Consider the following 53,551-nt stretch of genomic DNA (forward strand, 5'->3'; position numbering starts at 1 on the left):
TTCGCCCCGCCCCAGATCCCGATGATCAGGAACATCGGGATCAGGCCCGCTTCGAAGAACAGGTAGAACAGCACCAGGTCCAGCGACATGAACACGCCGAGCATCAGCGTTTCCAGAAGCAGGAAGGCGATCATGTATTCCTTGACCCGGGTCTTCACCTCCCAGGAGGCGAGGATGGTCAGCGGCATCATGAAGGTGGTGAGCAGCACGAACAGGACCGAGATCCCGTCGACGCCCATCTTGTAGTTCATGCCCATGATCCAGGAGCCGGTCTCGACCATCTGGAAGCCGGTGTCCGAGGGGTCGAAGCCGAACAGGATGAAGAGCGAGATCACGAAGGTCGCCGTGGTGGCGGCCATCGCCAGCCACCTTGCGTTGCGGTTCGCGGCCGCATCGCCCCCGCGCAGGAACACCGCGAGGATCAGCGCCGCCAGACCCGGCAGGAAGGTGACGATGGAAAGCAGGTTGGACATCAGTGCGCCCCTCCGAGGATCGACATCCAGGTCACCAGGATCGCGATCCCGATCACCATGGCGAAGGCATAGGTAAAGATGTAGCCGGACTGCGCACGGCCCGCGAGTTTGGTGAAGAAGGGAATGATCCCCATCGCCACGCCGTTGATGGTGCCGTCGATGACATTGCCGTCGCCGCGCTTCCAGAACAGACGGCCGACCGCCTTGGCCGGGCGCACGAAGAGGAAGTCGTAGGCCTCGTCGAAATACCACTTGTTCAGCAGGAAGAGGTAGAGCGGACGCTGGCTGGCGGCGAGCCGGACCGGAACGGTCGGATCGACGATGTAGAACCAGTAGGCGGTGGCCAGACCGATCAGCATGGCGACGAAGGGCGCCAGCTTGGCCCAGACCGGGGCGTGGTGCGCGTCTTCCATGACCGTGTTGTCGGCCGCCATGAAGATCGCGCCCTCCGGTGCCATGCCGGTGCCATGATCGGCGGTGGCGCCGTGTGCCTCTGCCGCGGCCTGGCGATGGCCGTCGGCGGCGGGTGCCTCGCCGTGGCTTTCGGTCGCGACGGCCTCGCCCTCGGTGGCGGCGGGCGCTTCGCCCTCGGCTGCCGGTGCTTCCGCCGTGGTTGCGGCGGCGTCGCCATGACCTTCGGCGGCGGCGGTGTCGTGACCGGCCTCCGAGGCTTCGGCGTGATGGGCGGGCATCCCGAACCAGGACAGGACCTTTTCGTGGTTGCCGAAGAACACGCTGTACCAGAGCATCCCGGCAAAGGTCGCGCCGAGCGCCAGAACGCCGAGCGGGATCAGCATGACCCGGGGCGATTCATGCGCATGTTCATGCGTGTGCTTGTCGCCGCGCTGCTTGCCCCAGAAGGTCAGGAACATCAGCCGCCAGGAATAGAAGCTGGTGAACAGCGCCGCCACGACCAGCGCCCAGAAGGCAAAGCCGCCGTCGGTGCCCGCGTAGGCGCTTTCGATGATCGCGTCCTTGGAGACGAAACCCGCGAAGCCGAGCCAGCCGGTGAGCGGAATGCCGACGCCGGTGATCGCCAGGGTGCCGATCAGCATCGCGGCAAAGGTCATCGGGATCTTGTCCTTCAGCCCGCCGTAGTTCCGCATGTCCTGTTCGTGGTGCATCGCGTGGATGACCGAACCGGCCCCGAGGAACAGCATCGCCTTGAAGAAGGCGTGGGTGAAGAGGTGGAACATCGCCGCCGAGTAGACCCCGACCCCCGCCGCCACGAACATGTAGCCGAGCTGCGACATGGTCGAATAGGCGATCACGCGCTTGATGTCGTTCTGCACGAGGCCGATCGTGGCCGCGACGAAGGCGGTCATCGCGCCGATGTAGGTGATGAAGGTCGTCGCTTCGGGCGCGTATTCCATCAGCGGCGACATGCGGCAGACGAGAAAGACCCCCGCGGTCACCATGGTCGCGGCGTGGATCAGCGCCGACACCGGGGTCGGGCCTTCCATCGCGTCCGGCAGCCAGGTGTGCAGGAAGAGCTGCGCCGATTTGCCCATTGCGCCGACGAACAGCAGGAAGGCCAGCAGGTTGGCGGCGTTCCAGTCGGTCCACAGGAAGGTGAGCTGGGTTTCCGCCAGCGCCGGCGCGGCGGCGAAGACGTCGTCGAAGGCGATGCTGTCGGTCAGGTAGAACAGCCCGAAGATCCCCAGCGCGAAGCCGAAGTCACCGACGCGGTTGACGATGAAGGCCTTCATCGCGGCGGCGTTGGCCGTCGGCTTGCGGTAGTAGAAGCCGATCAGCAGGTAGGAGGCGACCCCCACCCCTTCCCAGCCGAAGAACATCTGCACCAGATTGTCCGAAGTCACCAGCGCCAGCATCGCGAAGGTGAAGAAGGACAGGTAGGCGAAGAAGCGCGGCTTGTAGCTTTCGCCGGCCTTCCACTGCGGATCGTGCGCCATGTAGCCGAAGCTGTAGAGGTGCACGAGCGCGGAGACCGTGGTCACCACCACCAGCATGATCGCGGTCAGGCGGTCGACCCGGATCGCCCAGTCGGTGCTGAGCGTGCCGCTTTCGATGAAGCGGAAGATCGTGGTTGTGTAGGGATCCCCGAGGGTCAGGAAGATGATCCAGGACAGCAGGCAGGCAAAGAACAGCAGCCCCGTGGTGACCCACTGGGCCCCCGTCTCGCCGATGAACTTCCAGCCGAAGCCGCCGATGATCGCGCCCACCAGAGGGGCGAAGAGGATGATCGTCTCCATGACCTCAGCCTTTCATCACGTTGACGTCTTCCACGGCGATGGTGCCGCGGTTGCGGAAGAAGCAGACCAGGATGGCGAGGCCGATCGCCGCCTCGGCCGCGGCGACCGTCAGCACGAAGAGCGTGAAGACCTGCCCCGCGAGATCGCCGAGGTAGGACGAGAAGGCGACGAAGTTGATGTTCACCGACAGCAGGATCAGTTCGATGCTCATCAGCAGGATGATCACGTTCTTCCGGTTGAGGAAGATCCCGAAGATCCCGATGACGAACAGCACCGCCGCCACCGTGAGGTAATGTTCCAATCCGATCATACTGTCCCTCCGGGCCCTCGCGCCCCGATGTTCTTTTCGTATTCACGCCGCGGACCGGGGTCCCGGCGTCTTTCGTGTTCGGCCCCGGCTCCGGGGCGCTGGTTCGGTCCGCTCAGCCGCGGCGGGTGCGCCACCAGCGGAAGGCCAGCCAGCCCAGCCCCGCCTTGACCACCCAGAGCGCCGCCAACCCCGCCACCGCAAGCCCGCTCATCGGACCGTGCAGCAGCGCAAGAAGGTCGCCCAATTACAGCCCCTGCCCGGGCTTCACGTCTTTCAGTTCCATCGCCTTGGCCGGGTCGCGCCACATCTGGTGCAGCACGTTCTGGCGCTTCACGTCCGGCCGGTGGCGCAGGGTCAGCACGATGGCCCCGATCATCGCCACGAGCAGGATCAGACCGGCAAGCTGGAACAGCAGGAAATACTGGTCATAGAGGATCACCCCCAGCGCCGCGGTGTTCTGCACGCCTTCGGGCGCGGGCGCGGAAAGCTGCGTCGTCGCCAGTTCGGAGGTTTCCCAGGCGCCGAGCGCCATGCCCAGCTCCATCAGGACGATCAGGCCGATCAGCAGCGCCAGCGGCATGTACTTGGCCATGCCCGCGCGCAGTTCGGCGAAATCGACGTCAAGCATCATGACCACGAAGAGGAACAGCACCGCGACCGCGCCGACATAGACGATGATGAGCAGCATCGCGACGAATTCGGCGCCGAGCAGCACGAACAGGCCGGCGGAGGACAGGAAGGCCAGGATCAGCCAGAGCACCGAATGCACCGGGTTCCGGGAGATCACCGTGAACAATCCGCCCGCGATCGCGGCCAGCGAAAAGAGATAGAAGGCGAAGACGGTCATTTGGCGTCATCCTCTTTGTCTTCCATGACGTCGCGCGCGAGTTCCATCGCGCGGGTCATGGCGGGTATTCCTGCGAACATCGACATCTGGGCGATGGTCTCGGCGATCTCGTCCCGCGAGGCCCCCGCTTCGAGCAGGTGGCGCACGGTCATCCGCACCGCGGTGTCGGCCTGCGCGCCCTGCATGGTCAGCCCGGCCAGGGTCAGCAGCAGGCGGGTCTTGGCGTCGAGCCCCTCTTTCGAGATCCCGCGCCCGAACCACATCTCCATCATGTCCTTGGGCATGGTCGGCCAGAGCTTCTCGAACCCCTTGGGGCTGAAGGACTCCAGTGCCGGGTTGAAGGCCTTCGCCATCTCCTGCGCCTGGGCCATCATCAACTCGAAAGGGGTTTTTCCGTCGCTCATCTGTAGGGTGCGTCCAGTTCGAGATTGCGGGCGATCTCGGCCTCCCAGCGGTCGCCGTTGGCGAGCAGCTTGGCCTTGTCGTAGAACAGTTCCTCACGGGTCTCCGTGGAGAATTCGAAGTTCGGCCCCTCGACGATGGCATCCACCGGGCAGGCTTCCTGGCAGAAACCGCAGTAGATGCATTTCGTCATGTCGATGTCGTAGCGGGTCGTTCGGCGGCTGCCGTCGTCGCGCGGTTCCGCGTCGATGGTGATGGCCTGCGCCGGGCAGATCGCCTCGCAGAGCTTGCAGGCGATGCAGCGTTCCTCGCCGTTGGGATAGCGGCGCAGCGCGTGTTCACCGCGGAAGCGGGGCGACAGCGGGCCCTTCTCGTGCGGGTAGTTCAGCGTCGCCTTGGGGGCGAAGAAGTACTTGAACCCGAGCTGGAAGCCCTTGATGAAATCCGCCAGCAGAAAGTATTTCGCGGCGCGTCCGTAGTCGATATCGGCCATGGTCGGTCAGCTCCCAGTGGTCCAGCGCGCGAAGGCACCCCAGAACCAGTCGAATTTTGCGGCGAAGGACACGAAGACCACCCAGACGAGGCTGAACGGAAGGAAGACCTTCCAGCCAAGGCGCATCAGCTGGTCGTAGCGGTAGCGCGGGGTGATCGCCTTCACCATGGCGAACAGGAAGAAGAACACCGCCATCTTGCCCACCATCCAGAGCACGCCGTCCGGCAGGCCCGGGATCGGCGACAGCCAGCCGCCGAAGAACAGCAGCGTGGTGAGCGCGCACATCAGGAAGATCGCGATGTATTCCCCTGCCATGAACAGCAGGAACGGCGTGGCGGAATATTCCACCTGGTAGCCCGCAACCAGTTCCGATTCCGCTTCGGGAAGGTCGAAGGGCGGGCGGTTGGTTTCGGCCAGCGCCGAGATGAAGAACAGGAACACCATCGGGAAGTGCGGCAGCCAGTACCAGTTGAAGAACCCGAAGGAGCCGTCCTGCGCCCGCACGATGTCGCCGAAGCTCATCGAGCCGGTCGAGATGATGACGCCGATGATGATCAGGCCCAGCGAGACCTCGTAGGAGATCATCTGCGCCGCCGAGCGCAGCGAGCCGAGGAACGGGTATTTGGAGTTCGACGCCCAGCCGCCCATGATGACGCCGTAGACCTCGAGCGACGAGATCGCCATGACGTAGAGGATGGCGACGTTGATGTCGGCCAGCACCCATCCGTCCGAGAACGGGATCACCGCCCAGGCGATCATCGCCATGACGAAGGAAATCATCGGTGCCAGCAGGAACACGGCCTTGTCCGAGCCCGCCGGGATCACCACTTCCTTGACGACGTATTTCAGCGCGTCGGCCACCGATTGCAGGATGCCCCAGGTGCCGACGACATTGGGCCCCCGCCGCATCTGCACCGCTGCCCAGATCTTCCGGTCTCCGTAGACCAGGAACAGCAGCGAAATCATCACGAAGGCCACGACCGCAAGCGATTGGGCCAGCAATATGATGAAGATGCCGAAGGGGGTTGAGAAGAAGTCTGCCATCAAGTGTCCCTCACACCATCGGTATTCCGTTCTCGGCGCAGGCCAGGGCGACCACTTCTGCGTCGATCGTCTTCAGTCCACGGGGCAGCGCCGCCGAGATGGTGTAAACAGCATCTCCGCGCCAGAGGCCACCCTCTTGTGCCACATTCGTGCGCAAATGGCGCGCAAATCCGTAACCCCGGATCAACGCATACTGCGCCGCAGCACATTCCGCGTAATCCGCCACGTCCGCAGCGCTCCGCGCCCCGCGCATGTCCACGAAGAAGTTCACCAGATCCCCGTCGAGGAGTCGTGTTTCCACGCCCACGTAGACCGGCGCGAAGGGCGCCCGGGTGTCCTGCGCCGAGTCGCAGGCCCAGAGCGCGCTCAGCGCCGCAAGGGATATGGCGAATCGCGGCCACATTCCTCACTCCGCAGCCATCGGCGCGCTGGCGCGGGCCTTGGCGTTGGACGAAAGCTCGGCCATCAGGACCGAGGCGCGTGCGATCGGGTTGGACAGGTAGAAGTCCTTGACCGCGTAGCTGAAGCCCGCGTCGCCGGGCGTGCCCGGTGCGACGGCGCTCCATGCGTTTTCCGGCACCGTGTCGATTCCGGCCAGCACCGGTGCCGCGGCGATCAGCGCGTGGCGAAGCTGCGCCAGGCTGTCCCACGGCAGGGCCGCGCCCAGCTCGCCCGAGAGCGCGCGCAGGATCGCCCAGTTTTCCTTGCCCTCGCCCGGCGCGAAGCTGGCGCGCAGCGCAAGCTGCGGACGACCCTCGGTGTTCACGAAAAGGCCGTTCTCTTCGGTATAGGCGGCCCCGGGCAGGATGACATCGGCGCGATGCGCGCCGCGGTCGCCGTGGCTGCCCTGGTAGATCACGAAGGGCCCGGCGGGAATGTCGCCTTCGTCGGCCCCGAGGTTGTAGACCACGTCCGCGCCGTCGAGCGCCGCGGCGATGCCGCCCTCGGTCACCGCGCCCACATCCATCGCGCCGACACGGCCGGCCGCCGTGTGCAGCACCAGGAAGGCCGATCCGGTCGCCTCGGCCAGCGCCATCGCCTTGCCGAGCACGGCCTCGCCGTCCTCGCGCGCAAGGGCGCCCTGCCCGACGATCACCAGCGACGGTCCGTCCTTTTCGGGATCGAAGCCGCTGTCCTTCAGCTCGTCGAGCGCGGAAGGGCCGGTGCCGACGTGATGGTAGTCATAGGTCAGCTCCGCCGCCTCGCCGACCAGCCCGATGCGTGCGCCGTGCAGCCAGGCCTTGCGGATGCGCGCGTTCAGCACCGGCGCCTCGACCGCGGGGTTGGTCCCGATCAGCAGGATCGCCCTGGCGTGGTCGATGTCCTCGATCGTCGCGGTGCCGACATAGCCCGAGCGGTTGCCCGCCGGCAGCTTGGCACCATCGGTGCGGCATTCGACCGCGCCGCCCAGCCCCTCGACCAGCGTCTTGAGCGAGAACGCCGCCTCGACCGGGGCAAGATCGCCCACCAGGCCGGCGACCTTCCTTGCGCCCTTGATCGCCCCGGCGGCGGCGGCGAGCGCCTCGCCCCAGGTGGCCGGCTTCAGCTTGCCGTCGACGCGGACATAGGGCCGGTCGAGCCGCTGGCGGCGCAAACCGTCCCAGACAAAGCGCGACTTGTCGGAAATCCATTCCTCGTTCACGCCGTCATGGTTGCGCGGCAGGAAGCGCATGACTTCGCGGCCCTTGGTATCCACCCGGATGTTGGAGCCGAGCGCATCCATCACGTCGATGCTCTCGGTCTTGGTCAGCTCCCACGGACGGGCGGTGAAGGCATAGGGTTTCGACACCAGCGCGCCCACCGGGCAGAGGTCGATGATGTTGCCCTGCAGGTTCGAATCGAGCGTCTGGTTCAGGTAGGAGGTGATCTCCGCATCCTCGCCGCGCCCGGTCTGGCCCATCTGGGTGATGCCCGCGACCTCGGTCGTGAAGCGCACGCAACGGGTGCAGGAGATGCAGCGCGTCATGTGGGTTTCCACCAGCGGGCCCAGATCGAGATCCGTCGTCGCCCGCTTCGGTTCGCGGAAGCGCGAGAAGTCGACGCCATAGGCCATCGCCTGGTCCTGAAGGTCGCATTCCCCGCCCTGGTCGCAGATCGGGCAGTCGAGCGGGTGGTTGATGAGCAGGAACTCCATCACCCCCTCGCGGGCCTTCTTGACCATCGGCGAGTTGGTCTTGACCATCGGCGGTTCGCCGTCCTTGCCGGGGCGCAGATCGCGCACCTGCATGGCGCAGCTTGCCGCCGGTTTGGGGGGCCCGCCCACCACCTCGACCAGGCACATCCGGCAGTTGCCCGCGATGGAAAGCCGTTCGTGATAACAGAAGCGCGGCACCTCGATCCCGGCCTCTTCGCAGGCCTGGATCAGCGTCATGGCGCCGTCGACTTCGATCTCTTTGCCGTCGATGTTGATCTTGCGTAGGTCGGGCATGGGTCTCACTTCGCTCTTAGCAGGGAACCGATGGCGGTCCCCTTGTCGATTTCGCTCCTGCCGAAGGCACAGAGCGCCCGCGTATCGCCGGGCTCGACGCCCTTCGTGCGCAGGAACGCTTCGCCGTCGGCGCGCATCTTCTTCTTTTCCGCCTTCGAGGTGACGTAGTCGTCGATCTCGGAATAGCTGTAGCCCAGAGCCTGCGCCCTGTTCTTGAGGGTATTGAGATAGGACAGCGCCGACAGCATCCTGGCGTCGATGTCGTTGCACTTGTTGCGGATCTCGTCGGCGATGCCGACGGCCATCAGCCCGTCGTGGATCTCCGTCACGTCGCGCAGCGGCGGCTTGGCCGCGGCGGCGGCGGGCATCGCGGCGGCCGTCAGCAGGGCAACGAGGGCGGCGGTCTTGGTCAGGGACATATCAGTTCTCCGGTCACGTGTCGCGGAGCCCGCGCGCGGGCGGACTCCTCCGTTCCGGAAGGTGGGGCCCGGGGCGCCTGTTATGCAATAACGGCGGCGGTCCTCCGCTGATATGACGGCAGGGCGGGTCATTCCGCGCAGGTCCCCCGAAAGGTCAGCGTGTCGTCCTGCACCACGAGCTGCTCGCGCGGGGTGTCGGGGCCGATCTGCCAGGTGATGTCCGAGCTGCCGAGCCGGGCGATGCAGTATTTCACCCCTTCGTAGGTCGCGGCCTGAATGGCGCCCTCGATCGAGCGGCTGGCGGGCTTCGCGGAGGCGACAAAGCTCATCCGGTCGCCCTTGATGGCCTTGGACTTGCCCTTGAAGGGAATGCCCTCGTAGGTGATCTGGTTCGCGCGCCCGCCGATGGAATCGCAGGACGCCAGCGCAAGCGCCGCGCAGATCGCCAGCGCACCGGTCCGGATCACCCTGCCCCTTTGCTTCGCGTTCATACCGTCCCCCGTCACACCTGTTCCAGCAGCCGGCCCACATCGGAGCCCTGCGCGATTTCCGTCGTGCCGATGCGGCACAGGCTCTCCGGCACGTCCGGGATCGCCCCCCGCGCCGCCAGCCAGCCATTGGCCGCGGTCGCGGTTTCGTTGAAGTCATGCGCCGTGAACAGCGCATCCAGTTCGGCGCGCGTGGCGCCTTCGGCCAGCAACTGGCGGTCGGCAAGGTTCACCGCCCCGCCCATCGCGCCCGGCGCCAGCCGCAGACCCTGCGCATAGCACTGGTCCGAGATCCGTTCGGCCAGGGTCAGCCGCAGCACCTGCGCCTTCCAGCGCTCCGCCACGGTGTTGCCCGCCGGCGCGGTGGTCGCGACACCGGCAGCACCGCCGCCGGTCGACACCGGCGCGCCGCAGCCGGCCAGCACCGCCAGCAGCGCCGCGACCCCGTATGCCCGCAGCCCGGTCATTCCGCCGCCACCCGGCATTGCCTGTCGCGCCATGCGGTCGCCTCCTCCAGCCAGGCCCAGTCGAAGGCCCGCTCCGACGCGCCCGCGCTCCGCAGCAGGTCGAGCCGCTCCAGCGCCTCGTCGAGCGTGGGGCGGTGCCCGGCGGGCACCCACCACATGACGAAATGCATCTCTCCCAGAACCTCGAACCACTCGGCGCGGCGGTCGTAGAACTGCTTGTGCACCGTCTTCCAGACGAAGGTTTCGAGGCTCGTCACATCTTCCCAGACGGTCAGGTTCGACACGAACTGCGGATCGCCGCCGATCTTGGCCTCGGTATTGCCGGTGCCCGGTTCGCCGGAACCCTCCATCATCCAGACAAAGCCCGGCATCCGCTTTCCCAAGCCGTTGATCCGGTCGAGCGCGCCCATGAACTCCGCCACGCGCGGGTCGTCGGTGGGCGCCAGCAGGCGGCCCACGTTCAACTCGGCGAGGTGATGTCCGTCAGGCTGCTGCATCTGACACCTCATCGTGGAATAGCACAGCCAAAACGGTCGAGCGACCAGACAGCCCAGCCCGATACAGGGACGAAAATGACGACTGTCGCGCTGTAGAGGACCTGAGCCAGGGGCGAAAACCGATAGAGCGCGACTCCGACCAGCCCACACGTCTTGCAAGCCACCCCGCGCGGATACGGCGCGGTGTTGCTGCGAGAACAGGAATTCGGGATTGGTGGTTCAAGCCGGCTCACTCCTTCGGATTATTCGGCCGCCATCGCGCCCATGCGGCCCGATTTCTGCGCCTTGATGCGGTCCTCGATTTCCTCGCGGAAGTTGCGGATCAGGCCCTGGATCGGCCAGGCCGCCGCGTCGCCGAGCGCGCAGATGGTGTGGCCCTCGACCTGTTTGGTGACGTCGAAGAGCATGTCGATCTCCTCGACCTCCGCCTCGCCCTTCACCAGCCGGTCCATGACGCGCATCATCCAGCCCGTGCCCTCGCGGCAGGGCGTGCACTGGCCGCAGCTCTCGTGCTTGTAGAACTTGGACAGCCGCCAGATCGCCTTGATGATGTCGGTGTTCTTGTCCATCACGATCACCGCCGCCGTGCCGAGACCCGAGCCCAGCTCGCCCCGCAGGTAGTCGAAGTCCATGATGGCGTCCTTCATCTTTTCCCCGCGCACGCAGGGAACGGACGAACCGCCCGGGATCACCGCCAACAGGTTGTCCCAGCCGCCGCGGATGCCGCCGCAATGCTTCTCGATCAGCTCCTCGAAGCTGATCGACATCGCCTCTTCGACGACGCAGGGGTTGTTCACGTGGCCCGAAACGCCGAACAGCTTGGTGCCCGCGTTGTTCTGGCGGCCGAAGCCCGCGAACCACGATCCGCCCCGGCGCAGGATGGTCGGCACGACGGCGATGGATTCGACGTTGTTCACCGTGGTCGGGCAGCCATACAGGCCCGAGCCCGCCGGGAACGGCGGCTTCATGCGCGGCATGCCCTTCTTGCCTTCGAGGCTTTCCAGCAGGGCGGTTTCCTCGCCGCAGATGTAGGCGCCCGCGCCGTGGTGCAGGTAGAGATCGAAATCCCAGCCCGACCCGGCGGCGTTCCGGCCCAGCAACCCGGCCTCGTAGGCCTCGTCGATGGCGTTCTGCAGCGCTTCCTTCTCGCGGATGTACTCACCGCGGATGTAGATGTAGCAGGCATGGGCCTGCATCGCGAAGGAGGCGATCAGGCAGCCTTCGATCAGCGTGTGCGGATCATGGCGCATGATCTCGCGGTCCTTGCAGGTGCCCGGCTCGGATTCGTCGGCATTCACCACCAGATAGGCGGGGCGGCCGTCGCTTTCCTTGGGCATGAAGGACCACTTCAGACCCGTGGGAAAGCCCGCGCCGCCGCGCCCGCGCAGGCCCGAGGCCTTCATCTCGTTGATGATCCAGTCCCGGCCCTTTTCGATGATGCCGGCCGTCCCGTCCCAATGGCCACGCTTCTTCGCCCCGTCGAGGGAGCGGTCGTGCATGCCGTAGAGATTGGTGAAAATCCGATCTTCGTCCTTCAGCATCTCTTCAGTCCTTGTCTTTCTGGCGGGCACGCCAGAGCCCGTAGATCATCCATATCGCCGTTCCGAACCCGGCGATCGCCGCCAGGTCGAAAAAGGCCCTCGTGCGCTGGCTCCAGTCCAGCGCCTCACCCAAAAACGTCACCCCGAGCCATCCCAGTCCGGTCCCGGCAATGACAAGCGCGATGATGCGGCCCTGCCGGTTATGATCCTGGTCCCTGCTCACGATGCGGCCGCGTCAGTAGACGCCGCCCTTGTCGACGCGGGTGGAGAACTCCGTCTCTCCGCCCGCGGCGAGAATTCCTGCCTGGCCGATCCAGTCGTCACGCGATACGCGGCCCTTGAACCCCTTGAGGTTGCTGTCCATCCACGCCACCTCGGCGGGGGACCAGCCGGCGATCTGGTCGAAATGGAAGATGCCCAGCTCGTGCAGCAGCTCTTCCAGTTTCGGACCGACGCCCTTGATTTCCTTGAGGTTGTCCGCCCCGCCGTCGCGCGGGCCGGACAGGGCCTGCGGCTTGGTGCCCGCACCCTCGGTCACGACCTCGGCCGAGACGGGAGCGGGAGCGGCGGCGGGGGCCGAAGCGCCCTCCCCCTCGTATTTCCAGCTACCCTTGCGCGCGGCCAGATCGTCCTGCCCGGCAAGCGGCTTGCTCGGCTTGATGACGCTGGCGGAGGCCGGCTCCGCCGCGGCGGGCGCGGGCGGTGTCGCGGCGACCGGTTCGGCCGCCGGAGCGGAAGGCTCGGCCGCCGGAGCGGGCGCCTCGACAGCCGGGCTCGCGGCAGGGGCCGGGGCCGGTGCGGCAGCGACCGGCGCGGCAACCGGCGCCGGGGCCGCGGTGGGCTTCGTGACCGAGACCTTGGGCACCGGGGCACAGAACAACCACGTGAACAGCAGGCCCAGAAGGCCGCAGGTGATCAGCCCGAGCAGGATCGCGGCGAACACGCCCTTGCCCGCGGACAGCGCGAACAGCGCCACCACGAGTCCGATCCCCCCGGCGGTCATCCAGCACTTGCGCGTGCATCCGCTGTCCATCGTCATTTCCCGTCTCCCCGCTTACCTGTCCCGATCACGTATCGTAGATATCGTCCTTTTTCGCGCGGGCCGAGAATTCCGTCTCTCCCCCGTCGGCCAGAAGCCGTGCCTGCGTCACCCATTCGTCGCGGCTCGCCCGGCCCTTGAACCCTTCCAGATTGCTGTCGACCCAGGCAAGCTCTTCGTCGTTCCAGCCGGCAATCTGGTCGAAATGATAGAAGCCGAGGTTGTTGAGAAGCTGTTCGAGCTTCGGACCGACACCCTTGATCATCTTGAGATCGTCGGCACCGCCCTCGCGCGCGGCGTCGAGCGCCTGCGGCCGGGTTCCGACCTCGGGGGCGGCATTCGCCGCATTGCCGGTGGCATCCGCGACCGGGCCGCCGGTGCCCTCGACCGGCGCCTCGCGCTTGTCGATGCCGGTGCTGTCGGCGGGCGCGCCGTCGTGCAGGACCGGGGCGTGGGTGTCGGGCACCGCATCGCCCTGCTCGTCCGACCGGTCGCGCCAGGGCGCGCGCAGCGGCACTTCGGTGCCGTCGATGCGCTTGACCGTGTCGTTGATGTCGGTCGCGAGCTGCACCGAGGCGTTGTACTGGTGCTTGCCGGCCTCGAATTCGGTGAGCGAGGTCAGGCCCGACAGCGGTTCGGAGCCGTAGCGGCCGTTCTGCGGACCGGGCACCGGCACCTTGCCGGCGGCCAGCTCGTCGATGATCTCGGCCATGCGGGCGGCGGTGAGATCCTCGTAGTAATCCTTGCCGATCTGGGCCATGGGCGCGTTGGCGCAGGAGCCGAGGCATTCGACCTCTTCCCACGAGAACTTGCCGTCGGCGGACAGCGCATGCGCCTTGGGCGCGATCTTGTCCTTGCAGACGCCGATCAGGTCCTCGGCGCCGCAGATCATGCAGGAAGTGGTGCCGCAGACCTGGATATGGGCCACCGAGCCGACCGGCTGAAGCTGGAACATGAAGTAGAAGGTCGCCACCTCCAGCGCGCGGATATAGGCCATGCCGAGCATCTCGGCGACGCCCTCGATGGCGGGACGGGTCAGCCAGCCCTCCTGTTCCTGCGCGCGCCAGAGCAGCGGAATGATGGCGCTGGCCTGGCGGCCCTCGGGATACTTGGTGATCTGCGCCTCGGCCCAGGCCAGGTTGGCAGGGGTGAAGGCAAAGCTATCGGGCTGGTCAGGGTGCAGGCGGCGCAGCATCGGTCAGCGGGCTCCGGTCTCTGGCGGGCGCTCGGGTGCGCCCCGTTCTGTGGCATCTTCCGCGGCGGCCGCATCGGGCCGCCGGGACATCATAGGGCGGGCGCGGTCGCCGGTGCGACTGCGGCAGGGGTGCAGGGACCGGTCACCAGACGGAAGGTGCCGTCCTCGAGTTGGACACCCTGCTTGGAGGTCACGCGGTAGGCGGCGATCTTCTGGACCTCCTCGCGGGTGAGCCCGGTCTGAAGCTCCACCGGGAGGTAATCCGGTTCGGTCCGCAACGCGCAGCCGATCGAGGCCACGGCCTCGTCGAAGGCCAGCATGTCGTTCTCGTCGATCCCCTTCGGAGGCAGGGCGCAGCCCGCGACCAGGACCAGTCCCGTCAGACATCCCAGGGTTTTCATCAGCATCACTCGTCTCGTCCCTCGTTCTTGTTGTTGCCCCGCCTTCGCGGAGTGTGCCGTCAGCGGTCGACTTCGCCGAACACGATGTCAAGCGAGCCGAGGATCGCCGCGACGTCGGCAAGCTGGTGGTTCTTGCACATGTGATCCATGCTCTGCAGATGCAGGAAGCCGGGCGCGCGCAGCTTGGCGCGGTAGGGCTTGTTGCTGCCGTCCGACACGAGATAGACGCCGAATTCGCCCTTGGGCGCCTCGACGCAGGCATAGACCTCGCCCGCGGGGACGTGGAAGCCCTCGGTATAGAGCTTGAAGTGGTGGATGAGCGCCTCCATCGAGGTCTTCATCTCGGAGCGCTTCGGCGGCGTGACCTTGCCGCGCGCCAGGATGTCGCCCTGGTTTTCCGGCAGCTTCAGCTTGGCGCAGGCCTGGCGCATGATCTTCACGCTCTCGCGCATCTCGGCCATGCGGCAGAGGTAGCGGTCGTAGCAGTCGCCGTTCTTGCCGACGGGAATGCGGAAGTCGAACTCGTCGTAGCATTCGTAGGGCTGCGAGCGCCGCAGGTCCCAGGCGAAGCCGGACCCGCGCACCATCACCCCGGAGAAACCGTAGAGCTGGATGTCCTCTTCGGTCACCACGCCGATGTCGGCATTGCGCTGCTTGAAGATGCGGTTCTCGGTCAGCAGGTCGTCGATGTCCTGGAGGATCGGGCCGAAGGCCACGCACCAGTCGTCGATGTCGTCGATCAGCTTGGGCGGCAGATCCTGGTGAACCCCGCCGGGCCGGAAATAGGCGGCGTGCAGACGCGCGCCGCAGGCCCGTTCGTAGAACACCATCAGCTTCTCGCGTTCCTCGAAGCCCCAGAGCGGCGGCGTCAGTGCGCCCACGTCCATGGCCTGCGTGGTCACGTTCAGCAGGTGGTTCAGAATGCGCCCGATCTCGCAGTAGAGCACCCGGATCAGCTGCGCGCGACGCGGCACCACGACCCCGGTGAGCCGTTCGATGGCGAGACACCAGGCATGTTCCTGGTTCATCGTCCCGACATAGTCGAGACGGTCGAAATACGGCAGGTTCTGCAGGTAGGTCCGGCTCTCCATGAGCTTTTCCGTGCCGCGGTGCAGCAGGCCGATATGCGGGTCGCAGCGTTCCACGATCTCGCCGTCAAGCTCCAGCACCAGACGCAGCACGCCGTGGGCGGCAGGGTGCTGGGGGCCGAAGTTGATGTTGAAATTGCGGATCTTCTGCTCGCCGGTCATGACGTCTTCGAAGCCGTTGGAGCCGTCCATCACAGTGCCTCCTCGTGCGCGCATCCGGTGCAGCCGCGAATTTTCGTCGAAAATTCGGTCACTTCCCGGCCTCCGCCTTTTCGTCGCCGGGCAGCACGTATTGCGCACCTTCCCACGGCGACATGAAATCGAACTGCCGGTATTCCTGCACCAGGCTCACCGGTTCGTAGACCACGCGCTTCTGCTCTTCGTCATAGCGCACCTCGACATAGCCCGTCGTCGGGAAATCCTTGAGCAGCGGGTGCCCGCGGAAGCCGTAGTCGGTGAGGATGCGGCGCAGGTCCGGGTGCCCCGAGAACAGGATGCCGAACATGTCGAACACCTCGCGCTCGAACCAGTTCGCGCTGGGGTGCACGGCGGTGATCGAGGGCACGATCTCGTCCTCGCGGATCGACACCCGCAGGCGGATCCGGTGGTTCTGGTACATCGACAGGAAATGATAGACCACGTCGAAGCGCTTGGGCCGCTGCGGGTAATCCACCGCGGTCACATCCACCAGCGACGAGAACCGGCAAGTCGCATCCGCCTTGAGGAACTCGACCAGGCCGACGATGTTGGCCGGGGTCACGTCCAGGTTCAGCTCGCCATGGGTCACGTCCCAGCCCAGCACGCAATCGGGCCGCTTCATTTCGATATGGGCGCCCAGTTCGTTCAGTGCGTCGGTCATCTTGCCTCTCCCCGCCCCGCTCAGCGCACGATCGTGCCGGTGCGGCGGATTTTCTTCTGCAATGCCATCAGCCCGTAGAGCAGCGCCTCGGCCGTCGGAGGACAGCCCGGCACGTAGACGTCGACCGGCACGATCCGGTCGCAGCCGCGCACCACGGAATAGCTGTAGTGGTAATAGCCCCCGCCGTTGGCGCAGGAGCCCATCGAGATCACGTAGCGCGGTTCCGGCATCTGGTCGTAGACCTTGCGCAGCGCCGGCGCCATCTTGTTGGTCAGGGTGCCGGCCACGATCATCAGGTCGGACTGGCGCGGGCTCGCGCGCGGCGCGGTGCCGAAGCGTTCCAGATCGTAGCGCGGCATCGAGGTCTGCATCATCTCGACCGCGCAGCAGGCCAGGCCGAAGGTCATCCAGTGCAGCGAGCCGGTGCGCGCCCAGTTGATGACGTCATCCACCGTGGTCAGCAGAAAGCCCTTGTCCGAAAGCTCCCGGTTCAGCGCCTGGACCGCGACCTCCCGGTCGCCCCCTGCGGTGTTGGCTCCGGTCATCACTCCCATTCGAGTGCCCCTTTCTTCCATTCGTAGGCAAAGCCGATGGTCAGCACGGCAAGGAACACCATCATCGACCAGAAGCCGACCATGCTCACGTCCTTGAAGGCCGTGGCCCAGGGGAAGAGGAAGGCGATTTCGAGATCGAAGATGATGAAGAGGATCGACACCAGGTAGAAGCGCACGTCGAATTTCATCCGCGCGTCGTCGAAGGCGTTGAACCCGCATTCGTAGGCCGAGACCTTTTCCGGGTCCGGATTGCGCACCGCGAGCACCACGGCAGCAAGGATCAGGACCGCGCCCAGACCGACCGCGACGGCCAGAAATACGAGGATGGGCAGATATTCCCGCAGCAATTCTTCCACTGGGTGGCTCCTTTGCGAGGCGCGCCGGGGGTCCGGCGCGGAAACCATGGCGATGCAGCCGTGCTAATCGTGACTTATCGCCGTGTCGAAGCGGGGTCAACAATCGCCCGGCAGTTTTGCACCCCGCCAAAACGCTTTTGAGCCAAACACATAAACAAAGCCAGCCGTCCTGCACGGCGAAGTTGCGACATTTTTTCCGTCGACCGTCGCATACAAAAGCATCGCCGCGCGGGACTCGGTGCCGTCAGCGCCGCGCGCGGGGGCGCCGGGGCGGGTGCGCCGGGGCACGGCCGGGCCCGCCCGCGCCGACGGCACGCCGGGCTCAGGCCCGCGCGGCGGGGCGCTTGTCGAGGAAGGCCGCGATTCCCTCGCGGGCTTCCGCGCTCTCCCAGCGGCGGGCCAGCGCATCCACCGCCAGGTCGACCTCCGCCTCGCTCACCCGGCCCGCCAGCGTCACGAGCAGCGCCTTGGCATCGCGCACCGCCCCCGGCGCGCAGGCGAGATAGGGCGCGACCGCCTCCTCGACCGCCGCGTCCAGCGCCTCGGGCGCGACGACGCGGTTCAGCAGGTCGAGGCGCACCGCCTCCTGCGCGCCGAAGAGCCGTGCGTTCATGAAGACCTCGCGGGCGCGCACCCCGCCCATGCGGGCGATCACGTAGGGGCCGATATTGGCCGGGATCAGCCCCAGCCGGGTCTCGGTGAAGCCCATCGTCAGGCCCTCGGCCCCGATCGCCATGTCGCAGACCGCCACCAGCCCGACACCGCCGCCGAAGGCATTGCCGTGGATGCGCCCGATCAGCGGCTGCGGCAGGGCGGCAAGCGCCCCGAGCGCGGTGGCGATGCGGCGCGATTCAATGCGGCGGGTGTGGTCGTCCATGCCGAACTGCTCGCGCATCCAGGCAAGGTCCCCGCCCGCGCAGAAGGTCCGCCCCTCGGCCGAGAGCACCACCACCCGGACCGTGTCGTCCTCCGCCAGCGCCCGCGCGGCGGCTTCCAGCTCGGTCATCATCTGCGCCGAAAGGGCGTTGTGCTTTTCCGCCCGCGCAAGGCGCAGCTGCGCCACCCCCCGCCCGTCGATCTCGACCGCGATATTGTCCATGTTCCGTCCCTTTCCGCGGCGCGCCCCGGCGCCGCCCCCTGTCTGCGCGGCGGCTCTCAGCCCCGCATCGCCCGCGCCATCGCCGCGGCCTCCTCCAGAACCCGCAGGTCGAGCCCGGTCTCGTGGCCGAGCGCGGCACAGCGCGCCGCCACAGCCTCGGTCGCGACGTTCCCGGCGGCCCCCGGCGCATAGGGGCAACCGCCCAGCCCGCCGACCGCCGCGTCGAAGACCCGCAGCCCCCGCGCCAGCGCCACCTCGACATTGTCGAGCGCCCGCCCCCCCGTGTCGTGGAAATGCCCGGCGAGGAATGACGCCGGCAGCGCCTCCAGCACCGCGGCCAGCATCGCGTCCACCGCCTCTGGCACGCCCCGCCCGAGGGTGTCGGCAAGCGAGACCTCGTAGCAGCCCATGGCGTGCAGCTCCGTCGCCACCCGCACCACCGCCGCAGGCGCCACCGTACCGTCATAGGGACAGTCCACCGCGCAGGAGACATAGCCCCGCACCGGAATGCCCGCGGCCCGCGCCGCCTCCGCCACCGGGCGGAAGCGTTCGAGGCTCTCGTCGATGGAGGCGTTGATATTGGCGCGCGAGAAGGCCTCGGAGGCGGACCCGAAGATCGCCACCTCGTCCGCCCGCGCCGCCACCGCCGCCTCGAAGCCGCGAAGGTTGGGCGTCAGGGCGGCGTAGGAAACCCCCGGCACGCGCGCGATTCCCGCCAGAACCTCGGCGGAGCCCGCCATCTGCGGCACCCATTTCGGACTCACGAAACTGGCGCATTCGATGCGCCGGAAACCCGCCCGCCCGAGGCAGTCGACCAGCGCGATCTTCTCGGCCACCGGAATCGCCCGCGCCTCGTTCTGCAACCCGTCCCGAGGCCCCACCTCGAAGATCTCGACCCGTTCCGTCATCTCGCCTCCTTCGTCCTTCGTCATCGCGCTTGTCTTCCCCACGCCGCCCGGCCCCTCCGGCCCGGCCTGCTCTCGCCACGGGCGCCCGCCCGAGAGGCCTGCCCCGGCAGGCATCGAGACGCCCTGCGCGCGCCTCAGGGCGCGCTCCGCCGGTTCAGACCGCCGGCACCGGGTAGAACGGCTGCGGATAGAGCCGCGTCCCCGCCTCCGGCAGCGCCTGCCGGAAGCCTTCGCGCTCGGTGATCCGCGCGTACCACGCCGCCACTTCGGGATGATCGTCGAGCGTCCGGAAATGCCGCGCCATGTAGACCGCCTGCCCCACCGCCACGTCGACGGCGGAAAACCCCGAGGTCAGCAGATGGTCGCGCCGCTCGATCGGCGTCGACAGCCGCGCCTCGATGGCGTCGTAGCACTTGGCCAGCCGCGCCGCCTCCAGCTTCATCACCGTGGGCGAGCGCATGTGATCCTCGCGCAGCATCAGGTGCTGCTGGGTCAGGGCGGCGCAATGCTGCGACACGGTCTCGGCGAAATGCAGCCAGCACAGCCAGGCCATGCGGTCCGGCGTGCCCGGCGCCCGGCCCATCCCGGCATCCGGGAACCGTTCGCAGAGATACTCCATCATGGCGCCGGATTCGAACATCCGCTCGCCCTCGATCTCCAGCGCGGGCACCCGCCCGGCCGGAGACAGCGTCAGGTAATCGGGACTGCGCAGGCTCTTGTCGAAGGGGTGCAGGACGACCTCGAACGAGACCTCCAGCTCGTGAAGCAGCCACAGCACCCGCATGGAACGCGATTGCGGCACGTGATGCAGACGGATCATGCGGCGCTCTCCTCCTCTTCCTCCTCGAGCCGCACCAGCGCCGCCCCGGCCTCGACCTGGTCGCCCGCCGCGACCAGCAGTTCGGCCACCACGCCGTCGCGCGGCGCCACCAGCGTGTGCTCCATCTTCATCGCCTCCAGAACGGCCAGCCGGTCCCCGGCCGAAACCGCCTCCCCCGCGGCGCAATGGACCGACACCACCCGCCCCGGCATCGGCGCCTCGATCAGCCCCGTACCGCCGTGCGCCAGCGCATCCCGCGCCAGCGGATCGACGATGTCGAAGGCCACGCCGTAGCGGTCGAACACCGTGACCCGCCCGTCCGAGACATGCACCGCCGGGGCCGGCGCCCCGTCGAGCCGCCAGCACCCGCCGATGCGCTCGGCCAGAACCCGCGCCCCGGCCACCTCGATCCCGATGCGGTCCGGCCCCTCGGCGCGCAGCACGCAGGGCAGATCCTCCTCGCCGCGCCGCAGGGTCAGCCCCCGCGCCAGCGGCTGCCAGAGCGCGAACCCCGCGAGCGGGCCCGCCTGCGCGTCCAGCCCCGACACCGCCAGCGCCGCCCGCGCGACCAGCGCCGGTGACACCTCGGGCGCCGCGCTCAGCCGCGCCAGATCCCGCCCGATGAGACCGGTGTCCACCTCGCCCGCGCCGAACCCCGGATGCGCCGCCAGCGCACCGAGGAATGCAAGGTTGGTGACCGTGCCGGCGACCTCGGTCCCGGCCAGCCCGCGCGCGAGCCGCTTCAGGGCGATTTCCCGTGTCGGGCCGTGCACGATGACCTTCGCGATCATCGGGTCGTAGTGCGGCGAGATCACATCCCCGCTGCGCACGCCGCTGTCCGCCCGAACGCCTTCGGGGAAGGCCAGATGCGCCAGCTTCCCGGTGGCCGGAAGGAACCCTGCGGGCACGTCCTCGGCATAGAGCCGCGCCTCGAAGGCATGGCCCGAGATCGTCAGATCCTCCTGCCGGGCCGGCAGCGCCTCCCCGGCGGCCACCCGCAACTGCCACTCCACGAGGTCGATCCCGGTGATCAGCTCCGTCACCGGATGCTCGACCTGCAGGCGGGTGTTCATCTCCATGAACCAGAAGCCGTCGGGGCGCAGCCCGTTCGCACCGTCGACGATGAATTCCACCGTCCCCGCGCCCTTGTAGCCGATCGCCTCGGCGGCACGCACGGCGGCCTCGCCCATGGCGGCGCGCATCTCGGCGGTCATGCCCGGCGCGGGCGCCTCCTCGATCACCTTCTGGTGGCGCCGCTGCAGCGAACAATCCCGCTCGAAGAGGTGGACCGCCCGGGTGCCGTCGCCAAAGACCTGCACCTCGATGTGGCGCGGCTGTTCGATGTATTTCTCGATCAGCACCGCGTCGTTGCCGAACGCGCCGCGCGCCTCGGCCCGCGCGCCGTCCAGCGCGTCGGCAAAGGCGTCGGGCGCCTCGACCAGCCGCATGCCCTTGCCGCCGCCCCCGGCCACCGCCTTGATCAGCACCGGGTAGCCGATCCGCCCGGCCTCCGCCGCCAGCAGCGCCGGATCCTGGTCCTCGCCCAGGTAGCCCGGCACCACCGGCACCCCGGCCTCGTCCATCAGCCGCTTCGCCGCATCCTTGAGCCCCATCGCCCGGATCGCCGGAGCCGACGGCCCGACAAAGACCAGCCCCGCCGCCTCGACCATCTCCACGAAGCCGGGGTTCTCGGACAGGAAGCCATAGCCCGGATGGATCGCCTGCGCGCCGGTCTGCAGCGCCGCCTCGACGATGCGCTCGCCCCGCAGGTAGCTCTCGGCCGGTGCGGCACCGCCGATGCAGACGAAGGCATCGGCCATCGCCACATGCGCCGCGCCGAGATCGGCCTCCGAACAGACCGCCACCACCCGCAGCCCCATGGCGCGGGCCGTCCGCATGACCCGGCAGGCGATCTCGCCCCGGTTCGCAATCAGGATCGTGTCAAACATGCTCGCCCCTTCCCATTCCCGGATTTCTTCTGGCCCCCGGTATCCCGGGGGAGTCCGCCCGCGGCGGACGGGGGCAGCGCCCCCACTGCGACTTCGGGGCCGTCTCGACCCCGCCGCCACGGCCCGTCACATCCGGAACACGCCGAAGCGTGTCTCCCGGACCGGGGCGTTGCGGGCGGCGCGCAGCGACAGGGCCAGCACCGCGCGGGTCTTGCGCGGATCGACGATGCCGTCGTCCCAGAGCCGTGCCGAGGCGTAGAGCGGGTGCGACTGGCGCTCGAACATCTCGACCGTCGGGCGCTTGAACTCCGCCTCCTCCTCGGCCGACCAGGCGCCGCCGCCCCGCTCGATCGCGTCGCGCCGCACCGTCGCCAGCACCCCCGCCGCCTGCTCCCCGCCCATCACCGAGATGCGCGAATTGGGCCAGGTCCACAGAAACCGCGGCTGGTAGGACCGCCCCGCCATGCCGTAGTTCCCGGCCCCGAAGGAGCCACCGACCAGCATGGTGATCTTGGGGACCGCGGTGGTCGCCACCGCCGTCACCATCTTCGCACCGTGCCGCGCGATGCCCTCGTTCTCGTATTTCCGCCCGACCATGAAGCCGGTGATGTTCTGCAGGAACACCAGCGGAATGCCCCGCTGCGAGCAGAGCTCGATGAAATGCGCGCCCTTCTGCGCGGCTTCCGAGAACAGCACGCCGTTGTTGGCGACGATGCCCACCGGCATGCCCTCCACATGGGCGAACCCGGTCACCAGCGTCTCGCCGAAGCGCGCCTTGAACTCGTCCAGCCGCGAGCCGTCGACCACCCGCGCGATGACCTCGCGGATGTCGTAGGGCGTGCGCAGGTCGGCGGGAACCACGCCCAGGATCTCCTCGGGGTCGTAGGCCGGCGCTTCCGGCGCCACCGAATTCGCGTCGTCGCGTCGCGCCCCGAGCGAGGCGACCGCGCGCCGCGCCAGGGCCAGCGCATGGCCGTCGTCCTCGGCCAGGTAATCCGCCACGCCGGAGAGGCGCGTGTGCACGTCGCCGCCGCCGAGGTCCTCGGCCGTCACCACCTCGCCCGTCGCCGCCTTGACCAGCGGCGGCCCGGCAAGAAAGATCGTGCCCTGTTCCTTCACGATGATCGTCACGTCCGACATCGCCGGCACATAGGCGCCGCCCGCCGTGCAGGACCCCATCACCACGGCGATCTGCGGGATGCCCTTGGCGCTCATCTGCGCCTGGTTGTAGAAGATCCGGCCGAAGTGGTCGCGGTCGGGAAAGACCTCGTCCTGGTTGGGCAGGTTCGCGCCGCCGCTGTCGACCAGGTAGACGCAGGGAAGATGGTTCTCCTCGGCGATCTCCTGCGCGCGCAGGTGCTTCTTGACCGTCAGCGGATAATAGGTGCCGCCCTTCACCGTGGCGTCGTTGCACACCACCATGACCTCGCGGCCCTCGACCCGGCCGATGCCCGCGATCACCCCCGCGCAGGGGGCGGCGCCATCATAGAGACCATGCGCCGCCGTGGCGCCGATCTCGAGAAACGGCGAGCCGGGATCGAGCAGGTTCGCCACCCGCTCGCGCGGCAGCATCTTGCCACGTGACAGGTGCCGGTCGCGCGCCTTCGCGCCCCCGCCCTCGGCCGCAAGCTCCGCCGCCTCCCGCACGACGCGCAGGGCTTCGAGATGCCCCTCGCGATTGCGTTGAAAGGCTTCGGAGCCGGGCAGTGCCCTCGACATCAGTTTCATCGGATTTCCTCCACGCGGACGACTTCGGGAAAGAGCATGGCCACCGCCGGCCTCCACGGGACCATCGGCGGTACGCCGGGTTTCGCCCCTTTGCGGGCGGGGATCGGCGGTCCCCCGGGCTCGGGCGCAGGGCGCCGCATCGGCACCCCCGCCCGGTGGTTCACGGCTCCCGGCATTCCGGTGCCTCCTCTGCCGCGCGGCGCTTCAGCTCCTTGCGGATCACCTTGCCGGTCACGGTCATCGGCAACGCATCCAGAAACTGGATTTCCCTGGGACATGAATAGGTTGCGAGACGTTCCCTGACCCATGCGCGAAGCTCGTCGGCGGCAACGTCGGCCCCCGGTTTGCGCACCACGTAGGCCTTGACGATCTCGGTGCGCAGCGGGTCGGGCTTGCCCACCACGCCGCAGGTGGCGACGCCCGGATGGGTCAGCAGGCAATCCTCGATCTCGGCCGGGCCGATGCGGTAGCCCGCGCTGGTGATGACGTCATCCTCGCGTCCGACAAAGCGCAGTTCTTCGCCCTCGAAGATCCCGCGATCCCCCGTCACCAGCCAATCGCCCCGGAACTTTGCCGCCGTCTCGGCGGGATTGTTCCAATATTCCAGCATCATGGAAGCCGAACCTCGCCTTACGGCCACGTCGCCCTCGGCCTCGGTCCTGCGGCCCTCGGCGTCGATCACCGCGACCTCGTGCCCCGGCACCGGCCGGCCGATGAAGCCGGGGCGCGGCGGGTAGAGCGCGGCGCAGGAACTGGCGACCATGTTGCATTCGGTCTGCCCGTAGAATTCGTTGATGACGAGGCCGAACGCCTCGCGCCCCCAGGCCAGCATTTCGGCCCCCAGCGGCTCTCCGCCCGAGGCGACGGAGCGCAGCCCCGGCAGCGCCGCGCCCTCGGCCTTGAGCATCCGCAGGGCGGTGGGCGGAAAGAAGACGTTGCGCACGCCGTTGTCGCGGCAGATGTCGAGACATTCCCCGACCGAGAATTTCCGCATCCGCGCGGCGACCACCGGCACGCCGATCGCGAGCCCCGGCATCGCCACGTCGAACAGCCCGCCGATCCAGGCCCAGTCCGCCGGCGTCCAGAGCACGTCGCCCGCCTGCCCCAGCAGATCGTGGCTGATCTCGACCCCCGGCAGGTGGCCGGTCAGAACCCGGTGCCCGTGCAGCGCGCCCTTCGGTTTGCCGGTCGTGCCCGAGGTATAGATGATGATGGCCGGATCGTCGGGACCGGTGTCGGCGCAGGGCGCATCGGACGGCACCCCGGGCAGGTCCGTCACCACGTCCAGATCGAAGGAGACGAGCATCTCCGCGCCCTCGTCGTCGGTCACCACCACCCGCGCGCCGCTGTCGTCGAGGCGGGTGCGCAGGGCATCCTCGCGGAACAGCTTGAACAGAGGGACCGAAATCGCCCCCATCCGCCAGCAGGCCACATGCGCCGCCGCGCAGAGCGGGGATTGCGAGAGCAGCACCCCGACCCGGTCGCCGCGGGTCACTCCCCGCACCTCCAGCGCCGCCTGCACCCGGCGCGACAGCAGCGCCAGCGCGCCGAAGCTCACCGCGTCGCCGCCATGCTCCAGGATCGCCACGCGCTCCGGCTCCCGCGCGGCCCACTCGTCGCAGACCTGGCGCGCCATGTTGAGCCGCGCGGGCAATGCACGGTCGAACGCCTCCCGCATCCGCGCATGGTCCTGTCCCTGCAAGATCGGTCTCATGTTTCGGGCCTCCCCTCCCTGTCGCGGGCGGTGATCCGCCCCAGCCTGTCGACGCTGTAGACCACCCGGCCCGACGCGCCGTCGCAGGCGACCACCAGCCAGATCCGCCCGTCGCCGGGACGGCCCGAACAAAGGCCCGGCGCGCCGGTCTCCTCCTCGTAGGTGCGGGCGACCGCCGCGATCAGTTCCGACGGCCCGAGCGCCGCCGCCTCCTGCCCCGCCCGGAAGGCGATCACCACCGCAAGGGCCAGCAGCGCCCCGAGCACCAGAAGCGCCCGGCCTCCGGGCATCACGCGGGCCATGCATGCCCCCGCCCTCCGGCCCGGCGCGCGCAGCTCTCCCGGTCGCCGGCCGCACCCGGCCCGCGTGCGTCACGCGCGGCGCGGTGGCTCAGCGGTAGAGGTCGAAGAAGAAATCCACCGCCTTCTTCGCGGTCAGATCGCGCTGGCATTCCGCGCCCCAGATGACCCGGATCGAGCCGCCCCCGGCCTCTTCGTAGCGGCGCGCGCATTCCGCGTCGCGATCCTTGATCCACTTGCGCTGCGAGGCGAGCAGCCGGTTCCAGCTGCCGTTCTTCTGCGCCCGCGCCTTCATCGGCGCCCACCAGGCATTGAGCAGCTCGTCCCAGGCGCGCTGTTCGCGCATCAGGCATTCCGCGATGCCGATGGTGGTCTGATCGTTGCAGGCAAATCTGCCGAGGCAGGCCTGAAGCGTGCGGGCCTTGGAGCCGGAGGATTGCGTCGTGACGCAGCGCTCCAGCGTCGCGGCATCGCGCGAGGCGGCCGAGGCCCCGAGGGGCAGAAGCAGGGTGAGAAAGAGGGCGGACAACAGGGTTTTCATGGAACACTCCATAGCAACGCGACAGGCGATCGAATGCCCCCAGCCTAGCAAAAATCGTCCCGCTGCCCAGTCCCATCGCTCAGCCCATCGCCGCGAGCAGCTCGCGCCCCACCAGCATCCGCCGGATTTCCGAGGTGCCGGCCCCGATCTCCATCAGCTTGGCATCGCGGAACAGCCGCGCGACCGGCGCATCGGCAAGAAAGCCCGCACCGCCCATCGCCTGCACCGCCTGATGCGCCTGCACCATCGCCTGTTCCGAGGCATAGAGGCAGCAGGCCGCCGCATCCTGCCGGGTCACGTCGCCCCGGTCGCAGGCCTTGGCCACCTCGTAGACATAGGCGCGGGCGGAATTCATCGCGGTGTACATGTCGGCGATCTTGCCCTGCATGAGCTGGAACGACCCGATGGGCTGGCCGAACTGCTTGCGTTCGGCCATGTAGGGCATGATCTCGTCCAGGCAGGCGGCCATGATGCCGGTGCCGATCCCGGCGAGCACCACGCGTTCGTAGTCGAGACCCGACATCAGCACGCGCACGCCCTTGCCCTCCTCCCCGAGGACGTTCTCGAAGGGCACTTCCACGTCCTCGAAGATCAGCTCGGCGGTGTTCGATCCGCGCATCCCGAGCTTGTCGAAATGCTTCGAGGTGCTGAAACCCGTCATGGATTTTTCGATCAGGAAGGCGGTGATGCCCTTCGATCCGGCCTCGGGATCGGTCTTGGCGTAGACCACCAGCGTGTCGGCGTCCGGCCCGTTGGTGATCCAGTACTTGTTGCCGTTCAGCACGTAGCGGTCATTGCGCTTTTCGGCCCGCAATTTCATGCCCACCACGTCGGAACCGGCCCCGGCTTCGGACATCGCCAGCGCGCCGACGTGTTCGCCCGAGATCAGCCCCGGCAGGTACTTGCGCCGCTGCGCGTCGGTGCCGTTCAGCTTGATCTGGTTCACGCAGAGGTTGGAATGCGCGCCGTAGGACAATGAAACCGAGGCCGAGGCGCGCGCGATCTCCTCCACCGCGATGACATGGGCGAGATAGCCCATGCCCGCGCCGCCGTATTCCTCGGGCACGGTGATTCCCAGCAGGCCAAGTTCGCCCATCTCGCGCCAGAGTGCTGCGGGAAAGACATTGTCGCGGTCGACCTCGTCGGCAAGCGGGCGGACACGGTCCTGCGCCCAGCGGTGCACCATGTCGCGCAGGGCGTTCACGTCTTCGCCCAGATCGAATGTCATTGCTGCGGTGAACATTCCGTCGCCCTCCCCCGGCGTTTATTGAACGTTTGTTCAAATATAGGCCCGGGATCGCCCGCCCGTCAAGAGCCCCGTCAAGAGCAAGGAACAGCACCGGGTCATTCGGCGTTTCCCCTCCGACGAAAGAGACAAAGGAGAGACCCATGACCAAGGATCTGAAACACGCCTTCTGGAAGCAGCTTGCCGATGTGCGGGCCGGCCTTCTGGCCGCCGACGGAGAGCGCCCGGTGCCGATGTCCCCGACCCCGGACGAAGAGGCGACCGCCATCTGGTTCATCACCGCCAAGGGCACGGCGGCGGATCGCGCCGCGTCCGGCGGCGGCGAGGCCTCGTTCCACGTTGCCGATTCGAAGGCGCATCTTTATGCCAACGTCTTCGGCACGCTCACGGTGGTGAACGACGGCAGGAAACTGGACGAGATCTGGAACGCCGTCGCCGCCGCCTGGTTCGAGGACGGGCGCAAGGACAGCTCGATCCAGTTGGTGAAATTCACCCCGCACGAGGCCGAGGTCTGGTCCGGTGACGGCGGGGCAAGCTTCCTCTACGAGATCGCCAAGGCCAATATCACGGGTGACACGCCCGATATCGGGGATCATGGTCGGGTCATCTTCTGACCCGGATTCCCGACGCGCCAGCGCCCTCGAAAGGACGACCCCATGAAAACCCTCCGCCTCGCCGCCGCGCTCTGCCTGGTTCCCCTCATGTCCGGTGCCGAGCAGGTCGGCGAGGTCGGGGTGGACTGGGTCGGCAATGACATCCTGATCGAGGCCGTCGCCGATCCGAAGGTGCAGGGCGTGACCTGCCACGTCGCCTATTTCGACCGGGGCCTGCTGGACAGGCTGTCCAAGGGCAACTGGTTCGAGGATCCCTCGAACGCCTCCATCGCCTGCCGGCAGACCGGGCCGATCACCGTCGGCGACATCGACCGCAGCGAGGATGGCGAGGACGTGTTCCGCACCTCGCGCTCGATCATCTGGAAATCGCTGCGGGTGAAGCGGATCTTCGACGAGGCGAACCAGACGCTGATCTACCTCGTGCACGCGGCGGAGCTGACGGACGGATCGGCCAAGCTGGCGATCTCGACAGTGCCGCTCTACCAGCCCGGCGCGAACTGAGCCGATGACGGGACGGCGGGCGGGGCGATGTGCCGGAGGCACGAGCGCCGTATGCCGTCCCCGCCCCCGAACAGCGGCGGAACAAACGAAAACGGCGCCCGAGGGGCGCCGTTTCGACTATCGTACCCGGTGAGACCGGACCGGAGGCCTCAGGAGGCTTCCTTGATGAACTTGACCGCGTCGCCGAAGGTCTGGATCGTCTCGGCCGCGTCGTCCGGAATCTCGATGCCGAACTCTTCTTCGAACGCCATCACCAGTTCCACGGTGTCGAGGCTGTCGGCACCCAGATCGTCGATGAACGACGCGCTTTCGGTGACCTTGTCCTCTTCGACGCCCAGATGCTCGACGACGATCTTGCGCACGCGATCAGGAATATCGCTCATGTCTTGTCCTCACATGTCTCCGGGCCGGATGGCCCCTTGTCTGCCCCGCCCGCTTGGGGTGGATGCCGGTCGGCCCACCTGTCAAGCGGACCCGACCCCGAGATATACACCACGGGGCCCATTCCTTGCGCGCCTATATCACACGCGCACGTGATGGCAAATGCTTTCCGCCCCTGCCTTTCACGCCCCGCTCAAAGCATCGCCATGCCGCCGTTGACGTGCAGCGTGGCGCCCGTCACGTAGGCGGCTTCGCTGCTCGAAAGATAGAGAACGGCGGCCGCGATCTCTTCCGGCGTGCCCATGCGGCCGGCCGGAATCTGCGTCATGATCGCCGCCTTCTGATCGTCGTTCAGCTTGTCCGTCATCGCGGTTTCGATAAAGCCCGGCGCCACCGCGTTGACGGTGATCCCGCGCGAGGCGACCTCGTAGGCAAGCGACTTCGACATGCCCACCATCCCGGCCTTGGCGGCCGCGTAATTGGCCTGCCCGGGGTTGCCCGTGGCCCCCACGATCGAAGAGATGTTCACGATCCGGCCCCAGCGCGCCTTCATCATGCCGCGCATCACGCCCTTGCAGAGCCGGAAGGTCGAGGACAGGTTCACGTCCAGCACCGACTGCCATTCGTCGTCCGACATGCGCATGAACAGGTTGTCGCGGGTGATCCCGGCATTGTTGACCAGGATGTCGACCGCTCCCATCGCCTCGGCGGCCTGCTTGGGCAGGGCGGCGACGGCCTCGGGATCCGACAGGTTGCAGGGCAGCACGAACGCGCGCCCGCCCAGTTCCTCGGCCAGCGCCTGCAGCGGCGCCTCGCGGGTGCCGGACAGTCCCACCGTGGCACCCGCGCCGTGCAGCGCTCGCGCGATCGCTCCGCCGATGCCTCCCGATGCGCCGGTCACCAGCGCGCATTTTCCTGTCAGATCGAACATCCCGGTCCAGCCCCTTCTCGGTCCCTCATTGGCGCAGACCTATCGCATCCGCACCGCCACGGGGCAAGACCAATGCCATATTGAGGCCGAATTCCCCTGTCAGACCCGCCCCATGGACGCGTTGTTCGTAAAAGCCCGCGTCACCCCCGACCCCACGCCGGACACGCCCCTGTCCGGGCTGGAGAGCCTGCTCGCGGGCTGGCCCTGGCCGGTCACGCCGCAGGGCCTGACGCTTGCCGCGCTGCTCGTGGCGAAGCCCGGCGCTGCGATCCGCCGGCGGCCCTAGGGACCGCGCCGCCCCGCGCGCCGGGGCGACGCAGGGGCGCCGAGGTCAGGCCGGAACCGCCTCGGCCGCCGCGGTGACATCTTCGGGCGCACCGACGTTGCGCACCACGGCCGGCTTGTGGATGCGCCGGATCATCCCGGACAGCGCCTTGCCGGCGCCGATCTCCCAGAATTCGTCGACACCCTGCGCGACCATGTATTCCACCGATTCCCGCCAGCGCACCGACCCGGTGACCTGCTCGACCAGCAGCGAACGGATTGTCGCCGGATCGCTGATCGCCGAAGCGATCACGTTGGCGACCAGTGGCACCTGCGGCGCGCGGATCGACACGTCGTCCAGCGCCTCGGCCATCACCTCGGCGGCGGGCGCCATCAGGGAGCAATGGAAGGGCGCGCTCACCGGCAGCAGCATGGCGCGCTTGGCGCCGAGATCCTTGGCCAGTTCCACCGCCCGCGCCACGGCGGCGCGGTGACCCGAGATCACCACCTGCATCGGGTCGTTGTCATTGGCCGCGGCACAGACATCGCCCTGCGCCGCTTCGGCAGCCACCGCCCGCGCGCGGGTCAGGTCCATGCCCAGCAGCGCCGCCATGGCGCCCTGCCCGACCGGAACCGCGGCCTGCATGGCGCGCCCGCGGATGCGCAGCAGCCGGGCGGCATCGGCGACGCTGAGCGCGCCCGCCGCCGTCAGGGCCGAGTATTCCCCCAGCGAATGCCCGGCGACAAAGGCCGCCTGCGCCACGCCGACGCCCTCGGCCTCGAGCGCGCGCATCGCGGCGAGCGATGTCGCCATCAGCGCGGGCTGGGCGTTCTCGGTCAGGGTCAGCGTGTCGGCGTCCCCCTCCCAGATCAGCGCCGAGAGCTTTTCGCCGAGCGCGTCGTCGACCTCTTCGAAGACCGCCCGTGCCGCGGGATAGGCCTCTGCCAGGGCGCGGCCCATGCCGACGGACTGGGCGCCCTGCCCGGGGAATACGAATGCGCGGCTCATGCTGGCTGTCCTTCCAAGCTCCTCGATTGGGCGCTTCCCTTATATGTCATACGACTGTCACGCAACGCCTATGCACCGAACCTGTGCGCGGGACGGCATTGCGCTGCGGCGCGGCATCGCTAGGTTTGCCGGCAACCCGAATTGCTGTTTCAGACGACAAGGAGCCGCCGCCATGGCGCTTGCCAACACCTCCACCTCCTACGGCGCCGCCGCGCGCTGGCTGCACTGGCTGACCGCGGCGGGCATCCTCGTGATGATTCCGCTGGGATGGATCGCCCATTTCGCGCCCTGGGACAGCGACGCGCAGCTCGCGCTCAAGGCGCAGCTGTTCTCGGCGCACAAGACCCTCGGCATCGCCGTGCTGGCGGTGGCCGTGCTGCGCATCCTCTGGGCGCTGGGGCAGCCCCGCCCGGTGCCGCTGCACCCCGCACGGCGGCTGGAAACCCTGGTCGCCGAGACGGTGCACTGGTCGCTCTACGGCGCGCTGATCCTGGTGCCGCTGACCGGCTGGATCGAACATGCGGCCACCGACGGCTTTGCGCCGATCCTCTGGCCGCTCGGGCAATCCCTGCCGATGGTGCCGAAATCCGAAGCCCTGGCCGAGACCTTCGCCACGCTGCATTTCTATGCGCAATGGGCGCTGGTGCTGGTGCTGGGCCTGCATGTGGCGGGGGCGGTGAAACACGCGGCGGTCGATCGCGACGCGACGCTGGCGCGCATGGCGCGCGGCGTCTCCGCCGGGACGGAGGGCAATCACGGCGCCCCCCTCGCCGCGCTGGCCCTGGCGGCGGTGTTCTGGCTCGCCGTGCTCGGCGGCGGCATCGGTCAGCGGCTTCTCGCGCCCGAGGCCGCCGAAGCGGCAACGCTGGCCGAGGTCGACTCGGACTGGCAGGTGCGCGAGGGAACGCTGGCGATCCGGCTGGTACAGATGGGCTCCGAGGTCAGCGGCAGCTTTGCCGACTGGACGGCCGAGATCGACTTTGCCCCCAAGGACGGGCCCGGCAAGACCGGCGAGGTCACGGTGCAGGTGGCGGTGCCCTCGCTCACGCTCGGCACGGTGACGAAACAGGCGATGGGTCCGGATTTCTTCGACGCGACGCAGTTTCCCACCGCGACCTTCCGGGCCGACCTGATGAAGGCGGCCGACGGCCACGTCGCCGAGGGGACGCTGTCGCTCAAGGGGCACGAGGTGCCGGTCTCCCTGCCCTTCCAGCTGGTGCTGGACGGGGACCGGGCCGAGATGTCCGGCCGCCTGACGCTCGACCGCCGGGCCTTCGGCATCGGCGAGAGCATGGGCAACCCGGACCAGCTGAGCTTTGACGTGGAGGTGCTGGTGGACCTCGTCGCGGAGCGCGCCGGCGGGCGCTGAGGCCGGGGCGGGGTCGGGATTTTCCGGCGAAAGATCGCGCTGGCCCGGCGGGCGGCGCCATGCTACCGGGCAGGCATGACCCGGATCACGCTGCGACGCCCCGACGACTGGCACCTGCACCTGCGCGACGGCGCAATGCTGAAGGCCATGGCCCCCGAAACCGCCCGCCATTTCGCGCGGGCGATCATCATGCCGAACCTCGTTCCCCCCGTGGTGACGGGCGACCAGGCCGCCGCCTATCGCGAGCGCATCCTTGCCGCCCTGCCCGGAGACACCGCCTTCCGGCCCTTGATGACGCTCTATCTCACCGAGGCGACCGATCCCGCCGACGTGGTGCGCGCCCATGCCGACGGCCTCGTCACGGCGGTAAAGCTCTATCCCGCCGGGGCGACCACCAATTCCGCCTCCGGCGTGCGGGATTTCGACAAGGTGCGCCCGGTGCTCGACGCGATGGCCGAGGCCGGCGTCCCGCTCTGCGTGCACGGCGAGGTGGTGACGCCGGAGGTCGACATCTTCGACCGCGAGGCGGTGTTCATCGACCGCATCCTCGATCCGCTGCGCCGCGCCACGCCCGGCCTGCGCGTGGTGATGGAGCACATCACCACCCGGGACGGCGCCGACTATGCCATGTCCGGCGGGCCCGACCTCGGGGCGACGATCACCACCCATCACCTGGTGATCAACCGCAACCACATCCTCGTCGGGGGCATCAAGCCGCATTACTACTGCCTGCCCGTCGCCAAGCGCGAAGAGCATCGGCGCGCGCTGGTGGCCGCCGCGACCGGCGGGTCCGGGGCGGTGTTCCTCGGCACCGACAGCGCGCCGCACTCCGATCCGAACAAGGAGAGCGCCTGCGGCTGCGCGGGCTGCTTCACCGCGACCAACACCCTGTCCATCCTCGCCGAGGTCTTCGAGCGGGAAGGCGCGCTCGACCGGCTCGAGGCGTTTGCCTCGCTGAACGGACCGGCCTTCTACCGCCTGCCCGCCAACGAGGAGCGCATCACCCTGGAGAAGGGCGCGCCCGTCGACTACCCGGCGAAGATCGAGACCGGCGAAGGCCCGGTGACGGTCTTCGATCCGGGGTTCCCGCTGCACTGGCGGGTGGTCTGAGGCTTTCCGGACCGCCGGAAATTCCGGCGGAGGCGCCCGTTTCGCGGGCAGTGGTGCGCGGCGTGCAGCTGAGGCGCGCGGCGCCATGGGACTTTGGTCGCAGAGAGCGCAGCATCCTTGCCGGGAGGAACGGTCAGGGAAGCCTCTCTCATGGATGCGCTCATCGATGCCCTTCTGGACTGGATCGCCGATCATTCGGCCCGCGAGATCGCGGATGTGCCCCATCCCGTGGTGCTGGAACTCTCTCCCCGCGAGCTGACGCGGGAGTTCTACAGCGGAGTCGCGAGCCTGATGCCCGAGGACGGCGTGGACGAGCGGGTGAACGCGCTCTTCGCGGTGACCGACGGGCCGCACGGCACGATCTACATTCTCGACGCCCGCGGGATCGAGGGCGCGGCGGAGTATGACGACCCCCACGACAACCCGCTCTGGCGCGAGATCCTGCTGCACGAACTGGTGCATCACGTGCAGCACGTCTCGGGCGAGGCGCGGGGCTGGGCCTGCCGCAATGCCGGAGAGATGGAGGCCTATGTGCTCGGCGGGCGCTATCTGCGGGAGCGGCGGGTGAGCGATCCAATGGGCAACCGGATGTTCTGGGCGCGCGCCTATTCCACCTGCTGAGCCGGAGGGGGGGCTGTAGCGGGCGACGGAAGGGGAGTTGGAGGGGGCATCCGGAGGGTGGAGCCGGAGGGGGGCGCTGCCCCCGTCGCCGCCTGCGCGGCGACTCCCCCGGGATATTTTCCGAACCGAAGAAGATGCGGACCGGTCTTCCATGGCAGGGCGGTTTCGCGCTAGAGGGAGCGCGGTCTTTCAATCCGGAGCGCGCGCATGATCCCCTCGTCCTATCCTTCCCCCGAAGACATGGCCCGGCTGACGGCCCGGATGCTGTGGGAAATCGGGGCGGTGCATTTCATGGGGTCCGAGCCGTTCAAGCTGGCCTCGGGCCTGCCCTCGCCGGTCTACATCGATTGCCGCAAGCTGATCTCCTACCCGCGCATCCGCTCGACCCTGATGGATTTCCTGACGGTGACGGTGATGCGCAATGCCGGGTTCGAGGCCTTCGACAACATCGCCGGCGGCGAGACCGCGGGCATCCCCTTTGCCGCGCTGGTGGCGGAGCGCATGGCGCTGCCGATGACCTACGTGCGCAAGAAGCCGAAGGGCTACGGGCGCAATGCCCGCATCGAGGGCGCGATGCACGAGGGCGAGCGGGTGCTGCTGGTGGAGGATCTGACCACCGACGGCGGCTCCAAGCTGAGCTTTGTCGACGCCATCCGCGAGACCGGGGCCACCTGCGGCCACACCGCGGTGATCTTCTATTACGGCATCTTCCCGGAGACCGAGACGACGCTGGGCGATCACGGGGTGACGCTGCACCATCTCTGCACCTGGCACGATGTGCTGGCCGAGGCGAAGCTGCGCGGCGGCTTCGATGCCCGAACCCTGGGCGCCGTCGAGGCCTTCCTCGCCGATCCCCGTGCATGGCAGGCGGAAAACGGCGCGTGACGCGCCGCTGACCTCTGTGGAGAAGCGGCGGTCGAATCGTTCAACCATACAACATTTGGGGGCGCGGATCTTCCGTGCTACCCTATCTGTCGGACCGACTCTCTGCCCACAGGGTTTTCCCGGCGGATATCCCCCGAGATATCTTCCTTGGCGCGGGCGGTCCGATCGGCCTAGAAGCCCCGACGGGTGATGTACGGGGACAGGGAAAGAGCAGCAGATGAACGACCACAGCGTTTTCAATCCGACGGGAGTCGAGGTCGAGCAGGCCGAGACCATGCCGCATTCGATCGAAGCCGAGCAGCAGCTGCTGGGCGCGATCCTGACCAACAACGACGTCTACGACCGCGTCGCGGCGATCGTCGGCGGACAGCATTTCTTCGACCCGGTCCACACCCGCATCTTCGAGATCGCCACCGCGCGCATCGCCAAGAACAACCTTGCTTCGCCGGTGACGCTCAAGGCCTTCATGGAGGATGACGAGGGGCTGAAGGAACTCGGCGGGCCGGCCTATCTCGTGCGGCTCGCGGGGGCGGCGGTGTCGTCCTTCGCCGTGCGCGACTACGCGCAGATGATCTACGATCTCGCGGTGCGGCGCGACCTGATCCGGCTCGGGCGCGACATTTCGGCCAAGGCGTCGAAGGTGGACGTGAAATCCGAACCCAAGGAGCAGATCGTCGAGGCCGAGCAGGCGCTCTACAAGCTGGCCGAACAGGGCCAGACCGAGGGCGGCTTCCAGTCCTTCCTGCGCGCCGTGACGGATGCGGTGAACGTCGCCAACGCCGCCTACCAGCGCGACGGCGGGCTGGCCGGGATCTCGACCGGACTGGCCGATCTCGACAAGAAACTCGGCGGCCTGCACCCGTCGGACCTGCTGATTCTCGCCGGGCGCCCGTCGATGGGCAAGACCTCGCTCGCGACCAACATCGCCTTCAACATCGCCAAGGCCTACAAGCGCGGCACCAAGCCCGACGGCACCGAGGGCGCGCTGGACGGCGGCGTGGTCGGGTTCTTCTCGCTGGAAATGAGCGCCGAGCAGCTTGCGGCGCGGATCCTGGCGGAAGCCTCGGAGATTTCCTCGCACAAGATCCGCCAGGGCGACATGGAGGAACACGAGTTCCGCCGCTTCGTCGAGGCCGCCAAGGCGCTCGAGGCCTGCCCGCTCTACATCGACGACACCCCCGCCCTGCCGATTTCCCAGGTCGCGGCGCGGGCGCGGCGGCTGAAGCGGACGCACGGGCTGGACCTCGTCATCGTCGACTACCTCCAGTTGCTGCGCGGCATGTCCGACAACCGGGTGCAGGAGATCGGCGAGATCTCCATGGGTCTCAAGGCCATCGCCAAGGAACTGGCGATCCCGGTGATCGCCCTCTCCCAGCTGTCGCGCCAGGTCGAAAGCCGCGAGGACAAGCGCCCGCAGCTGTCGGACCTTCGGGAATCGGGGTCGATCGAACAGGATGCCGACGTGGTGATGTTCGTCTTCCGCGAGGAATACTACGTGGAGCGGGAAAAACCCTCGGACGACCGCCTGGACGAGATGGCAGGCTGGCAGGAGCGGATGAGCCGCCTGCACGGCAAGGCCGAGGTCATCATCGGCAAGCAGCGTCACGGGCCCATCGGCACCGTCGAACTGAGCTTCGAGAGCCAGTTCACCCGCTTCGGCAACCTCATCAAGCCCTGGCAACAGGGAGAGGACAGCGGCTACTGACACCCCCGGGCGCCCACCCTGCCGCCCCGCGCCGACACAGGCGCGCGAGGGCGGCGGGGCGGGCGGGCGGGAGCTGCCCGAGCGCGCCTGTCCCCGCAGCGGGACGCGCTGCCGCAGCGCGCGCATTCCCCCTTGACCGCTGCCGGGCAACAGGCAATCACCACGGCCATGGCACAGGCACAGCTCATCATCGACCTCGACGCGCTCTGCGCGAACTGGCGCGCGCTCGACGCCCTCAGCCGGAGCGAGACCGGCGCCGTCGTCAAGGCCGACGGCTACGGACTGGGCGCCGCGCGCGTGGCCCCGGCGCTTGCGAAACAGGGCGCGCGGCGATTCTTCGTCGCCCTCGCCGAAGAAGGCGCGGCGGTCCGTCAGGCCCTGGGACAAGGCCCCGAAATCTGTGTCTTTTCCGGCCACATGGAGGGCGACGCCGCGCTGATCCGCGATGCACGGCTGACCCCGATGATCAATTCCATCGACCAGATGCTCCGCCATGTCGAAGCGCTGCCCGGCCATGCCTTCGGCATCCAGCTCGACAGCGGCATGAACCGCCTCGGCATGGAGCCCGCCGAATGGTCCGCCCTGCGCGACATCGCGCTGGCGCAGAAGCCCCGGCTGGTGATGTCGCACCTCGCCTGCGCCGACGAACCCGACCACGCGATGAACGCGCAGCAGCTTCACTGCTTCCGCGAGATGACCGACGGCATCGAGGCGCCCCGCTCGCTTTCCGCGACCGGTGGCATCCTGCTGGGCGAGGCCTATCACTTCGACGTCACACGGCCCGGCATCGGGCTCTACGGCGGCCTGCCCTTCGAGCGGGCGCAGAGCGTGGCGCGACTGTCGATCCCGGTGATCCAGATGCGCGACCTCGCCCCCGGTGAAACCGTCGGCTACGGCAACACCTTCGCGGCGGCCGCGCCGATGCGCGTCGCCACCATCGCGGCGGGCTATGCCGACGGCATCCTGCGGGCGCAGGGGCCGAAGGGCTACCTTCTCGCCGACGACCGGCCCTGCAAGATCCTCGGCCGGGTCTCCATGGACCTCATCGGGGTCGACGTGACCCATCTCGGCGAAGCGCCGCAGAGCCTCGACCTGCTCGGGCCGCACCAGGGTGTCGACCAGGTCGCCGACTACGCCGGCACCATCGGCTACGAGGTGCTGACCTCGCTCGGCGCGCGCTACGCGCGGCGCTACATCGGCGGATGATCCTCACCGCGCCCCTCGCCGCGCTCGGGCGGACGACGCTCGCCTTCCTGGCCGCCATCGGCCGGGTCGCCCTCTTTGCCGCCCGTGCTTTGAGCCACGCGCTGCGCCCGCCCTTCTACGGTCGCGAACTGCTGCTGGCGCTGTTCAACATCGGCTGGCTGTCGCTGCCCGTGGTCGGAATGACGGCGGTCTTCACCGGCGGCGCGCTGGCGCTGCAGATCTACTCGGGCGGTGCCCGGTTCAGCGCCGAGGCGGTGGTGCCGCAGATCGTCGCCATCGGCATGGTGCGCGAACTCGGGCCGGTGCTGGTCGGGCTGATGATCGCCGCCCGCGTCACCTCCTCCATCGCGGCCGAGATCGCCACCATGAAGGTGACCGAGCAGATCGACGCCCTGGTGACGCTGTCCACCAACCCGATGAAATACCTCGTCGCGCCGCGCGTGCTGGCGGGGCTGATCGTGGTGCCGCTGCTGGTCGGCGTCGGCGACGTGATCGGCATCTTCGGCGGTTACGCGGTCGCCACCTCCTCGCTCGGGTTCAACGCGGCGTCCTACATCAAGAACACCATCGACTTCCTCGAACCGCTCGACATCCTGTCCTCGCTTGCCAAGGGCTGTGCCTTCGGCGGCATCGCGGCGCTGATGGGGTGCTACTTCGGCATGGGCTCGGGGCGCGGCGCGCAGGGCGTCGGCCGCGCCACCAAGGGCTCGGTCGAGGCCGCGGCGGTGCTCATCCTCGCCGCGAACTTCCTGCTCACGGGGGTGTTCTTTTCCATATGACCCGCGCCCGCCATCCGTGCCCGTTCCCGGTCCCGACGACCCCGACCGGCCGCTCCGGCCCCACCGCCACCGCCACGGCCACCGACGCAGGGTGCGCGCGATGATCGCGCTGTCCGGTGTCCGCAAGAGCTTCGGCAGCAACGCGGTGCTGCGCGACGTGACGCTTTCGGTCGCGCGGGGCACCTCGACCGTCATCATCGGCGGTTCGGGCACCGGCAAGTCGGTGATGCTGAAATGCATCCTCGGCCTGGTGGCGCCCGATGCGGGCACGATCACCGTCGACGGCCGCGACGTGCACGAGGGCGACCGCGACGCCTTTCTCGCCCGCTTCGGGATGCTGTTCCAGGGCGGCGCGCTGTTCGACAGCCTCCCGGTCTGGCAGAACGTCGCATTCCGCCTTCTGCGCGGACCGCTCAAGCGCCCCGCCGCCGAGGCGCGCGACATCGCCGTCGAGAAGCTGCGCCGCGTCGGTCTGAAACCCGAGGTCGCCGACCGCCTGCCCGCGGAACTCTCCGGTGGAATGCAGAAGCGCGTCGGCCTTGCCCGTGCCATCGCCGCCGAACCCGAGATCATCTTCTTCGACGAACCGACCACCGGGCTCGATCCGATCATGGCGGGCGTCATCAACGATCTCATCCGCGAGATCGTGACCGAGATGGGCGCCACCGCCATGACCATCACCCACGACATGAGCTCGGTCCGCGCCATCGCGGACACCGTGGCGATGCTGCACGACGGGGTCATCCAGTGGACGGGTCCGATCGGGGAAATGGACGCGGCGCCGGACCCTTACCTGCAACAATTCATTCACGGACGCGCCGAAGGTCCGATCGAGGCGGTACGATGAACTTTCTGGAACCCAGCCCCGTCCTCCTGGCCTATCTCTTCGTGCAGAAATTCGTCTGGCTGGAGCTGATCGCGCTGCTCGCGCTGCTGCGCGTGGCCCTTGCGCGCGGGCCGTCGCGGCTGGCCGCGGCGCTGGCGTTGCTGCTGTCGCTCGCCGGGATCGCCATCATCTTTGCCCCCGCCTTCGGCGCCATGGCCCACCCCGCCTATGCCTCCGCCGCCCGGCTCATGACGCTGGGACAGGGGCTCTGGGCCCTGCTCGCGCCGTCGGTCTTACTCGCGTCCAGCGCCTTCCTGCCGGGAATGCGGGCGCGCTGGATCGACTTCGTGCACATCGCGCTGCTCTGGGGGCTGGTCGGCCTCTGGATCGCGACCCGGATGGTCTGAGCCGATGCGGGACCGGGCGCTCAGAGCCGCGAACCTGGCGCTGCTCGTGCTCTACCCCGTCGCCTGGGCCGCCCCGCTGCTGCGCGCCGGCCTGCTGCCGCTGTTCGCGCTGGACGAGATCAGCGTGCTGACCGGGCTGCAATCGCTCTGGCGCACCGACATCGTGCTGGCCCTCGTGGTGACGGTCTTTGCGCTGTTCGCGCCCTATCTCAAGACCATCGGCCTTGCCCTCGTGCAGTTCGGCCTGCTCGACCGCCGCGCGCTTCCCGTGCTGGCGGTGCTCGGCAAGCTGGCGATGGCGGACGTCTTCCTGATCGCCCTCTACGTCACGCTGGCCAAGGGCATCGGCATCGGCCGGATCGAGACCGCCTGGGGCCTGTATCTCTTCACCGCCTGCATCCTCGCGTCGCTGGTGATCGGGATGATCGAAGACCGAAAGGGCTGATCCGGGGCATTGATCGCCGTCACGGGACAATTCACGGCGTTCTGTAATTTTGTTTCACGAACCGCCCCCCGAACGCAAAAAACAAGATTTTTCTATAAAATTGCTGGTCTTCGGCTTAATCTGGCCGATGTCATTTCATGTGAACATTTGTCTGGGGGACAGGGGCATGAATTCCTCGTTGCAATCGGCAGCCTTGTTGTTTCAATCCGCGATGCAGCGGATCACCCTGGTTCTGGTGTTGTGCCTCGGCTTGGGCCTGGCGGGATATTCCATCGCCTGCGCAACGGGTTACGCGCCGTGGCTCATGCTTCCCCTCAACTTCGGAGAGGTCACATTCGCCGACGCCGGGCAATATGTGCAGGTCGGTGTCAGCGCGCTGGCGCTGGGGCTGCTGTTCTTTCTGCCCACCAATGCCCGGGTGATGGCTCTCGAAACCTCGCACCGCTCGTTTCACATCGGCATGAAGGACGTGGCCCGCGCCTATGCCGCCGCGCATCGCGCCGACCGCGAGGGGGTGTTCACGCTGTCCTCGGAATTCGATTCGGTCCGCGAACGCATCGCCTTCCTGCGCGACCATCCCGACCTTGCCGAACTCGAACCCTCGGTCCTCGAGGTCGCCGCGCAGATGAGCCACATCTCCCGCGAGCTGGGGCAGGTCTATTCCGACAGCCGGGTGCAGCGCGCCCGCGATTTCCTGACCGCCCGCCAGCAGGAGATCGAGGATTTCAACGCCCGCATCGAAGAGGCCAAGCTGATCGCGACCGACATCCGCAAGTGGCACATGCGGGTCGAGCTGGAAGAGGACATCGCCGAGGCGCAGATCGCCCGGCTCTGCGAGGATCTCGAAGACATCCTGCCCGAAATCGTCCCGGACGAGCATCGCCTGCCCGAAGAGGCCGAGGAATGGGCCGAAAGCTTCGACCCGCTGGCCGAGGCCGGCAGCGAGATCGACGACCTTCCGGCATCCGAAACGCAGCAGGACGACCGCATCGTCGCCATGCTGTCGCGCCGCGCGGCGGAATAGACGCCGGCACGGCAGGCTCCGGGCCGGGACGGAATTCGGCCCGCGCCCCGTTGGGCGCTTGCCTCGCCCGGCGCCGCGGGCCTAGAAGGCGGTCATGGCGAAATCCACGAACACCTTTGTCTGTCAGTCCTGCGGCACCAGCACGACCAAGTGGTCCGGGCGCTGCGAAGCCTGCGGCGCCTGGAACACCATCGTCGAGGAGGCCCCCTTGGCCTCCGGCCCCTCGGGCAAGACGCTGGGAGCCTCGCGCGGGCGGGCTGTCAAGCTCTCGGATCTCTCCTCGAAGGAGGCCCCGCCCCCCCGCACCGCCTGCGGCATCGGAGAGCTGGACCGCGTGCTGGGCGGCGGGCTGGTGCCCGGCTCGGCCGTGCTGGTCGGAGGCGATCCCGGCATCGGCAAGTCGACCCTGCTGCTGCAGGCGGCGGCGGCCTTTGCCAATGCCGGGCTTTCGGTGGTCTATGCCAGCGGCGAGGAGGCCAGCGCCCAGGTCCGGATGCGCGCGCAGCGGCTGGGGCTTGCGGATGCGCCGGTGCGGCTGGCCGCCGAAACCAACCTGCGCGACATCCTCACCACGCTCGAGGCCGAGAAACCCGCCCTCGCCATCGTCGATTCGATCCAGACCATGTGGGCGGACAACGTCGACAGCGCCCCCGGCTCGGTCAGCCAGGTCCGGGCCGCCGCGCACGAGCTGACAAGCTTTGCCAAGCGCCGGAACACCGCCGTCATCATGGTCGGCCACGTCACCAAGGACGGCCAGATCGCGGGCCCCCGCGTGGTCGAGCACATGGTCGACACCGTGCTCTATTTCGAGGGCGAGCGCGGGCACCAGTTCCGCATCCTGCGCAGCGTCAAGAACCGCTTCGGCCCCGCGGACGAGATCGGCGTCTTCGAGATGACCGGCGCGGGCCTGTCCGAGGTCGGCAACCCCTCGGCGCTGTTCCTGAGCGAACGCGGCACGCCGCAGCCGGGGTCGGTGGTGTTTTCCGGGATCGAGGGCACCCGCCCGGTGCTGGTCGAATTCCAGGCGCTGGTCGCCCCCACCCCGCACAGCCAGCCGCGCCGGTCGGTCGTCGGCTGGGACGGCGGGCGGCTGGCCATGATCCTTGCCGTGCTCGAGGCGCGCTGCGGCATCCCCTTTGCCGGAATGGATGTCTATCTCAACGTTGCCGGGGGGATGCGCGTGGGCGAACCCGCGGCGGATCTGGCTGTGGCGGCTGCGCTACTTTCCGCGCGCGAAGATGTGGCGCTGCCCCCCGAGACTGTCGTTTTCGGAGAAATCAGCCTATCAGGAGCCCTGCGCCCGGTCTCCCAGACGGAAAACAGGTTGAAAGAAGCGCAGAAACTTGGTTTCTCCACGGCGATTCTGCCGCAAGGCAGCAAAGCCACGAATGCCGACGGCATGACGTTGTCGACCATGGCCGATCTGGCCGCCGTCGTGGGTGAAGTTTTCGGCGCGGGATAAGCGCAGGACAAGGGACGGAACGTATGGAAGGTTTCACGGTCGTTGACGGCGTCGTAGCACTGGTGATCGTGCTCTCGGCGCTTCTGGCCTATTCACGCGGCCTCGTGCGCGAGGCGCTGGCCATCATCGGCTGGATCGTCGCCGCAATCCTCGCCTTTCTCTTCGCACCGCAGGTTCAGCCGCTGGTCAAGGAGATCCCGGTGATCGGCGACTTCCTGTCCGACAGCTGCGAACTGTCGATCATCGCCGCCTTTGCCGCGGTCTTTGCGCTGGCGCTGGTGGTGGTGTCGTTCTTCACCCCGGTGTTTTCCAGCCTCGTGCAACGCTCGGCGCTCGGCGGGCTGGACCAGGGGCTCGGCTTCCTGTTCGGCGTCGCGCGCGGGGTGCTGCTCGTGGCGATCGCCTTCTTCGTCTACACCACCATCATCACGGCGCAGGACATTCCGGCGATCGACAACTCGCGCTCGGCCGCGGTGTTCTCGCGGTTCACCGACCGCATCGAAGAGCAGAACCCCGAAGCGGCGCTCGGCTGGATCACCACCCAGTACGAGCAGCTCGTCGGCGTCTGCGAAGCGCCCGGCCCCAACGACGCCTGAGCCGCCGCAAGGCCGCAGGCCCCCCGACCCAAGCCCGCCCGGCCCCGCGCCCGGCGGGCTTTTTCCTGCGCCGGGCGGGCAACCGGCCGGGGCGATCCGCGCGCGCCGCGAAGATCGCAAAGCGTTTCGCGAACCGTCACGAACCTGTCATGCTGCGGGTCTAGGGCACGCCTTGAAGCAACCTGTCTTCGAAGGAATCTCAACATGACAGCCAAGACCGCACTTGCTGCGCTCCTCGCCAGCTCCTGCCTGACCTCCGCCGCGCTGGCGCAGGAGATCAAGCGTGTCGCCACCGTTCCCGTCGGCGCGGAAATCACCGGGATGTTCCTGCACGGCGACGATCTGTTCTTCAACGTCCAGCATCCGGCCGACGACATCGGCACCGCCTTTGCCAAGGCCACCGTCGGCGTCGTGTCCGGCGCCCGTTTCGACGGCGACGAGGCCGCGCTGCCCGAGGGTGACGCGCGGAACGTGGTCGCGACCGCGCTCGGCGACTACCAGATCCTCGTCCAGGAGGGCGATTTCGACCGGATCGGCGTGATCGAGGGCAAGGGCGGCGTCATCAAGACGTCGAACGATCCCGATTTCAACGGCTTCATCGCCACCGGCGAGAACGAGGGCTACCTGTTCTCGAACTGGGAGGACCGCCCCGGCGGCATGTCCCGCGTCAAGCTGACCCGCGGCACCGACGGTGCCTATTCGATGGACGAGAGCGACGCGACGATGGTCGATTTCTCGGCCGTCATGGGCACCTGGGTGAACTGCTTCGGCACCGTGTCGCCCTGGAACACGCCGCTGACCTCGGAAGAGCTCTACTTCGACGACACCTCGGCCTGGAACGATCCCGGCTTCGAGGAGCATGACGACCAGGAGGCGCTGGCCTCCTATCTCGGCACCTTCCCGAACCCCTACCGCTACGGCTACATCGTCGAGATCACCGACCCCGCGACCAACGCGACCCCGGTCAAGCGCGTCGCCATGGGCCGGTTCAGCCACGAGAACTCGGTCGTGATGCCGGACGAACGGACCGTGTACCTGTCCGACGACGGCACCGACGTGGTGTTCTTCAAGTTCGTCGCGGACACCGCGGGCGACCTGTCCTCCGGCACGCTCTTTGCCGCCAGAATGACGCAGGACGGCGCCCCCGGCTCGGACAGCGCCACCACCGGCTTCGACGTCGAGTGGATCGAGCTGGCCCATGCCTCGCAGGCGGATGTCGAGGGCTGGATCGCGGAATACGACGGCATCGGCACCGACGCCTTCAAGGACGGCGAAACCAGCTACATTTCGGATGCCGAGGTTGCCGCCTGGGCCGAAGGCGCCGCCGTGGATGACCGCGTGGCGTTCCTCGAAAGCCGCAAGGCCGCCGCCGCCAGGGGTGCCACCGCCGAATTCCGCAAGATGGAAGGCGTGAACATCAATCTCGAGGCCGCGAAGGCCGGCACCGTGCCCTTCGCCTACATGGCGATGTCCGAGGTCGCCAAGGGCATGTCCGACGACGCGGGCGACATCCAGGTGACCGAGAACAAGTGCGGCGTGGTCTACCAGCTCTCGCTCGATGCCGGCTACGACGTGACGCGGATGACCCCGGTCGTCGCGGGCGGCCCCTACGACAAGAACGACGAGGCCAACGCCTGCGCGGTCGACGCGATCTCGAGCCCGGACAACATCGTCGTGCGCAACGACGGCTCCGTGCTGATCGGCGAGGACACCGGCTACCACGAGAACAACGCGATGTGGCTCTGGACGCCCGCCGCCATGTGATCCGGTCGCGACGACCGATCCGGGGGGCCGTGGCGACGCGGCCCCTCCTGTCTTTTCCGCCGCAGCCCCTGCCCGTCCGCCGGGCGCGCTGCGCCCCGATACATCCGAACCGATGGTGCCCCGAATGATCCGCCCCGCCCTTGCCCTGCTGCTGAGCTCTGCCGCAACCGCCGCCCTTGCCGCCGAAGACCTGACGACCATGGACACGGCGGGCTACATGGCCACGCGCCCCTCCTCGCTGGACATGACCCTTGCCGGGCGCCGCTACAACGCCGAGGCCCCGGTGCCGCCCCAGTGCTACACCCGCATCGAGGGACACTTTAATCCCTGCTACGTCTGCCACCAGTCCAACACCGACGGTGCCCGCCCGAACTTCATGCAGGACGGCGATCTGCAGGAGGCCTACAATTTCTCCGAGGCTGGCATGACCAACCATTGGGTCAACCTCTTCGTCGACCGCTCTGCCGAGGTCGCCGGGATTTCCGATGCCGAGATCCTCGACTGGATCAACACAGAGAACTACTCGGACCTGCCCGCGCGCCTGGAGCGGCAGGATTTCGGGGGCTGGATTCCCGACCTCGACGGCTATCACACCGGAGCGGCGGCCTTCGACGGTACGGGCTTTGCCCGCGACGGGTCGGGCTGGGTGGCCTTCAACTACAAGCCGCAGCCCTCGACCTTCTGGCCCACCAACGGCTCGACCGACGACGTGCTGATCCGCCTGCCCGCCGCCTTCCGCACGACCGCGGAGGGAGTGGAGAGCCGCGATGTCTACATGGCCAACCTCGCGCTGCTGGAAATCGCCTTTCAGGACTTCGAGCAGGTCGATCTGCCGCCGGTGAACGAGGTGGCGGTGGGCACCGATCTGGACGGCGACGGCCACCTCGGACGCACGACGCTGATCCTGCGCCGGGACAGCTACCTCGGGGCCGCCTCGGACCGGCCGCTGCAGCGCATGATGTATCCCGCCGGCACCGAGTTCCTGCATTCCGTGCGCTATGTCGGGGTCGAGGACGGCGCCATCACCACGCCGCCGCGCATGAAGGAACTGCGCTACATGGTGAAGTCCACCGACCTCACCATCCCGCAGCTGCGCTCGCGCTACGGCAACGAGTTGCAGGAAAAGCTGGACGAGAACCTGCCGCGCTATGTCTCGCTCGGGGATCGCGGCATGGACAACGGTTTCGGCTGGACCCTCCAGGCCTTCATCGAGGATGCCGACGGCGCCCTGCGCCCGCAGACCCGCGAGGAGACGTTCTTCTGCCGGGGCTGCCACACCACGGTGGGCGGCAACATCGACCAGACCTGGGCCTTTCCGCGCAAGGTCCGCGGCGCGGCGGGCTGGGGCTACATCGACCTGCACGGGATGCCCGACGCGCCGAACCGGGGCGGGACCGGGGGCGAGATCGCGCTCTACCTCGCGCGCGCCGGGGGCGGCGACGAATTCCGCTCGAACATGGAGATGATCGAGAACTGGTTCGCCGACGGCAAGGCCGATGCCGCACGCATGGCCGACAAGGATGTCGCGACGCTGATCTCGCCCACGCCGGAGCGGGCGCTGATGCTGGACAAGGCCTATCGCGTGCTGGTGGCAGAACAGAGCTTTCTCTTCGGGCGCGATGCGACGGTGACGCCGCCTGTCAACGTCCATGCGGAGATAGACGAGGCGACCGCCCCGACCCTGTTGCCGGAATACCGCTTCGCGCATGACATCCGGCTGGACTGGGACGCGGTGCTCGACTGAGCCGCGGGGCGGCGCGGGGCGGCGCCTGCGCCCGGTCCGGCGCCGCCCCGCGACGCCCGGCGATCCTGTGGCGGCCGCCGGATACCCGAGGAACGCAGCGTAACGGCGCAGTTGCGCCCGTTCCGGGGCACCAGGGCCCGGCCGCAAGCATCGCCAGGGCTGCCAGGCAGGCGGGTGCCGGGGTTCACGTCCGCGCGATGCAACGGCCCCTCCCCTTGCGGTGCCGCACTGCGGCGACCAAATACGATGCTTTCGTGACATCCCCCCGCCGTGCCAGTATGAGGGGGCCAATCCTGCACCCCCCCGGATTCGGAGCTGCCTTTGTCCGAGCGCCAGATGCCCCCCGCCCACCCCTTCGACTACGATGCGGTCGACGGAGACGAACTGCATGAAGAATGCGGGATATTCGGTGTCATCGGCCTGACCGATGCCGCGAATTTCGTCGCCCTCGGACTGCACGCCCTGCAACACCGCGGACAGGAGGCTGGAGGGATCGTCTCCTTCTCTCCCGAATACGGCTTCAACTCCGCCCGCCGCTTCGGCTACGTGCGCGACAATTTCACCAAGCAATCGCTGATGGAAACCCTGCCCGGCCCGCTTGCCATCGGGCATGTGCGCTATTCCACCGCCGGGTCGAAAGGCGCGGCGATCCGCGACGTCCAGCCCTTCTTCGGCGAATTCGCCAAGGGTCAGGCGGCGATCGCGCATAACGGCAACATCACCAACGCCATCGCCCTGCGCCGCGAACTGATCGAGCGCGGCTCGATCTTTCAGAGTTCCAGCGACAGCGAATGCATCATCCACCTGATGGCCCGCTCGCTGCAGCGCGACATCCCGAGCCGCATGGAAGATGCCCTGCGCCGGGTCGAGGGCGCCTTTTCCATCGTCGCCATGACCCGCACCAAGCTCATCGGCGTGCGCGACCCGCTGGGCGTGCGCCCGCTGGTGCTCGGCAAGGTCGGCGACGGCTGGGCGCTGTCCTCGGAGACCTGCGCGCTCGACATCATCGGTGCCGAGTTCGTGCGCGAGATCGAGCCGGGCGAGATGGTCGTCATCACCGAGAAGGGCGTCGAAAGCCAGCGCCCCTTCCGCGCCCGCAAATCGCGGTTCTGCATCTTCGAGCACGTCTATTTCTCGCGCCCCGATTCGATCATCGGCGGCCGGTCGGTCTATGAGACCCGCCGCCAGATCGGCGTGGAACTGGCCCGCGAGGCGCCGGTGGACGCGGACCTCGTCTGTCCGGTGCCCGACAGCGGCACCCCCGCCGCCATCGGCTTTGCCCACGAATCGGGCATCCCCTACGGCATGGGCATCATCCGCAACCAGTACATGGGCCGGACCTTCATCGAACCGACCGAGCAGATCCGCAACATGGGCGTGCGGCTCAAACTCAACGTGAACCGCGCGCTGATCCGCGGCAAGCGGGTGATCCTCGTCGACGATTCGGTGGTGCGCGGCACCACCTCGCGCAAGATCAAGGAGATGATCCTGGATGCCGGCGCCGCCGAGGTGCACTTCCGCATCGCCTCCCCGCCGACGGCCTGGCCCTGCTTCTACGGCGTCGACACGCCCCAGCGCGAAAAGCTGCTGGCCGCGACCATGTCCGAGGACGAGATGCGCGAGCATCTGGGCGTCGATTCGCTGAAGTTCATCTCGCTCGACGGTCTCTACCGCGCGGCGGGCGAAGCGGCGGGCCGCGATTCGAACGCGCCGCAGTATTGCGACGCCTGTTTCTCCGGCGAATACCCGGTCGAACCGGCGGACATGATCGAACAGGGCTTCAAGCTCAAGACCGCCGCCGAGTGAGCGGCAAGGCGCCCCGTGCCACCGGCGCGGGGCCAACCTCCTGACCTCCCCGCACTTTCCGACCCTCCGCCGCGCAGGCTGCGGCATGCCGCCACGCCGGGCCCTGCGCGGGCTTACGCCGGTCGCGCGCACCCTGTGCGCAAGGCTTCGCCGCGACACGCGGGCGTGATCGTCCCGCGGCTTTCGCCGCGGCGCCGCCCCCTGTACTCCCGCTCGACTTGACGGAAACAGCACGGGATCAGACAGACATGGCGCAGGAACAGACTCCGGCCAACGTGGCGCAGACGGCCACGCAGGAAGCGAAACTCCCCCGGCGCGGGGTGATCCTGCTCGGCACCTTCGGCAGCAACGGCACGGGCGGCGCGCTGCTGCGCCTGTCGGACGGGCGTACGGCGCGCGTCACCGTGGGCGACAGCGTAGGCTCGGCGCGGGTGGTCGCCATCGACGAAGAGCGTCTCGCCCTGTCGCAAAACGGACGGGCACAGTGGATCTCGGTGCCGCAGGTGCGTTGACAAGCCCGCGCCGGCAGGCCAATCCAGCGCCATGACCGAACAGATCGCCCTCATCACCGGCGCCTCGCGCGGCCTCGGCTTTGCCCTCGCCGCCGCCCTCGCGCCGCGCTTCCACATCGTTGCCGTCGCCCGGACCACCGGCGCGCTCGAGGAACTCGACGACATCATCCAGGCGAAGGGCGGCAGCGCGACGCTGGCGCCGATGGACATCACCAAGGCCGACGCCATGGCGCAGCTCTGCCGCTCGGTCTGGGACCGCTGGGGCGGCCTCGCGCTCTGGGCGCATACGGCGATCCACGCCGCGCCCCTGACCCCCGCCAGCCATCTCGACGCGAAGGACTGGCAGAAGTCGGTCAGCACCAATCTCGACGCGATGGGGCATCTCGTGCCCTACGTGGCCCCCCTGCTGGGCGAGACCGGACAGGCGCTGTTCTTCGAGGACGACCACGCCGGCGAGAAATTCTTCGGCCATTACGGCACGACGAAATCCGCCCAGATCGCGCTGGCGCGCAGCTGGGCGGCGGAAACCGTGAACACCGGGCCGCGCGTGCACATCCTCGCGCCGAAACCGATGCACACCGCCACCCGCGGCCGGTTCCACCCCGGCGAGGACAAGACCAGGCTCGCCCGTCCCGCCGACGAGGCCGCCCGCCTCCTCGCGAGCCTCGACCTCGGCTGACGCCCCCGGGCAGCGGCCCCCGCTCTCCGGCCGCCTCCCGATCCCCGACGGCCGCCGCCGTCCGCACCGCGCCTTGCCCGGCGCGGCGGGGTGGGCGGGCGGGAGCCGTGCCGGGCAAGGCGCCCCGCCGCTTGCTACCTGCGCCCTTGTTCCCTATTGAGAGTCAAACGCTTCAACCCGGTTCCCCATGCGCATTCTCATCACGAACGACGACGGCATCAACGCACCCGGCCTGAAGGTCCTGCACGCCATCGCGACCGAGATCGCGGGCCCCGAAGGCGAGGTCTGGACCGTCGCCCCCGCTTTCGAGCAATCCGGCGTGGCGCATTGCATCAGCTACACCCACCCGATGATGATCGCCGAGATGGGCCCCCGCACCTTTGCCGCCGAAGGCAGCCCGGCCGATTGCGTCCTCGCGGGGCTTCACGACGTCCTTACGGGCTCGCCGCCCGACCTCGTGCTCTCCGGCGTCAACCGGGGCAACAACTCGGGTGAGAACGCGCTGTATTCCGGAACCCTCGGCGGCGCGATGGAGGCCTCGCTCCAGGGGCTGCCCGCGATCGCCCTGTCGCAGTATCTCGGCCCCCGGACCCGCGATCTCGACGATCCGTTCGAAGCCGCCGCCACCCACGGCGCGGAGACCGTCCGCCGCATCCTCGCGGCGACACCGGCGGTCAGCACCGACTACGGGCTGTTCTGGAACGTGAACTTTCCGCCCGTGCCCGCCGATGCGGTGCTGGGGCTGCGGCTCGCCGCGCAGGGCAAGCGGCGCAACACCAGCTTTTCCACCGAACCGCATCTGTCGCCCTCCGGGCGGCGCTTTCTCTGGATCCGGGGCGGCGACCAGCGCGCCCCGGCGACGCCGGGCACCGACGTTGCCGACAACCTCGAAGGCTATATCTCGGCCACCCCGATGCGCGCCGACCTGACCGCCCATGACGTGCTGCCGGACCTGAAAGACGCCTTCGCATGAGCTTCGATGCCGAAGCCAAGATGCAGTTCCTCTTCGCCCTGCGCTCCCGAGGCGTGACCGACACGCCGGTGCTGAACGCGATGGAGCGCATCGACCGCGGTGTCTTCGTCAAGGGCTACTTCACCGACCGCGCCTACGAGGACATGCCCCTGCCGATCCCCTGCGGGCAGACCATCTCGCAGCCCTCGGTGGTCGGCCTGATGACCCAGGCACTGAAGGTCACCAACCGCGACAAGGTGCTCGAGGTCGGCACCGGCTCGGGCTACCAGGCGGCGATTCTGGCGCTGCTGGCGCGGCGGGTCTACACGGTCGACCGCCACCGCCGCCTCGTGGCCGAGGCCCGCGAGGTGTTCGAGCGCCTCGATCTGTCCAATATCACCGCCTTCACCGCCGACGGCAGCTTCGGTCTGCCCGATCAGGCGCCGTTCGACCGGATTCTGGTCACCGCCGCCGCAGAAGACCCGCCCGGGCCGCTCTTGGCCCAGCTCCGGATTGGCGGTATCATGGTGCTGCCGGTTGGTCAGTCCGATACGGTCCAGCGCCTCATCCGCGTCACACGGCACGAGGAGGGGTTCGACTATGACGAGCTGCGCCCCGTGCGTTTCGTTCCCCTGGTGGAAGGGCTGGCCAAGGACAGCTAGCCCCCGCCGTTCAACAGCCATGACGTCCCGGCCACAAGGGGCGCATACGAGGACATCGAGATGGACATCACACATCGCGGCCCCGCCCTGCCCCTCGCCATGATGCTGGCGCTCGCGGCCTGTTCCGAACCGCTGGATTTCGACCTGCGCGGCCGCATGGGCGGGTCGGTCGACACCAGCCAGGCCGCACTGGCCGCGGTGGCGGACCGCCCGAAGCCCGATGACCGGGGCATCATCTCCTATCCCAACTATCAGGTGGCGGTGGCCAGGCGCGGCGACACGCTGGCGACCCTCGCCGGGCGGGTCGGCCTGCCCGCGGGCGAGGTGGCCCGCTACAACGGCATCCAGACCGACGACGGCCTGCGCGCGGGCGAGATCATCGCCCTGCCCCGCCGCGTCTCGGAACCCTCTCCGGCGACCGGCGCCGCGGCCACCGGGCCGATCCGGCCCGCCGCCTCGGTCGACATCACGACGCTGGCCTCAGGTGCCATCGACCGCGCCCCGGCCACCCCGGCCACCCGCACCACGACGGGTACGACCGCGCCCGCCGCCCAGACCGGGGTCGAACCCGTCCGTCACAAGGTGGCGCGCGGCGAAACCGCCTACACCATCGCGCGGCTCTACAACGTCAGCCCGCGGTCGCTGGCCGACTGGAACAGCCTCGACAAGGATTTCACCCTGCGCGAAGGCCAGTTCCTGCTGATCCCCGTGGTCGAAACCGCGCCGGCGAATGCCGTGGCGGTAACCACCGCGCCCGGCACCGGATCACCCACGCCGCAGCCGCCCTCGGCCTCGGCCCCGCTGCCCAAGGACGAGCCTTCGCCCGCCGCGATGGCCGCCGCCGCGACGGAACAGAAGAAGGAGCCCGTGGCCGATATCGGGCAATCGCAACCCGCGAAGAGCTCTGCCGCGATGGCGATGCCGGTGGGCGGCAGCATCATCCGGGAATATTCCAAGGGCAAGAACGACGGGATCGACATCTCTGCCGCGGCGGGCACCGCCGTCAAGGCAGCGGCCGGCGGCACCGTCGCCGCGATCACCGAGAATACCGACGGCGTGCAGATCGTGGTGATCCGCCACCCGGACGACCTGCTGTCGATCTACACCCACGTCGACGGGCTGAAGGTCAAGAAGGGCGACGCGGTCAGCCGCGGTCAGACCATCGGCGGCGTGCGCGCAGGAAGCCCGAGCTTCCTGCATTTCGAAGTCCGCAAGGGCTTCGACAGCGTCGATCCGATGAAATACCTCCAGTAACGGCGCACCCGGATTTTCGCCGGACCTTCGGGGCCCCCGCCGCAACGCGCGGGGGTCAGAGCGCGACGCCCTTGCGCCCCGCCAGATCCGTGAAGAACTGCCAGGCGACACGGCCCGACCGCGCGCCGCGCGTCGCCTGCCATTCGATCGCCCCGGCGCGCAGTTCCTCGGCATCGACGACAACGCCGTAGGCCTCGCAATAGCCCCGGATCATGTCGAGATATTCGTCCTGCGAACAGGGATGGAAGCCCAGCCACAGCCCGAAGCGGTCCGAGAGCGAGACCTTTTCCTCCACCGCTTCCGACGGGTTGATCGCCGAGGATCGTTCGTTCTCGATCATGTCGCGCGGCATCAGGTGGCGCCGGTTCGAGGTGGCATAGAACAGCACGTTCTCGGGCCGCCCCTCGATACCGCCGTCCAGCACCGCCTTCAGGCTCTTGTAATGCTCGTCGTCATGGGAAAACGACAGGTCGTCGCAGAACAGCACGAACCGGCTTCGGGAGCCGCGCAGCACGTTCAGCAGCCGCGACACCGAGGGCAGATCCTCGCGCTGGAGTTCCACCAGCTTGAGATCCGCGCCGAAGGCGCGCACCTCGGCGTGCACCGCCTTGACGATGCTGGATTT

60 protein-coding genes (2 of these 60 running past the window's edge) are annotated in these 53,551 nt (G+C 68.2%); 24 read left to right on the plus strand and 36 right to left on the minus strand.

Annotated features, from left to right (window positions below):
• From ACN0RJ_RS06110 to ACN0RJ_RS06265, 32 genes are all read right to left on the minus strand, one after another.
• A protein-coding gene (locus tag ACN0RJ_RS06110; protein ID WP_417721958.1) for an NADH-quinone oxidoreductase subunit M crosses the window boundary here: on the minus strand, window positions 1-473 show its 5' portion. 1,078 nt of this gene lie to the left of the window's left edge; the window shows 473 of its 1,551 coding nt (coding positions 1-473); the start codon lies at window positions 471-473; the stop codon falls past the left edge of the window.
• Complete coding sequence (nuoL, locus tag ACN0RJ_RS06115) at window positions 473-2,686, minus strand: NADH-quinone oxidoreductase subunit L (protein WP_417723708.1); 2,214 nt, start codon at window positions 2,684-2,686, stop codon at window positions 473-475. The genes ACN0RJ_RS06110 and nuoL overlap by 1 nt, the downstream gene beginning before the upstream one ends.
• A 4-nt stretch (window positions 2,687-2,690) precedes the next feature.
• Complete coding sequence (nuoK, locus tag ACN0RJ_RS06120; protein WP_417721956.1) at window positions 2,691-2,996, minus strand: NADH-quinone oxidoreductase subunit NuoK; 306 nt, start codon at window positions 2,994-2,996, stop codon at window positions 2,691-2,693.
• 112 nt (window positions 2,997-3,108) lie between these two features.
• A complete protein-coding gene (locus tag ACN0RJ_RS06125) occupies window positions 3,109-3,240 on the minus strand; it encodes a hypothetical protein (RefSeq protein ID WP_417721955.1) in 132 nt (43 codons plus the stop codon).
• Entirely contained in the window at window positions 3,241-3,843 is a 603-nt protein-coding gene (locus tag ACN0RJ_RS06130; protein WP_417721954.1) for an NADH-quinone oxidoreductase subunit J, read from the minus strand. It abuts the gene before it with no gap.
• Window positions 3,840-4,247 carry a carboxymuconolactone decarboxylase family protein gene (locus ACN0RJ_RS06135; protein ID WP_417721953.1) on the minus strand — a complete coding sequence of 136 codons (408 nt, stop codon included), beginning with the start codon at window positions 4,245-4,247 and terminating at the stop codon, window positions 3,840-3,842. The genes ACN0RJ_RS06130 and ACN0RJ_RS06135 overlap by 4 nt, the downstream gene beginning before the upstream one ends.
• Window positions 4,244-4,738 (minus strand): NADH-quinone oxidoreductase subunit NuoI, encoded by a 495-nt coding sequence (gene nuoI, locus ACN0RJ_RS06140; protein ID WP_417721952.1) that lies wholly within the window; start codon window positions 4,736-4,738, stop codon window positions 4,244-4,246. Before nuoI ends, ACN0RJ_RS06135 begins: the two co-directional genes overlap by 4 nt.
• Before the next feature lie 6 nt (window positions 4,739-4,744).
• Complete coding sequence (gene nuoH, locus ACN0RJ_RS06145; RefSeq protein WP_417721951.1) at window positions 4,745-5,782, minus strand: NADH-quinone oxidoreductase subunit NuoH; 1,038 nt, start codon at window positions 5,780-5,782, stop codon at window positions 4,745-4,747.
• A gap of 10 nt (window positions 5,783-5,792) precedes the next feature.
• Complete coding sequence (locus ACN0RJ_RS06150) at window positions 5,793-6,185, minus strand: hypothetical protein (protein WP_417721950.1); 393 nt, start codon at window positions 6,183-6,185, stop codon at window positions 5,793-5,795.
• 3 nt (window positions 6,186-6,188) lie between these two features.
• Window positions 6,189-8,210, minus strand: a complete 2,022-nt coding sequence (nuoG, locus tag ACN0RJ_RS06155) for an NADH-quinone oxidoreductase subunit NuoG (protein WP_417723709.1) — start codon at window positions 8,208-8,210, stop codon at window positions 6,189-6,191.
• A gap of 5 nt (window positions 8,211-8,215) precedes the next feature.
• Window positions 8,216-8,629, minus strand: coding sequence for a DUF5333 domain-containing protein (locus ACN0RJ_RS06160; protein ID WP_417721948.1), 414 nt, complete (start codon window positions 8,627-8,629; stop codon window positions 8,216-8,218).
• 128 nt (window positions 8,630-8,757) lie between these two features.
• Window positions 8,758-9,120 carry a hypothetical protein gene (locus tag ACN0RJ_RS06165; protein WP_417721947.1) on the minus strand — a complete coding sequence of 121 codons (363 nt, stop codon included), beginning with the start codon at window positions 9,118-9,120 and terminating at the stop codon, window positions 8,758-8,760.
• A gap of 11 nt (window positions 9,121-9,131) precedes the next feature.
• Complete coding sequence (locus ACN0RJ_RS06170; protein WP_417723710.1) at window positions 9,132-9,617, minus strand: DUF5333 family protein; 486 nt, start codon at window positions 9,615-9,617, stop codon at window positions 9,132-9,134.
• Window positions 9,581-10,081, minus strand: a complete 501-nt coding sequence (locus tag ACN0RJ_RS06175) for a DUF3291 domain-containing protein (protein WP_417723711.1) — start codon at window positions 10,079-10,081, stop codon at window positions 9,581-9,583. Before ACN0RJ_RS06175 ends, ACN0RJ_RS06170 begins: the two co-directional genes overlap by 37 nt.
• Window positions 10,082-10,323: 242 nt before the next feature.
• Complete coding sequence (gene nuoF / locus ACN0RJ_RS06180) at window positions 10,324-11,622, minus strand: NADH-quinone oxidoreductase subunit NuoF (protein ID WP_417721944.1); 1,299 nt, start codon at window positions 11,620-11,622, stop codon at window positions 10,324-10,326.
• 4 nt (window positions 11,623-11,626) lie between these two features.
• Window positions 11,627-11,845 (minus strand): DUF5337 domain-containing protein, encoded by a 219-nt coding sequence (locus ACN0RJ_RS06185; RefSeq protein WP_417721943.1) that lies wholly within the window; start codon window positions 11,843-11,845, stop codon window positions 11,627-11,629.
• A 12-nt stretch (window positions 11,846-11,857) separates the two neighbouring features.
• Window positions 11,858-12,661: an endonuclease gene (locus ACN0RJ_RS06190; RefSeq protein ID WP_417723712.1), complete on the minus strand. Its 804-nt coding sequence runs from the start codon at window positions 12,659-12,661 to the stop codon at window positions 11,858-11,860.
• 28 nt (window positions 12,662-12,689) lie between these two features.
• Window positions 12,690-13,856, minus strand: coding sequence for an NADH-quinone oxidoreductase subunit E (locus ACN0RJ_RS06195; protein WP_417721941.1), 1,167 nt, complete (start codon window positions 13,854-13,856; stop codon window positions 12,690-12,692).
• Between the two features lie 89 nt (window positions 13,857-13,945).
• Window positions 13,946-14,263 (minus strand): hypothetical protein, encoded by a 318-nt coding sequence (locus tag ACN0RJ_RS06200; protein ID WP_417721940.1) that lies wholly within the window; start codon window positions 14,261-14,263, stop codon window positions 13,946-13,948.
• Window positions 14,264-14,316: 53 nt separating this feature from the next.
• Window positions 14,317-15,537 (minus strand): NADH-quinone oxidoreductase subunit D, encoded by a 1,221-nt coding sequence (locus tag ACN0RJ_RS06205; RefSeq protein WP_417721939.1) that lies wholly within the window; start codon window positions 15,535-15,537, stop codon window positions 14,317-14,319.
• Window positions 15,538-15,595: 58 nt separating this feature from the next.
• Window positions 15,596-16,204 carry an NADH-quinone oxidoreductase subunit C gene (locus tag ACN0RJ_RS06210; RefSeq protein WP_417721938.1) on the minus strand — a complete coding sequence of 203 codons (609 nt, stop codon included), beginning with the start codon at window positions 16,202-16,204 and terminating at the stop codon, window positions 15,596-15,598.
• 20 nt (window positions 16,205-16,224) lie between these two features.
• Complete coding sequence (locus ACN0RJ_RS06215) at window positions 16,225-16,758, minus strand: NuoB/complex I 20 kDa subunit family protein (protein WP_417721937.1); 534 nt, start codon at window positions 16,756-16,758, stop codon at window positions 16,225-16,227.
• Window positions 16,749-17,114, minus strand: coding sequence for an NADH-quinone oxidoreductase subunit A (locus ACN0RJ_RS06220; protein ID WP_417721936.1), 366 nt, complete (start codon window positions 17,112-17,114; stop codon window positions 16,749-16,751). Before ACN0RJ_RS06220 ends, ACN0RJ_RS06215 begins: the two co-directional genes overlap by 10 nt.
• A 322-nt stretch (window positions 17,115-17,436) precedes the next feature.
• Window positions 17,437-18,213, minus strand: coding sequence for a crotonase/enoyl-CoA hydratase family protein (locus ACN0RJ_RS06225; RefSeq protein ID WP_417723713.1), 777 nt, complete (start codon window positions 18,211-18,213; stop codon window positions 17,437-17,439).
• A 56-nt stretch (window positions 18,214-18,269) separates the two neighbouring features.
• Window positions 18,270-19,121, minus strand: a complete 852-nt coding sequence (locus ACN0RJ_RS06230) for a hydroxymethylglutaryl-CoA lyase (RefSeq protein ID WP_417723769.1) — start codon at window positions 19,119-19,121, stop codon at window positions 18,270-18,272.
• Between the two features lie 154 nt (window positions 19,122-19,275).
• Complete coding sequence (locus tag ACN0RJ_RS06235) at window positions 19,276-19,941, minus strand: glutathione S-transferase family protein (protein ID WP_417723714.1); 666 nt, start codon at window positions 19,939-19,941, stop codon at window positions 19,276-19,278.
• Window positions 19,938-21,890, minus strand: a complete 1,953-nt coding sequence (locus tag ACN0RJ_RS06240; protein WP_417723715.1) for an acetyl/propionyl/methylcrotonyl-CoA carboxylase subunit alpha — start codon at window positions 21,888-21,890, stop codon at window positions 19,938-19,940. Before ACN0RJ_RS06240 ends, ACN0RJ_RS06235 begins: the two co-directional genes overlap by 4 nt.
• A 126-nt stretch (window positions 21,891-22,016) precedes the next feature.
• Entirely contained in the window at window positions 22,017-23,618 is a 1,602-nt protein-coding gene (locus tag ACN0RJ_RS06245) for a carboxyl transferase domain-containing protein (protein WP_417721932.1), read from the minus strand.
• Window positions 23,619-23,778: 160 nt separating this feature from the next.
• Window positions 23,779-25,332: an AMP-binding protein gene (locus ACN0RJ_RS06250; RefSeq protein WP_417723716.1), complete on the minus strand. Its 1,554-nt coding sequence runs from the start codon at window positions 25,330-25,332 to the stop codon at window positions 23,779-23,781.
• Entirely contained in the window at window positions 25,329-25,634 is a 306-nt protein-coding gene (locus tag ACN0RJ_RS06255; RefSeq protein ID WP_417723717.1) for a hypothetical protein, read from the minus strand. The genes ACN0RJ_RS06250 and ACN0RJ_RS06255 overlap by 4 nt, the downstream gene beginning before the upstream one ends.
• Before the next feature lie 88 nt (window positions 25,635-25,722).
• The gene (locus tag ACN0RJ_RS06260; protein WP_417723718.1) at window positions 25,723-26,172 is read right to left on the minus strand and encodes a lysozyme inhibitor LprI family protein; all 450 of its coding nucleotides are present in this window, start codon (window positions 26,170-26,172) and stop codon (window positions 25,723-25,725) included.
• Window positions 26,173-26,251: 79 nt separating this feature from the next.
• Entirely contained in the window at window positions 26,252-27,415 is a 1,164-nt protein-coding gene (locus tag ACN0RJ_RS06265; RefSeq protein WP_417721928.1) for an isovaleryl-CoA dehydrogenase, read from the minus strand.
• Window positions 27,416-27,561: 146 nt separating this feature from the next.
• Between ACN0RJ_RS06265 and ACN0RJ_RS06270 the strand changes: the two genes are divergently transcribed.
• Window positions 27,562-28,032 carry a pyridoxamine 5'-phosphate oxidase family protein gene (locus ACN0RJ_RS06270; protein WP_417723719.1) on the plus strand — a complete coding sequence of 157 codons (471 nt, stop codon included), beginning with the start codon at window positions 27,562-27,564 and terminating at the stop codon, window positions 28,030-28,032.
• Window positions 28,033-28,074: 42 nt separating this feature from the next.
• The gene (locus ACN0RJ_RS06275; protein ID WP_417721926.1) at window positions 28,075-28,533 is read left to right on the plus strand and encodes a CreA family protein; all 459 of its coding nucleotides are present in this window, start codon (window positions 28,075-28,077) and stop codon (window positions 28,531-28,533) included.
• A gap of 149 nt (window positions 28,534-28,682) precedes the next feature.
• Here the strand turns inward: ACN0RJ_RS06275 and ACN0RJ_RS06280 are convergent, their stop codons facing one another.
• Window positions 28,683-28,916, minus strand: a complete 234-nt coding sequence (locus tag ACN0RJ_RS06280) for an acyl carrier protein (RefSeq protein ID WP_007800270.1) — start codon at window positions 28,914-28,916, stop codon at window positions 28,683-28,685.
• Window positions 28,917-29,107: 191 nt separating this feature from the next.
• The gene (fabG, locus tag ACN0RJ_RS06285; protein WP_417723720.1) at window positions 29,108-29,845 is read right to left on the minus strand and encodes a 3-oxoacyl-ACP reductase FabG; all 738 of its coding nucleotides are present in this window, start codon (window positions 29,843-29,845) and stop codon (window positions 29,108-29,110) included.
• A gap of 121 nt (window positions 29,846-29,966) precedes the next feature.
• On the opposite strand from fabG, the gene ACN0RJ_RS06290 reads away from it, so the two are divergent.
• Window positions 29,967-30,131: a hypothetical protein gene (locus tag ACN0RJ_RS06290; RefSeq protein ID WP_417723721.1), complete on the plus strand. Its 165-nt coding sequence runs from the start codon at window positions 29,967-29,969 to the stop codon at window positions 30,129-30,131.
• Window positions 30,132-30,176: 45 nt separating this feature from the next.
• On the opposite strand, the gene fabD is transcribed toward ACN0RJ_RS06290, so the two are convergent.
• A complete protein-coding gene (gene fabD, locus ACN0RJ_RS06295) occupies window positions 30,177-31,118 on the minus strand; it encodes an ACP S-malonyltransferase (RefSeq protein WP_417723722.1) in 942 nt (313 codons plus the stop codon).
• Between the two features lie 172 nt (window positions 31,119-31,290).
• On the opposite strand from fabD, the gene ACN0RJ_RS06300 reads away from it, so the two are divergent.
• The 21 genes from ACN0RJ_RS06300 (at window position 31,291) to ACN0RJ_RS06400 (ending at window position 52,926) form a co-directional block, all read left to right on the plus strand.
• Window positions 31,291-32,487: a cytochrome b/b6 domain-containing protein gene (locus tag ACN0RJ_RS06300; protein ID WP_417721922.1), complete on the plus strand. Its 1,197-nt coding sequence runs from the start codon at window positions 31,291-31,293 to the stop codon at window positions 32,485-32,487.
• Window positions 32,488-32,562: 75 nt separating this feature from the next.
• Window positions 32,563-33,597: a dihydroorotase gene (gene pyrC / locus ACN0RJ_RS06305; protein ID WP_417723723.1), complete on the plus strand. Its 1,035-nt coding sequence runs from the start codon at window positions 32,563-32,565 to the stop codon at window positions 33,595-33,597.
• Between the two features lie 150 nt (window positions 33,598-33,747).
• Window positions 33,748-34,218 carry a hypothetical protein gene (locus ACN0RJ_RS06310; RefSeq protein WP_417721920.1) on the plus strand — a complete coding sequence of 157 codons (471 nt, stop codon included), beginning with the start codon at window positions 33,748-33,750 and terminating at the stop codon, window positions 34,216-34,218.
• 207 nt (window positions 34,219-34,425) lie between these two features.
• Window positions 34,426-35,103: an orotate phosphoribosyltransferase gene (locus ACN0RJ_RS06315; protein ID WP_417723724.1), complete on the plus strand. Its 678-nt coding sequence runs from the start codon at window positions 34,426-34,428 to the stop codon at window positions 35,101-35,103.
• Between the two features lie 217 nt (window positions 35,104-35,320).
• Window positions 35,321-36,808: a replicative DNA helicase gene (locus ACN0RJ_RS06320; protein ID WP_417721918.1), complete on the plus strand. Its 1,488-nt coding sequence runs from the start codon at window positions 35,321-35,323 to the stop codon at window positions 36,806-36,808.
• A gap of 168 nt (window positions 36,809-36,976) precedes the next feature.
• A complete protein-coding gene (gene alr, locus ACN0RJ_RS06325; RefSeq protein ID WP_417723725.1) occupies window positions 36,977-38,014 on the plus strand; it encodes an alanine racemase in 1,038 nt (345 codons plus the stop codon).
• Window positions 38,011-38,793: an MlaE family ABC transporter permease gene (locus ACN0RJ_RS06330; protein WP_417723726.1), complete on the plus strand. Its 783-nt coding sequence runs from the start codon at window positions 38,011-38,013 to the stop codon at window positions 38,791-38,793. The genes alr and ACN0RJ_RS06330 overlap by 4 nt, the downstream gene beginning before the upstream one ends.
• Window positions 38,794-38,893: 100 nt before the next feature.
• Entirely contained in the window at window positions 38,894-39,640 is a 747-nt protein-coding gene (locus tag ACN0RJ_RS06335; RefSeq protein ID WP_417723727.1) for an ABC transporter ATP-binding protein, read from the plus strand.
• The gene (locus tag ACN0RJ_RS06340) at window positions 39,637-40,026 is read left to right on the plus strand and encodes a hypothetical protein (protein WP_417723728.1); all 390 of its coding nucleotides are present in this window, start codon (window positions 39,637-39,639) and stop codon (window positions 40,024-40,026) included. The genes ACN0RJ_RS06335 and ACN0RJ_RS06340 overlap by 4 nt, the downstream gene beginning before the upstream one ends.
• Window positions 40,027-40,030: 4 nt before the next feature.
• Window positions 40,031-40,471 carry a paraquat-inducible protein A gene (locus ACN0RJ_RS06345; protein ID WP_417723729.1) on the plus strand — a complete coding sequence of 147 codons (441 nt, stop codon included), beginning with the start codon at window positions 40,031-40,033 and terminating at the stop codon, window positions 40,469-40,471.
• Between the two features lie 211 nt (window positions 40,472-40,682).
• Window positions 40,683-41,495 carry a DNA repair protein gene (locus tag ACN0RJ_RS06350; protein WP_417723730.1) on the plus strand — a complete coding sequence of 271 codons (813 nt, stop codon included), beginning with the start codon at window positions 40,683-40,685 and terminating at the stop codon, window positions 41,493-41,495.
• Between the two features lie 94 nt (window positions 41,496-41,589).
• Window positions 41,590-42,957 carry a DNA repair protein RadA gene (gene radA / locus ACN0RJ_RS06355; RefSeq protein ID WP_417721911.1) on the plus strand — a complete coding sequence of 456 codons (1,368 nt, stop codon included), beginning with the start codon at window positions 41,590-41,592 and terminating at the stop codon, window positions 42,955-42,957.
• Window positions 42,958-42,980: 23 nt separating this feature from the next.
• Complete coding sequence (locus ACN0RJ_RS06360) at window positions 42,981-43,553, plus strand: CvpA family protein (protein WP_417721910.1); 573 nt, start codon at window positions 42,981-42,983, stop codon at window positions 43,551-43,553.
• A 204-nt stretch (window positions 43,554-43,757) separates the two neighbouring features.
• Entirely contained in the window at window positions 43,758-45,317 is a 1,560-nt protein-coding gene (locus tag ACN0RJ_RS06365) for an alkaline phosphatase PhoX (protein ID WP_417723731.1), read from the plus strand.
• Window positions 45,318-45,441: 124 nt separating this feature from the next.
• A complete protein-coding gene (locus tag ACN0RJ_RS06370) occupies window positions 45,442-47,061 on the plus strand; it encodes a hypothetical protein (protein WP_417723732.1) in 1,620 nt (539 codons plus the stop codon).
• 336 nt (window positions 47,062-47,397) lie between these two features.
• On the plus strand, window positions 47,398-48,867 hold the full coding sequence (gene purF / locus ACN0RJ_RS06375) for an amidophosphoribosyltransferase (RefSeq protein WP_417721907.1): 1,470 nt from the start codon (window positions 47,398-47,400) through the stop codon (window positions 48,865-48,867).
• Between the two features lie 248 nt (window positions 48,868-49,115).
• Complete coding sequence (locus ACN0RJ_RS06380) at window positions 49,116-49,379, plus strand: amidophosphoribosyltransferase (RefSeq protein WP_417721906.1); 264 nt, start codon at window positions 49,116-49,118, stop codon at window positions 49,377-49,379.
• A 31-nt stretch (window positions 49,380-49,410) separates the two neighbouring features.
• The gene (locus ACN0RJ_RS06385; RefSeq protein ID WP_417723733.1) at window positions 49,411-50,058 is read left to right on the plus strand and encodes an SDR family NAD(P)-dependent oxidoreductase; all 648 of its coding nucleotides are present in this window, start codon (window positions 49,411-49,413) and stop codon (window positions 50,056-50,058) included.
• Between the two features lie 187 nt (window positions 50,059-50,245).
• Window positions 50,246-51,031, plus strand: coding sequence for a 5'/3'-nucleotidase SurE (gene surE, locus ACN0RJ_RS06390; protein WP_417723734.1), 786 nt, complete (start codon window positions 50,246-50,248; stop codon window positions 51,029-51,031).
• Window positions 51,028-51,672, plus strand: a complete 645-nt coding sequence (locus ACN0RJ_RS06395) for a protein-L-isoaspartate(D-aspartate) O-methyltransferase (RefSeq protein WP_417721903.1) — start codon at window positions 51,028-51,030, stop codon at window positions 51,670-51,672. The genes surE and ACN0RJ_RS06395 overlap by 4 nt, the downstream gene beginning before the upstream one ends.
• A gap of 60 nt (window positions 51,673-51,732) precedes the next feature.
• Window positions 51,733-52,926 (plus strand): peptidoglycan DD-metalloendopeptidase family protein, encoded by a 1,194-nt coding sequence (locus tag ACN0RJ_RS06400; protein WP_417721902.1) that lies wholly within the window; start codon window positions 51,733-51,735, stop codon window positions 52,924-52,926.
• 55 nt (window positions 52,927-52,981) lie between these two features.
• On the opposite strand, the gene ACN0RJ_RS06405 is transcribed toward ACN0RJ_RS06400, so the two are convergent.
• Window positions 52,982-53,551, minus strand: partial view of an ATP-binding protein gene (locus tag ACN0RJ_RS06405; RefSeq protein ID WP_417723770.1) — the 3' portion only. It continues 225 nt past the right edge of the window; 570 of the gene's 795 nt are visible here — the last part of the coding sequence; its start codon lies beyond the right edge, outside the window — the gene reads right to left on this strand; its stop codon occupies window positions 52,982-52,984.

The sequence above is a fragment of the Salipiger sp. genome, from assembly GCF_048261495.1.
Taxonomy (GTDB): Bacteria; Pseudomonadota; Alphaproteobacteria; order Rhodobacterales; family Rhodobacteraceae; genus Salipiger.

What these genes read in the sequence shown, in the direction of transcription:
- surE (WP_417723734.1), top strand. Translation starts at nt 50,246, where the DNA reads ATGCGCATTCTCATCACGAACGACGACGGCATCAACGCACCCGGCCTG.
- ACN0RJ_RS06235 (WP_417723714.1), bottom strand. Translation starts at nt 19,941, where the DNA reads ATGATCCGTCTGCATCACGTGCCGCAATCGCGTTCCATGCGGGTGCTG.
- ACN0RJ_RS06340 (WP_417723728.1), top strand. Translation starts at nt 39,637, where the DNA reads ATGAACTTTCTGGAACCCAGCCCCGTCCTCCTGGCCTATCTCTTCGTG.
- ACN0RJ_RS06260 (WP_417723718.1), bottom strand. Translation starts at nt 26,172, where the DNA reads ATGAAAACCCTGTTGTCCGCCCTCTTTCTCACCCTGCTTCTGCCCCTC.
- ACN0RJ_RS06135 (WP_417721953.1), bottom strand. Translation starts at nt 4,247, where the DNA reads ATGAGCGACGGAAAAACCCCTTTCGAGTTGATGATGGCCCAGGCGCAG.
- ACN0RJ_RS06270 (WP_417723719.1), top strand. Translation starts at nt 27,562, where the DNA reads ATGACCAAGGATCTGAAACACGCCTTCTGGAAGCAGCTTGCCGATGTG.
- ACN0RJ_RS06200 (WP_417721940.1), bottom strand. Translation starts at nt 14,263, where the DNA reads ATGCTGATGAAAACCCTGGGATGTCTGACGGGACTGGTCCTGGTCGCG.
- ACN0RJ_RS06190 (WP_417723712.1), bottom strand. Translation starts at nt 12,661, where the DNA reads ATGACGATGGACAGCGGATGCACGCGCAAGTGCTGGATGACCGCCGGG.
- ACN0RJ_RS06330 (WP_417723726.1), top strand. Translation starts at nt 38,011, where the DNA reads ATGATCCTCACCGCGCCCCTCGCCGCGCTCGGGCGGACGACGCTCGCC.
- ACN0RJ_RS06245 (WP_417721932.1), bottom strand. Translation starts at nt 23,618, where the DNA reads ATGAAACTGATGTCGAGGGCACTGCCCGGCTCCGAAGCCTTTCAACGC.
- nuoK (WP_417721956.1), bottom strand. Translation starts at nt 2,996, where the DNA reads ATGATCGGATTGGAACATTACCTCACGGTGGCGGCGGTGCTGTTCGTC.
- ACN0RJ_RS06265 (WP_417721928.1), bottom strand. Translation starts at nt 27,415, where the DNA reads ATGTTCACCGCAGCAATGACATTCGATCTGGGCGAAGACGTGAACGCC.
- fabD (WP_417723722.1), bottom strand. Translation starts at nt 31,118, where the DNA reads ATGAGCCGCGCATTCGTATTCCCCGGGCAGGGCGCCCAGTCCGTCGGC.
- ACN0RJ_RS06255 (WP_417723717.1), bottom strand. Translation starts at nt 25,634, where the DNA reads ATGGCCCGCGTGATGCCCGGAGGCCGGGCGCTTCTGGTGCTCGGGGCG.
- ACN0RJ_RS06320 (WP_417721918.1), top strand. Translation starts at nt 35,321, where the DNA reads ATGAACGACCACAGCGTTTTCAATCCGACGGGAGTCGAGGTCGAGCAG.
- ACN0RJ_RS06335 (WP_417723727.1), top strand. Translation starts at nt 38,894, where the DNA reads ATGATCGCGCTGTCCGGTGTCCGCAAGAGCTTCGGCAGCAACGCGGTG.
- alr (WP_417723725.1), top strand. Translation starts at nt 36,977, where the DNA reads ATGGCACAGGCACAGCTCATCATCGACCTCGACGCGCTCTGCGCGAAC.
- ACN0RJ_RS06150 (WP_417721950.1), bottom strand. Translation starts at nt 6,185, where the DNA reads ATGTGGCCGCGATTCGCCATATCCCTTGCGGCGCTGAGCGCGCTCTGG.
- ACN0RJ_RS06170 (WP_417723710.1), bottom strand. Translation starts at nt 9,617, where the DNA reads ATGGCGCGACAGGCAATGCCGGGTGGCGGCGGAATGACCGGGCTGCGG.
- ACN0RJ_RS06160 (WP_417721948.1), bottom strand. Translation starts at nt 8,629, where the DNA reads ATGTCCCTGACCAAGACCGCCGCCCTCGTTGCCCTGCTGACGGCCGCC.
- purF (WP_417721907.1), top strand. Translation starts at nt 47,398, where the DNA reads ATGCCCCCCGCCCACCCCTTCGACTACGATGCGGTCGACGGAGACGAA.
- nuoH (WP_417721951.1), bottom strand. Translation starts at nt 5,782, where the DNA reads ATGGCAGACTTCTTCTCAACCCCCTTCGGCATCTTCATCATATTGCTG.
- ACN0RJ_RS06215 (WP_417721937.1), bottom strand. Translation starts at nt 16,758, where the DNA reads ATGGGAGTGATGACCGGAGCCAACACCGCAGGGGGCGACCGGGAGGTC.
- ACN0RJ_RS06385 (WP_417723733.1), top strand. Translation starts at nt 49,411, where the DNA reads ATGACCGAACAGATCGCCCTCATCACCGGCGCCTCGCGCGGCCTCGGC.
- fabG (WP_417723720.1), bottom strand. Translation starts at nt 29,845, where the DNA reads ATGTTCGATCTGACAGGAAAATGCGCGCTGGTGACCGGCGCATCGGGA.
- nuoL (WP_417723708.1), bottom strand. Translation starts at nt 2,686, where the DNA reads ATGGAGACGATCATCCTCTTCGCCCCTCTGGTGGGCGCGATCATCGGC.
- ACN0RJ_RS06225 (WP_417723713.1), bottom strand. Translation starts at nt 18,213, where the DNA reads ATGGACAATATCGCGGTCGAGATCGACGGGCGGGGGGTGGCGCAGCTG.
- ACN0RJ_RS06370 (WP_417723732.1), top strand. Translation starts at nt 45,442, where the DNA reads ATGATCCGCCCCGCCCTTGCCCTGCTGCTGAGCTCTGCCGCAACCGCC.
- ACN0RJ_RS06300 (WP_417721922.1), top strand. Translation starts at nt 31,291, where the DNA reads ATGGCGCTTGCCAACACCTCCACCTCCTACGGCGCCGCCGCGCGCTGG.
- ACN0RJ_RS06165 (WP_417721947.1), bottom strand. Translation starts at nt 9,120, where the DNA reads ATGAACGCGAAGCAAAGGGGCAGGGTGATCCGGACCGGTGCGCTGGCG.
- nuoF (WP_417721944.1), bottom strand. Translation starts at nt 11,622, where the DNA reads ATGCTGAAGGACGAAGATCGGATTTTCACCAATCTCTACGGCATGCAC.
- ACN0RJ_RS06275 (WP_417721926.1), top strand. Translation starts at nt 28,075, where the DNA reads ATGAAAACCCTCCGCCTCGCCGCCGCGCTCTGCCTGGTTCCCCTCATG.
- ACN0RJ_RS06195 (WP_417721941.1), bottom strand. Translation starts at nt 13,856, where the DNA reads ATGCTGCGCCGCCTGCACCCTGACCAGCCCGATAGCTTTGCCTTCACC.
- ACN0RJ_RS06400 (WP_417721902.1), top strand. Translation starts at nt 51,733, where the DNA reads ATGGACATCACACATCGCGGCCCCGCCCTGCCCCTCGCCATGATGCTG.
- ACN0RJ_RS06315 (WP_417723724.1), top strand. Translation starts at nt 34,426, where the DNA reads ATGATCCCCTCGTCCTATCCTTCCCCCGAAGACATGGCCCGGCTGACG.
- ACN0RJ_RS06280 (WP_007800270.1), bottom strand. Translation starts at nt 28,916, where the DNA reads ATGAGCGATATTCCTGATCGCGTGCGCAAGATCGTCGTCGAGCATCTG.
- ACN0RJ_RS06230 (WP_417723769.1), bottom strand. Translation starts at nt 19,121, where the DNA reads ATGACGGAACGGGTCGAGATCTTCGAGGTGGGGCCTCGGGACGGGTTG.
- ACN0RJ_RS06350 (WP_417723730.1), top strand. Translation starts at nt 40,683, where the DNA reads ATGCAGCGGATCACCCTGGTTCTGGTGTTGTGCCTCGGCTTGGGCCTG.
- ACN0RJ_RS06210 (WP_417721938.1), bottom strand. Translation starts at nt 16,204, where the DNA reads ATGACCGACGCACTGAACGAACTGGGCGCCCATATCGAAATGAAGCGG.
- ACN0RJ_RS06250 (WP_417723716.1), bottom strand. Translation starts at nt 25,332, where the DNA reads ATGAGACCGATCTTGCAGGGACAGGACCATGCGCGGATGCGGGAGGCG.
- pyrC (WP_417723723.1), top strand. Translation starts at nt 32,563, where the DNA reads ATGACCCGGATCACGCTGCGACGCCCCGACGACTGGCACCTGCACCTG.
- ACN0RJ_RS06130 (WP_417721954.1), bottom strand. Translation starts at nt 3,843, where the DNA reads ATGACCGTCTTCGCCTTCTATCTCTTTTCGCTGGCCGCGATCGCGGGC.
- nuoG (WP_417723709.1), bottom strand. Translation starts at nt 8,210, where the DNA reads ATGCCCGACCTACGCAAGATCAACATCGACGGCAAAGAGATCGAAGTC.
- ACN0RJ_RS06380 (WP_417721906.1), top strand. Translation starts at nt 49,116, where the DNA reads ATGGCGCAGGAACAGACTCCGGCCAACGTGGCGCAGACGGCCACGCAG.
- ACN0RJ_RS06205 (WP_417721939.1), bottom strand. Translation starts at nt 15,537, where the DNA reads ATGGACGGCTCCAACGGCTTCGAAGACGTCATGACCGGCGAGCAGAAG.
- nuoI (WP_417721952.1), bottom strand. Translation starts at nt 4,738, where the DNA reads ATGGCCGATATCGACTACGGACGCGCCGCGAAATACTTTCTGCTGGCG.
- ACN0RJ_RS06310 (WP_417721920.1), top strand. Translation starts at nt 33,748, where the DNA reads ATGGATGCGCTCATCGATGCCCTTCTGGACTGGATCGCCGATCATTCG.
- ACN0RJ_RS06365 (WP_417723731.1), top strand. Translation starts at nt 43,758, where the DNA reads ATGACAGCCAAGACCGCACTTGCTGCGCTCCTCGCCAGCTCCTGCCTG.
- ACN0RJ_RS06345 (WP_417723729.1), top strand. Translation starts at nt 40,031, where the DNA reads ATGCGGGACCGGGCGCTCAGAGCCGCGAACCTGGCGCTGCTCGTGCTC.
- ACN0RJ_RS06395 (WP_417721903.1), top strand. Translation starts at nt 51,028, where the DNA reads ATGAGCTTCGATGCCGAAGCCAAGATGCAGTTCCTCTTCGCCCTGCGC.
- ACN0RJ_RS06240 (WP_417723715.1), bottom strand. Translation starts at nt 21,890, where the DNA reads ATGTTTGACACGATCCTGATTGCGAACCGGGGCGAGATCGCCTGCCGG.
- ACN0RJ_RS06175 (WP_417723711.1), bottom strand. Translation starts at nt 10,081, where the DNA reads ATGCAGCAGCCTGACGGACATCACCTCGCCGAGTTGAACGTGGGCCGC.
- radA (WP_417721911.1), top strand. Translation starts at nt 41,590, where the DNA reads ATGGCGAAATCCACGAACACCTTTGTCTGTCAGTCCTGCGGCACCAGC.
- ACN0RJ_RS06360 (WP_417721910.1), top strand. Translation starts at nt 42,981, where the DNA reads ATGGAAGGTTTCACGGTCGTTGACGGCGTCGTAGCACTGGTGATCGTG.